Below are 54,772 nucleotides of genomic sequence, written 5' to 3'. Positions count from 1 at the left end.
TCCACCGTCACAGGGACGGTCGCGATGGCATGGCGCTTGAGCAGGCCGTCGCGTTCGAGCGATTTGAGAACCTGGCTCAGCATCTTCTGCGAGATGCCTTCGATCGTGCGGCGCAATTGATTGAAGCGCATCGGCTCCTCGCGCAGCAGCAGGAGGATCAGCACCGCCCATTTGTCGCCGACGCGGTCGAGGATTTGTCGGGTGGGGCAGTTCGCTGCATAGACGTCGGGTTTCATCGTCGGTCCTCGCAAATCCATGTTCGTCGCTCGTCGTACGTGTGGAGGTTACCCTCGCGTAATCAGGTAAGCACAAAGTGCTCTCTTAACACTAGCATTCTTTGCGATATCTAGTTTCCGCTAGTTACCAAAGGAGCAAAGGAGCCTTCCATGAAAATCGCAGTCGCCGGCGCCTCGGGCCGGGCCGGGTCGGAAATCACCAAGGAACTGTCGCGCCGCGGCCACGCGGTCACAGCCATCGCCCGGAACCCCGATAAGATCGCGGTCCTGCCCAATGTCACGCCGACCAAGGGAGACGTGCTCGACCAAGCTGGCCTTGCCAAGCTGTGGGCCGGCCAGGACGTCGCCGTGAGTTCCGTGCACTTTCTGGCCAGCGACGCGCGCAAGCTGATCGGGGCGGCGAAGGACGCCAAGGTTGGTCGTTACCTCGTGGTCGGCGGTGCCGGCAGCCTTGAGGTCGCGCCGGGGGTGAAGCTGGTCACGACTCCCAATTTTCCAGCCCAGTACAAGGCGGAAGCCGAGGCAGGCTCGGCCTTCCTCGACCTGTTGCGGCAGGACAAGGAGCTGAACTGGACCTTCATTTCGCCGTCCGCGCTGTTCGTCGAGGGGGAACGCACGGGCAAGTTCCGGCTCGGGACCGATCAGCTTCTCGCAGATGCGAACGGCAAGAGCTGGATCACTTTCGCTGACTATGCCATTGCGCTCGCCGATGAGATCGAGCGCCCGGCCCATCTGCGGCAGCGCTTCACGGTCGGCTACTAGGCCTTCGGCCGCCCCCGAGCCCTCCAGGATAAACCTTCCTGTGCAAGGGCTTGGGGGTGCCGGCCAGACTCTCAGGGAAATATTGTCTGTCACAGGAGGCCACTATATAAGGCCCGGTTCAACGGACCCTGTTTCCGTTGCGAGTCGTTGCTTAGACAGATAGGCCGCCCTTGGAAAAGTTGAAAAACTACCGACCGACCGAAAAAGAGCCTTTCATGAACGACCGGCAGAAGGAGTACTTCCGTTTGAAGCTCCTTGCCTGGAAGGATGAGATCCTCAAAGAGTCCAAGCTCACCCTGCAAGCCCTGCAGGAGGAGAATGTGAACCACCCCGATCTTGCCGATCGGGCATCGTCCGAAACCGACCGCGCCATCGAACTCCGCGCCCGCGACCGCCAGCGCAAGTTGATCGCCAAGATCGACGCCGCGCTCCAGCGTATCGAGGACAACACCTATGGCTATTGCGAGGATACCGGCGAGCCGATCTCGTTGAAGCGGCTCGAGGCCCGGCCCATCGCGACGCTCTCGGTGGAAGCGCAGGAGCGCCACGAGAAACGCGAGAAGGTCTATCGCGACGAATAGAGACGGAGCCGCAGAGATGCGGCTCTTTTGTTTTGTAGCGCAAGGTGCGCTGTTTCGCACCGCGCTTGGTTTTGCCTTGCGCTTGCAGCTGCGCATCATCGGCGTTGGGCGCGATCGCGAAAAGTGAATCGCGATCAAGGACCTAGACTCGATTCCTCCGAGCTCACGTGAGTTCGGATGAGAAACAGCCTTCACTTCAGGTGCGGGAGATTTTGCGAGTCGCATCAACAGGATCGACTCGACTGTTGAGACGCCGATACAGCCGCATTAAGCATTGCTGTAATCATGCCTCGCGCGCTGCTTGTGAGGCCACAAGGCGCATCTCCATAAAGCCTGGACCAGCTCAACATTTCCTTAAGCGCGGGCGAGGGGCCGTAATCTGCCCGTCCCTCGCGCTTGTCACGTCCCGGCGGGAATGCTGAAGTGCTGCCCTTGAATGCGTAGCGTGGGAGGCGGCGCCGATGGATAAGATTCTCGAAGCCGCTAAGGCGATCGCGCTGGCGCGCCGCAACCATGCGCCGCTCGCGGCGCTGGAACGTCCGCCCATGGATGAGGCCGAGGGCTATCAGGTCCAGCGCGCGCTGCACGATCTGCTGCTGGCGCATGCCGGGCCGCTGGTCGGTTACAAGATCGGCTGCACCAGCCAGGTGATGCAGGACTATATCGGCATCCCGCACCCCTGCGGCGGCGGCGTGTTCCAGAAGGGCGTGCATGACAGTGGCGCCAAGCTCGCCGCCTCCAACTATGTCCGGGTCGGCGTCGAATGCGAGATCGCGGTGCGCCTGAAGCGGGACCTTGCCGCCGGCGAGGCGCCGTTCACGGCCGAATGGGTCGGCGAGGCGGTCGAAGCCTATCATCCCGCCATCGAGATCGTCGACGGCCGCTACGTGAAGTGGGAGACGATGGGTGCCCCGACGCTGATCGCCGACGATTTCTTCGCCGCTGGCTGCGTGCTGGGCCCGTCGGTTCCGCGTTCGTCGGTGCCGGACCTTAAGGCGGTCAAGGGCCGGGCCATCCTCAACGGCGAGGAGGTCAGCCACGGCACCGGCGCCGACGTGCTCGGCCACCCCCACAACGCGCTCGCCTGGCTCGCCAATCATCTCGCCGCCGAAGGCAAGGGGCTGCACGCGGGGCAACTCGTGCTCACCGGCAGCCTGGTCAAGACGCTGTGGCTGAAGGCCGGCGACAAGGTGCGGATGGAGCTGGAGGGCCTGGGGGCGGTGGAGGCGGAGTTTACGTGAAGGGCGCAAGGATCCGTCCGCGGTCATTGCGAGCGTAGCGAAGCAATCCAGAATCTCTCCGCGGCGGCAGCCTGGATTGCTTCGTCGCAGGAGCTCCTCGCAATGATGCAGTGTGAGGAGGCGGTGTCACTTCTTCCTTGAGACCCCCATTCGCGGACACACCTTTGCATTCTCGCGGCTGTTTCGCCCGAGCTTTGCTGTGTTCTCTTGCCCTCCTGAAGATCAAGAAGGCGCAGGGAAGGCCGGGTACCGGCTGGCACCCGAAGTCCCGCGTGTGCTCAAGAAGCGCGCACGGGATGGACGACAGGTGATGCCGGTCGCCCGGCCTTCCCTGCGCGATGGTTTTCACGGTGTCCTTCGTGCTCTCCTCGGGGAGCGATGCACTATTGCCCCCGTCGCCTTGCGGGAATGCTGATGCGCGCACCGGTTGGCCGCCACATCACCGCAAGACTTGACGCACAGACCCCGGGCGTCGGGACCACACGACTTCTCCGTCCGCGCACGTCCTCGCTGGGTTCTCCACGGCTGGCGTGCGCTCACCGTCGAGACCATTCGAAGACGCTGTCAGCGCCGTGTCGTATCGCGCCTGTCGCTGCTCACGGGTTTCCCCGCCCTGCAACCTGCCATGCACGCCGACGCCGTCGCGGCCACCGCATCCCATCCCGCGTTCGTGACGATCGCGATACGCCCTCTTGTGAGATAGAACAAAACGGGAACATAATGAGGTGGCCCGAGCCTGTCAACAAGAATTTCTAAAATCCGAAAAATACATGCGGCCTCCGGCAGGGGAGCTACCGGAGGCCGCGTCGTACATCGTCGTTCGCGCCTAGGTTCGCGAACACGATGTGGGAGCTCTTGAAGAGGCTTAGAAGGGCAGCAGCACGTCCATGACCTGCTGGCCGTAGCGCGGTTGCTGCACGTCCATGATCTGGCCGCGGCCGCCATAGGCGATGCGGGCCTGGGCGATTTTGGTGGAGTCGATGGTGTTGTCGCTCTGGATGTCCTCAGGGCGCACGATGCCGGCTACGATCAACTCGCGGATCTCGTAGTTGACGCGGATCTCCTGCTTGCCTTCGACGACCAGGTTGCCGTTCGGCAACACTTGGGTGACTACGGCGGCGACGTTGGTTTGCAAAGCTTCCTTGCGGTCGACGCTGCCCTTGCCCTCGCTTGAAGAGGTCGAGTCGGCGGTCAGGATGCGGCCGGGCAGGATCTTGTTGGCCTGGGTGATGGTCTTGGCGCCGATGAAGTCGGTGATTCCCGAATCTTCCTTGTTGGTGCGGCTGCGCGAGGTGTCGTTCTCGATGTTGGCCTTGTCCGTGATGTTGACGGTCACGGTCAGGAGGTCGCCGACCTGGCGGGCGCGCTGGTCCTTGAAGAAGGCACGGCTGCCGTTGCGCCACAGCGAGTTCGGATTGTAGGAGGCAACTTCCGGCTTCGGCATCGGCATCTGCACCGGCTTGTAGCCGGGCTGCGTCGTCGGATTGTCGATTGCCGACAGCTTCGGCTGCTCGCCGATCTGCGACAGGCGGTCGATCGAGGAGCAGCCGCCCAGCGCGCAGGAGGTCAGCAGCAGGGCAGAGATCGCGATGCGACGAAGGCGGAAAGCCGAACTGAACGTGGACATGACTTACTCTGACTTGGCTTGAGCTTGCGAGACGCGAGCTTGAGGGATCTGGGCTTCTGCGATCTGGGCCGGCGACGCGGGGGCCTGCACCAGGTTCCGGAGGAGAGCTGCGGTGTCGACGGGGGCCGGCGCTTTATCGCGCTTGAGCGAGGAGGTCTGCTCGACCGCGGGGACCATCGGTGCGGACTGGCTCGCGCCCTGGATCGTCACCTGGCCGCGGCCGGTGACGACCCCGGTCAGGGTGCGCTTGGATTGCAGATTGAGCACGCTGACGGTGTCGCCCTCGGCGCCGCTCTCGATCGCCTTGCCGCGCGTGGTGAGGTAGAGGCCGGGCGCCTGGAAGATAACGGTCACGGCCTGATCGCGCACCACGAAGTCGGGCTTGACGATGTCGGCGGCACGGAGCGGCGTGCCTGCTCGCATCGCCCGGCGCAGCTGCATGCCGACGCTGCGCTCGCGCGAGGCCGGCTCGCCGGTGACCTCGGCCTTCGGCCGGCGTTCCAGCGCGACGTCGGAGGACTTCAGCGTATCGGCACGGTCGATGTCGCGCGTCAGCACGGCCACTTCCACCATCTCGATCGCGGTGCCGGAGAAGCGCAGCTTGGTCGGGGTCGGATTGTTGTCGTTGGCGATCTCGAAAGCGAGGTCGAAACGGCCGCTGCGGGCATCGTAGCGGGTCGCCACCGGCTGCATCGCACCGCTGTTGGAGGCATCGAGGCGCATCTCGGTGACTCCGCGGTCGAAGGTGACGGCGATGTTGGCGGCGTCGCCGAGGCCGAAGCGGCGCTCGAGCGCCGAGGCGACGGCGTTTTCCAGATCCTTGCTCGCCAGCGTGCGGGCGAGGCGGGTGACCTGGACCTCCTTGATGTCGCCGGTCATCACGCCGATCACCTGCTTGGCGCGGAGCACTGACAGCACCTGCGCGACCGGCAGCGCGCCGGTGGTGCCGAGATCGGGCGAGCGGTAGACCGGGACCAGCGCGGCCGATCCGGCGTTGTCGATGAGATCGCCGACCCGCACCACGTCCGAGGTCACGGTGACGCTCGCGCGCAGCGTCGGCGAGGCGATGAAATCGTCCGCGGCCGCGGCCGGCGAGGCCAACGCGAGCAGGGCGGAGATCGTGGCGAGGGCGGTGCGGATCATCGTCATTGCCTCAGCGGAACAGCGCCGTGGTCGATTGCATCATCTGGTCGGCGGCGCTGATCACCTTGGCGTTCATCTCGTAGGCGCGCTGGGCGGCGATCAGGTCGCTCATCTCCGAGACGACGTCGACATTGGCCTGCTCGAGGCTGCCTTGCGTGATCTTGCCGTAGCCCTCGCCGTTCGCGGTGCCGTCCTGCGGCGGGCCGGACGAGGGGGTCTCGGTGAACTGGTTGCTGCCGACCGGCTGCAGGCCGGCCTTGTTGATGAAGCGCGTTACGCCGATCTGGCCGACGATCGAGGAGGTCGAGGAGCCCGGCAGCGTCACCGAGACCTGACCCTGCTCGCTCACCGTGATGCCGGAGGCGTTGTTCGGGATCGTGATCGTCGGCTGCACTGGATTGCCCTGGGCGGTGACGACGCGGCCCTGATTGTCCATCTGGAAGGTGCCGTCGCGGGTGTATTGGTAGGTGCCGTCGGGCATCAGGATCTTGAAGAAGCCTTCGCCGGAGATCGCGAGGTCGAGGTCGTTGCCGGTCTGCGACAGGGTACCCTGCGTCATGCTGCGCGGCGTGCCGACGGTCTTGACGCCGCCGCCGATATCGACGCCGACGGGCAGGATGGTGCCCTGGTCCGAGGCCTGCGCGCCGACGCGGCGCACATGCTCGTAGATCAGGTCCTGGAACGCCGCGGTCTGCTTCTTGAAGCCGGTGGTGCGCAGGTTGGCGATGTTGTTGGAGATCACCTGAACGTTGAGTTCCTGTGCCGCCATTCCGGTCGCTGCGGTGTGAAGTGCCTGCATCTCAGTTCTCCCTCAATCAGGCCGGAACGTCGGCGAGCTTCTCGATCGCCGATTTGTGGAGGTCGCTCTGCTGCTGGAGCAGGTTGGCGATGGCGGTGTAGCTGCGCATGACCTCGACCATGCGGGTCATCTCGCCGACCGAATTCACGTTCGACTTCTCGATGTAACCCTGCTCCACGGTGGACTTGGTGGCGGGCTGCTGGGTCGCGGAGCCGGTGTCATAGAGATTGGCGCCGAGCTTGGTCAGCTTGGCCGGATCGTCGAACGACACCATGCGGATCTTGCCGCGGATCGAATCGGTCTTGGCGGTGCCCTCGAGCACCGTGATGGTGCCGTCGGGGGCGATGTTGATGTCGTGGTCGGTCGGCTGGAAGGTGATCGGGCCGCCGGTGCCGAGCACGAGGTTGCCGTCGGAGTTGACGAGCTGGCCGGTAGAGTTGAGCGAGAACTTGCCGTCGCGGGTGTAGCGCTCGCCGCCATTGACCTGCACCGCGAAATAGGCGTCGCCGCTGATCGCCATGTCGAGCGGGTTCTTGGTCATCTCCATCGGCCCCGGGCCGACGTCGCGGAAGGTGCCGCGGTCCTGCACATAGGAGACACGGCGGTCGGCGCCGACGAAATTGTCCTCACGCGCGTTCGAGTTGAGAAACTCCTCGAACAGCGAATGATCGGCCTTGAAGCCGTTGGTGTTGGCATTGGCGACGTTGTTGGCGATGACATCCATCTGCCGTTCCAACGTCATCTGTCGTGACAAGCCGATCAGAAGCGCGTTCTGCATCGGAAATCTCCCCTGAGTGAGATCTGCCATTTCGCTCTCCCAAGCGCCTTGGCGGACCCCGTGAACGAGGCCGTCGGGTTCTCCCAAACCGTTCGGTCTCGGCCCTCTCTGAGCGAAAGCCGTGCCAACCTGGAAAAGTTCGCGATTTCAATGTCTTGCCGAATTTCGAGGGGCGCAGGAGGGCGGCAGAAAGGTTCTGTTAGCCATGTCTGCCCGGCAGATTTTTCCTAGCGGAAGCCCGATCGAAAGATTCCGTTAACCATTATTACCGTAGCGTTTGCCGTGAAGAGGAGCGCGTTGCGCCGGGGCATTTGTATCGCGTCACTGTCTTGAGGCTTCGCTCTTTCGACCCCTTTGAGAGATCCGGGCGCGGCGACCATGGCAGAGAACGAAGCGGAAGGCGGCGCAGCCGCCGAGGGCGCGGAAGCCGCTCCGCCCAAGAACAAGCTGAAGCTCATCATCATGGCCGTCGGCCTGCTCGCCGTCCTCGGCGGCGGCGCTGCGACCTGGTTCTTCTTCTTCCGTCACGGTGACGAGGAGCATCATGCCGAGGTCGCCCCACCGCCGAAGCCGCCGGCCTTCGTCGACGTCCCCGACATGATGGTCAACCTCGCCGGCGCGCCGGGCGAGCGCGTGCAATATCTGCGGCTGAAGATCGTGCTGGAGCTGAAGGAAGAGAAGCAGATCGAGGCGATCAAGCCGACGATGCCGCGCGTCACCGACATCTTCCAGACCTATGTGCGCGAGCTGCGCCCCTCCGACCTCAACGGCTCCGCCGGCATCTTCCGCCTCAAGGAGGAATTGACCAAGCGCGTCAACGCAGCGGTCGCCCCGGTCCAGGTCAGCGCGGTGCTGTTCAAGGAAGTCGTGGTCCAGTGATGGCGCTGCGGGAGGCAACGGGCTAGCGTCATGGCCGGCAACGAGCAAATGGACCAGGATGCGATTGCCGCTCAATGGGAGGCGTCGCTCGATTCCGAGGATCCCGCGGAGGCCGCAAAGGCTGCCGCCGAAAACGAGCTGTCGGAGACCATGGCCCTGCAATGGGCGGCCATGGTCGAGGACGGCAGCCGCGATCTCGGAAGCGGCAAGAACTCCGGCGAGCGGGTGCTGTCGCAGGAGGAGATCGACAATCTCCTCGGTTTCACCGTCGGCGACGTCACGCTCGACGATCATTCCGGCATTCGCGCCATCATCGATTCGGCGATGGTCTCCTACGAGCGTCTGCCGATGCTCGAGATCGTCTTCGACCGCCTGGTGCGGCTGATGACGACGTCCTTGCGCAATTTCACCTCCGACAACGTCGAAGTCTCGCTCGACCGCATCACCTCGGTGCGTTTCGGCGACTACATGAACTCGATCCCGCTGCCCGCCGTCCTCACCGTCTTCAAGGCCGAAGAGTGGGAAAACTTCGGCATGGCGACGGTCGATTCCAACCTGATCTATTCGATGATCGACGTGCTGCTCGGCGGCCGCCGCGGCACCAGCCAGCTCCGCATCGAGGGCCGGCCCTACACCACGATCGAGACCGAGCTGGTCAAGCGGCTGGTCGAGGTGGTGCTGGCCGACGCCGAGCAGGCGTTCCGGCCGCTGTCGCCGGTGACCTTCACGATCGACCGGCTCGAGACCAACCCGCGTTTCGCCGCGATCAGCCGTCCCGCCAATGCCGCGATCCTGGTGCGCCTGCGCATCGACATGGAAGACCGCGGCGGCAATATCGAACTCCTGCTGCCTTATGCGACCATCGAGCCGATCCGGGGCGTCCTGCTCCAGATGTTCATGGGCGAAAAATTCGGCCGCGACCCGGTCTGGGAAGGCCATTTCGCCACCGAGATCGTGCAGGCCGAGATCGCCGTCGATGCCGTGCTCTACGAGGCCGACATCCCGCTCAAGCAGCTGATGCGGCTCAAGGTCGGCGATACGCTGCCGCTGGACATGCGCGCCGACGCCAACGTCACCGTGCGCTGCGGCGACGTCACGCTGACCGAAGGGCGGATGGGCCGGGTCGGCGACCGCGTCGCGATCCGCGTGACGAAACCCCTGCGCAAGCCAAGTACGACACTTGCGATGTTCGAGAAGGTGGACGAGCAGAACAAGATGATGGAGGCCCCATGAACCACTCCCTGGGAATGGCGATCGAGACGCTGGTGGCTATCCTGCTGATGCTGACGATCGTCTACTGCGTCATGCTCAACAAGCGGCTGACGCGGCTGAAGGCGGACGAGCATTCGCTGAAGGCGGTGATCGGCGAGCTGATCACAGCGACCGAGATCGCCGAGCGCGCGATCGGGGGGCTGAAGCTCGCCGTGCGCGACGTCAACGAGAACCTCGGCAGCCAGCTCGCCGCGGCGACACAGATGTCGGACCAGCTCTACAAGCAGCTCGGCGAAGCCGACAACGTGGTGCGGCGCCTGTCCAAGATCGCGATCGCCGCGCGCCCCGTCACCACCTCGGAAGCGGTTGCCGCGCCCGCGGCCAAGCCCTCGACCGCGAAGGCTGTGGCAGCTGCGGCCGAAGCCTTCTCCGAACGCCGACGATCCAACGGTCTTGCCGCATGAAGTCAGGGCATGAAATCCTTTCGTAACATCCGCGTCATCCCGGTCGTCCTGGTTGCCGTCGCGGGCCTCGCCACGCTGAAGGTGGCGGGCCTCGTGATCAATGGCGGCTATGTCTTCGACTACAAGCCGAGCCAGACCAAGAAATCCTGGGGGCAAGAGAACCTGAATTTCCCGACCGGCCGCGAGGAACCGGAGATCATCACCGGCTCGACCCACGGCGAGCCGAAGGAGGCGCCCAAGCCCGCCGCCCCCGAGACCAAGCCGGAAGGCACCGTGGTCAAGGTCGACGAAGCCCAGCCGCAGGTCTCGGCCTCCGAGCGCGCGATCCTCGAGCGGTTGCAGGCGCGTCGCCAGGAGATCGAGGCCCGCCAGCGCGAGATCGACATCCGCGAAAGCCTGCTCAAATCGGCCGAGAAGCGCATCGAAGGCAAGGTCGAGGAAATGAAGGCGGTGGAAACCCGCATCTCCGCGACGCAGGCCGAGCAGAAGGCCGCCGAAGCCCAGCGGATGAAGGGCCTCGTGACCATGTACGAGGGCATGAAGCCCAAGGACGCCGCACGGGTGTTCGACCGGCTGGAGATGGGCGTCCTGATCGAGATCGCCTCGGCCATCGCACCGCGGAAGATGTCGGACATCCTCGGACTGATGTCGTCGGAGGCCGCCGAGAAGCTGACGGTCGAGATGGCCCGCCGCGCCAATGGCGGCGGCGACCAGTCGGCTTCGGCCGCGGACCTGCCCAAGATCGACGGCAAGCCGACGCAAAAGCCGAATTGAGGACGCGAGGCGAACAGTGCTATCGCGACCGGACGCGTTGTGGCGTCGACGTTCGACTGGAGCCCAGCGAGAGGCCTTGCGTGCCTAATTCGCGAAGACCTGTTGCACCCTGCGAACAGGCGGGCGCAACTGCTTCTCCACCCGAGGAAGAGTATCTACCTGCTGCTTGATCGGCGGCGCCTCTGTGACGCGAGTCACGAGCTGCAGGGTGCTATGGCAACAGGAGCACTCAAATGTTTTCAGGGCATATCCGCTGGCGATCGGAACGATCGCTACGACCGCTCTTGCCCTGCTACACACAATGCAACCGGCTTCTCCGTTCATTGATTACCCCCAAAAGCTAACCAATGCGATTCGCATCGCCGAGGTCACATCTGATTCAGAGTCGCGCGCGAACCGCAACGTCCCGAAGGTTGTGAGAGTGCGCGCCCGGCAACTCGGATCGAACTCCCGCGGCGGATGCAGTCGAACCAGGCGGCACCCTCTGAGACTGCGATGAGTTGACGCGCGCAGGTGTGAAGTGGCGTACAGTTGCGCTCAAGCCGCGGTCCTACGCTTCGGCCGTTCGCAATCGGCAGCGCAGGAGGAGGTCATGAACTACTCGTCCGCAGCGGAGCGCGTCATTGAGGCCGTCAACCGGCTGCTCATAGCGGCGATGACATCAGCGTGGACATCCGCCCTAAGCCATCAGCATGCAGCGCCGCCGGAAGTTGACGACGGCAACGATGATGGATCTTCCCTCGACGAGCAGAACTCCTCGGCGCCGGAAGGCGCCGACAAGCAACACTGAAGACGCAATCGACTTGAGCGTCATACGATCAGATCGTGCAACACATGGCCGTGAACTGTTCCTGCCTCGTGAGGTGGGTCAACATCGGATGGCGACGTTTCAGGCATGAACGCCAGCTCGGCCCCATGGAATCCCTCAGCCTGCTCGTGCTGACCGACGAAGTCCGACAGACGTTCCAACACTGCGCTGTGCAGTGAGCCCGGCGAAGCGTCATCTATAAACTGGAACGAGCCGCCGAGCTGCTGCGGATCGGCAGGTTTGGATCCAGACGCTCCCTGGGACGGGTTGTGCTGCTCCGCCTCGCTTGACGGCAAATGGTTGGCGCCGCCGGTCGCTGACTTCAGGAGGCTTGGGTTCAGGAGGCTTGGGTTGAGCGTCCTGTCTGCCGTTTCATCGCCGGTATGACCATGGGCATGAGCCGCCTTGGCGGCGCTTCCCGGTGGCAAGGTGCCGTCATCAGCATCGCTCCCCGGCGCAAACCTGCCCCCGGCGTGGTGTTCGGCAGCGTCATGGGCAAAATTCAGCATGGCGATCGGAACGTCTGGAACCTGGCCGCTCGCGGCAATCGTGCCGCTTTTGCCAGCCGTTGTGGCTGCGTCGAACCCGGTCAGGTTGTTGAAGACAAAGCTGGTCTCCATGTGTGTGACCATGTGCTGCACGAGCACGGCCAGCGCGGCGGCAGGGGGAGGTGCCGCGTCGCTGTGGGGCGTTTCGATCGCGAGCGTTTGCACGTCGCCTGAACTGGGGAAGCTGGAATAGTCGCTCGCTGCGATCTGGTCCCAGCTCGGATCGAGGCTGGAGGCCGGGTCGGTTGATTGAATTGTCGAACTCCCCGCAGCGAGAAGCGTGCCGTCGCCGCTGCCGACATCGGACGAGACTTCGGAAGTGGTCGTCGTCACGGCGGTCGCGTCACCCTGCGCGGTTGCGGTGAGGTCGAGCAGATCGCCGGCTACCGCCATCACCGGTGCGGCTGCCGGCGCCGTGATGAAGTCCGACGCGTCGATGGTTGCAACCCCCTGCAAATGAATTTCGAGCAGACCGGAATCGCCGACATGCAGGGTCTGATCCGTCGGATTGACGTACACGATCGTTTGATTCGCCGCGCTGTCATAGAGCCAGGCGATCGTATGTGCCGGCACGGCCGTGCTGCTTGAGCTCAAGGCCAATATGACAAACCCAAGCGCGCCAAAAGCAGTCAGGTCGATCTTGTCAGCCCCCGAGGCGAAGTCGGTGATGGTGTCGTACTGGTTTGCGTTGGAATCAGCCACGAACAAATAAGCGAAGCGGTCGTTGCCATTGCTGCCGGTGAGTTGATCCGCACCAAAACCACCGGTTATGACGTCATTGCCGTTGTTGCCGTTGATTGTATCGCTGCCCGAGCCGCCGTAGATCACGTCATCCCCATCGTTGCCCTTGATGGTGTCATCGCCTGAGCCGCCATAGAGAACGTCGGCTTTGCCCGTGCCGTTGACGGTATCGCTGCCCGCTCCCGCGTAGATGATCTGACCTGTGTCGCCGCCGCCGGCGATGGTTTCGTTCCCCGGCGTTCCATACACGTTCGGAGGATCGGAGATCACTGCAGATCCGGTGGCCAGGTTATCAAAATCGTTGGGGTCTGCGTCGCTGGCGCCATGAATGGCGACGGTCACCGTCTGCGTCGTACCGTCGATGGCAGTTACCGTGAACGTGTCGGTCAACGTGTCGCCGACGTCGAGCGCCTGAACCACGCTGTTGTTGTTATCAAGGGTGTAAGTCCATACGCCGGCTGCGGTCATCGTGAACGTGCCGTATCCACCGTCGCTTGCTGTCGAAGAGACTGCGGTGAACGTGTTCGGCACGTTGTCGACGTCCGTATCGGTGAGCGTGCCCGTCGCGATGGGAGCGCCAGGTGAGAAAGTTCCTGCCTCGGTCACCGAGCCGGTCGTGGTGCCAGAAATGAGGGCCGCGTCGTTGCTGCCCTGAATGGTGATCGTCACCACCTGCGGCGTGCCGTCGAGGGTTGTGACAGTGAAACTGTCGGTGAGCGTACCGCCGACATTGAGCGCCTGCACCGCGCCGCTCGCGTTGTCGAGCGTGTAGGTCCACACGCCGGCGGCGGTTAACGTAAAAGTGCCATACCCATTCGTGCTTGCCCTCGGCGAACTCACCGCGGTGAAGGTATTAGGCGCATTGTCGACGTCGGCGGCAGAGAGCGTGCCCGTTGCGCTCGGGCTGCCGGGTGTCGCATTGGCGATGCCGCCCGCCTCAGTCACCGAGCCGGCCGTGGTGCCTGAAACGATGGCAGCATCGTTGGTGCCATGGATGGTGACCGTCACGACTTGGGCAGTTCCGTCCAGAGTGGTCACTGTGAACGTATCGGTTAGTGTCTCGCCGGTGTTGAGCGCCTGCACCGCAGCGTTGACATTGTCGAGCTCATAGGTCCACACGCCGGCTGCCGTCATGGTGAAGGTGCCGTAGCCGGCGGCGCTCACCGTTGGCGCGGCGACTGCCGTGAAAGCATTTGCGGTCGTGTCGACGTCCGTGTCGGTGAGGATGCCGGTCGCGGTGGGCGTGCCGGGGTTTGCATTGGCGAGGCCGCCAGCCTCGATCACTGCGCCGGTCGTCGCGCCGGAGATGATCGCGGCGTCACTGGCTCCGTGGATCGTGATCGTCACCACTTGGGCGGTGCCTCCGATCGTGGCCACCGTAAAGTTGTCGGTGAGCGTGTCGCCGGCATTGAGCCGCTGCACGGCGGGATTGGCGTTGTCCAAAGTGTAGGTCCACACGCCGGACGCTGTCATCGTGAAGGTGCCGTAGCCACCGGTGCTGGTGGTTGGCGAACTCACTGCCGTGAACGTATTGGGCGGATCGTCGACGTCGGTATCAGAAAGGGTGCCGGTCGCAATCGGCGTGCCGGGCGCTCCATTGTCTATGCCGCCAGCCTCGATGGTCGAACCGGTCGTGTCGCCAGAGATGATTGCAGCGTCGTTGACACCGTTGATGATGATTGTGAACGTCTTGCTCGCAGAGTTGAGGCCGTCGGAAACCGTGATGACGAAATCGTCGGTCGAGGGCGCCTTCAGTGCGTTGATCGCGACGCTGTTAGGCACGAACGTGTAGGCGCCGCTCGTACTGTTGACGTAGAGCGTCCCGTACGGACTTGGCTTCGACAGATCGTATGTCACTCCGCCGAGGATCGTCTCGCCGGCGGCCGCCCCTATGACACCAAAGGTCAGCTTGGCGCCGCTGCTGGTGCTGCTGGCGGCGAAAACTCCGCTCGTCGGAGTGAATGTATCAAACACCACCGTATCGAGCTCGGTTGGCCCCGCTCCGGTGCTGAGCGTCGGCGGCACAGGGTCGAAAACGGGAATAACGAATGGTGACACTGGGGCCAGCAGGTTCTGCGGCGTGGGCGCATCGGACGGAATGAAATTGATTGGCTGCAGCGACAGGGATTTGACAAAGGGTGGTGTGCTCGATCCGTGTGGACCTTGCCCGTCGGTGAGATTGGCGAGCACGTCCTGCTGAGCGGCGCGCAACTCGTCCATGCGAGCGGACGTGTTCGTGACCTGGTTGACGCTGATGGTTGATCCCACCTTCTTGATGACGATCGTCTCGCCGGGATCTTCGACGATGATGTGCTGCGGGATCCGCTCCTTGGTCACGAGCTCGAATGCACCGTGCGCAAGGTCCTTGTAGGTGATGGAATCGTCATCCAGGAATGTGATATCCGGATCCGCCGCCTCGGCGTCTTGCGCGGCCGAGAAAGTCAATGCTGCAAGCGTCAGCATCCCGAAGCCGCCCGCGTGCCCCCGGGCGCGAATGCCTGCAATGGGCGTATTCAGCTGGAGCGCCCCGGCTTGTGCCAGCCGGCCTGGTGCGAAACTGAAGCTTCCTCGGGTCACGTCGAACAGGGCTGCAAGTGGCGTGCCTTCGGCGTCGAAGACGAACTCGCTCAGCTCAACGCGAGTGCCGCAGCCGAGATTGAAGAAAGTACCGTCGATGAAGCGAATTGTGATCTGTCCGTCGGCATCGGTTTCCAGCACGTCGCCCCGGTAGATAGGCGCACCAGCCACCGCCTGTGTAGCGATGCCGCTCGCTCCCGTAAGCGTACAGCGACCGAGTACTGTCGGAATATGGCCGATGAGTTCGACGGGCAGGGCCATGACGGCCCCGTTATCAACCTGGATGCCGGATGCAACTAGCATGGCTCGACCTCGCCTTGTGTAATCGGCGTGCTGCCATGCTCGGGTCCTCGCCAAGGCAAAAAAGTTCTTGGCGCCGGCAGCCCGAAGGCTCGCCCGCCGAAATAATCAAGTCTGATCGAGAGAGATGCATGGCGCGGGGACAACGATGGGCACCGCCATTCCCCGCCGTGCCCCCTCCCACCAATGTGATTAAATTGACAAACCGGACGTATTTAATTTGTGGCGTTTGCGAAGCGCCGGATATAAATTAAGTCGATTAATAAAAATAAACAACAATTATATTTATTGTAGTTGCGCTGCGCGGGTCAGAAAATGGGCCGCTGATAGCGGCCGGTTCTTCTCAGAAAGGGGGAGGGCATGTGCAGACCTACGAAAGCCGCGCTGGCCGCAGGCCTCGTTGTGGCGCTTGCCTGTTTCTTGCCGGGTGCAGCTCAAGCGCAAATCGATTCCGCCAAGCCCGCCGTCGCCACCTCGTCATCGAAACCGATTGGGAAGGTGGTGGTGGCCACCGGCTCGGTCACGATCGAACATGCGGGCGCAGTGATCGTTCAGGCAAATGTCTCGGGTGACCCCGTCCGGGCCAATACGGGTGATCCCGTATATCTTGGTGATGTGGTGCAGACCGGGGCCGACGGCCGGGTCGGCATCAACTTCACCGACGGCAGCTCGTTCAATCTATCGAGCAACGCCCGCATGGCATTGGATCATTATGTGTATGAGCCGGCCGGCAAGTCCAATGCGAGCCTATTCAATCTCGCCAGGGGAACGTTCACCTTTGTTGCAGGCAGCGTCGCAAAGACAGGCGACATGAAGGTCGATACCCCCGTCGCCACGCTCGGGATCCGGGGCACGACGCCGCATATCGAGATTGCGGATGATGGGTCGGTCAGATTCTCGACCTTGATCGAAGAGGGCCAGAGCAAGCTCCTGAAGAAGCCGCCGACATCCGCGGCGCCGGAGCCCGATCGAAGCAGCAATCGAAGGCTCAACATCTGTCGAGGATGCTGAGAAACTCGCTTGGTTCGAAGCCGCCGGGTGCTTGCAGCGCCGGCCGGGGAGAGATGAGCAGTGGGGCTTCGTTCACTGTCGGACTCGACACGTGGTGTGAAAATGACCGCAAGAGGCAATTTCATCCAGGCCGTGATGCTCACTCTTATGCTTGTGCTGTCCAGTTCGTCGGGCTGGGCGCAGAAGCAGAAGGGCAGCTCCCTCAAGACGATTGAACTGTGTAACGGCTCAGACGTCTCACCCGAAGCTCGGATCGATGGCTGCACGGCGTTCATCGAAGCGGGCGAGGGAGCGCTGAACGGCTTCGTTGTCGCCTACAACAACAGGGGGAATGCCTATAGCGCTAAAGCCGACTACGAACGCGCGATCAAGGATTTCCTCGAAGCGACCAGGCTTGACCCGAACTATGCGAAAGCCTTCAACAACCTCGGCGTGGCCTATCTGAGAACGGGCGCGCACGATCTAGCGATCAGCGCTTTTGAGGAGGCGCTCAAGCTCAACCCGAATTATGGCGCTGCCTATGCCAACCGCGCGGCAGCCTACCTGAAGGCGAACGCGTACGATCGTGCCGCGCAGGACTATGACGAGGCAATTCGCCTTGATCCGAAGCTGGAGGCGGCGCGGAGCGGCCGCTGTTGGACCCGAGCCGTCCTTGGCGCTTTGCAGGCTGCGCTGGGAGACTGCGATATTGTGCTTCGATCGGAAACAAACAACGCGGCAGCATACGACTCGCGAGCTCTTATAAATCTGAAAATGGGGCAATTCTCCGCGGCTATAGATGACTACAACTCAGCGCTGCGGTTCGCCCCCAAGCTTGCTAGCGCGCTGTACGGCCGAGGGCTTGCCCGCTTCAAGCTCGGCGACACGGATGGTGGCCAAAGCGATATGTCGGCGGCTAAGAGGATCGACGCTCGAATCGACGAAGCCTTTGTCCGCTATGGGATGCCGTGATGGGACTGGCCAATTCCCGGGCAGGACCGTTGTGCAAGCGTTAACAAGTCCTTAACCATCGGCGTCTCAAATTCAAATACGGCGGATCCGTCGACGCTCGATGCGGCACGGCGTGCTGCCTCAAGAGCAAATCAAGATATAGCATTAACAAGTCCTTAATTGGCGAGACCTACAGTCGACGGCAGGGGCCGGCATCAGGACCGGCGTCGACCGACGAAACGGAAGAAATGCCGCCAATGGCGCGAGAGGCTGCCGCTGGATTTGTGTCGCGAGCCTGCGCTTTCGTGCCGGGCCTGTCGCGTCATGTCCGAAACGCGGGCGCGCTGGCGGTCTGCCTGCTGATCGGCCTTGGTGCGCCTGCCCGGGCGGCCGATCCCGTCAGGGGCGAGGCGACGTTTTCGGCCGGCGGCGGCTTTGCCCGTCTCGTCATCAAGCTCGGCGAGGACGTTCCCTCCGAGGTGGCGACCGCGGGCTCCATCCTCATCATCCGCTTCGACCGGCCCGTCGACGTTCCCGTCGACCGCGTGCCGGAAGGCGCGCCCGACTACATCAATTCCGCGCGCCGCGATCCTGACGGCAACGCCATCCGCCTGTCGCTGGCGCGGCGCGTCACCGTCAACACCATGAACGCCGGCGAGCGCACCTTCATCGACCTCTTGCCCGAGGGTTGGAAGGGGCCGCCGCCGAGCCTGCCCATGGACGTCGTCAAGGAGCTTGCCGAGCGTGCGCGCATCGCCGAGCGCGCTCTGCGCGCCCAGCGCGCCGCGGCCGAGACCAGGAAGCGTCCGCCGATCCGCGTGCGTGCCTCGGTGCAGCCGACCTTCGTCCGCTTCGTGTTCGAGATGCCTGACGGTGTCGGCGTGTCCTCCGTGCTGAACGAGCAGAAGCTCACGCTGGCTTTCAACGCCAACCTCAATTTCGATCTGGCGGACGCGGTCGTCGCGGCACCGCCGAACGTCGCCTCGATCAAGCAGAAGGCCGACATCGACCAGACCAATGTCGAGATCGCCCTGATCGGCGATTCCGACGTGCATTCGTTCCGCGACGAAAAGAACTACGTCGTCGACGTGTCCTTCCAGCCCGACCGGGGCAAGACCGCCGCGACGCCCGAGGCGGCGATCGCGCAGATGAAGCCTGCCGGTCACGGATCTCAGCCTTCGCCCGACAAGCCCGCGGCCGAGAAGCCGAAGGACGCCCATCGCGAGATCGCGCCGCCGACGTCCGAGACGATCGCGCGCGAAGCCAAGATCGACGTCAAGCCCGAGGCGAAGCCGGAAGCGCCCGCCGCGATGCCGGCCGCTGAAGCGCCGAAGCCGGCGCCGGCTCCCGCGGCTGAGGCGGCGCACGCTCCGGAAGCGCCCAAGGAGGCCGTGAAGGAAGCAGCGAAGCCGGCGTCCTCCGTTGCTGAAGCTGCGGCCGCGCCGCCTAAGCCCGCGCCTGCCGAAGAGACCGCGAAGGAGCCGGTCAAAGAAGCCGCCAACGAAACGGTCAAACCTGCGCAGCAGCCCACGATCGCCGGCGTCGATGCGCGCCGCGACAGCGACGGCTTGCGCGTGACGTTCCCGATTCAGGTCGCAACGGCCGCGGCCGCGTTCCGCCGCGGCGACACTGTCTGGCTGGTGTTCGATACACCGAAGCCGATCGATGTCGAGGCGATCCGCACCAAGGGCGGCGCGATGATCGGCGAGGTCGGCCGCATTCCGCTCGACAAGGGGCAGGCGGTGCGCATCCGTCTCACCCGTCCGCTGGTCTACTCGCTGGCGAGCGAGGAGGTCGGCAAGGAGACCAACTGGCTGCTGACGCTGGCCGACAAGATCCAGTCGACGCCGCTGCCGCTGATGATGTCGCGCAACATCACCGACCCCGCGCTCGCCAACATCGCGATCCCCTTCGCCAATCCGGGCCAATTGCACAAGCTCACCGATCCCGACGCCGGCGACATGCTCTATGTCGTCACCGCGCAGCGGCCGGTGCGCGGCTTCATCAAGCGGCAGGACCTCGTCGATCTCTCGCTGCTGGAATCCGCGCACGGCATCGCGATCCGGCCGAACTCCGACGAGGTCGGCGTCGAGGTCGGCTCCGACAAGGTGATCCTCGGCAAGAAGGGCGGATTGACGCTGTCGCCGGTCGACATCTCGGCCGAGCGGGCGCCGACCGCGGTGCGCCCGGTCTTCAGCCCCGAAGGCTGGCGCAAGGGCCAGTCGGAAAACTTCATCGCGCGCCAGAGCGAGCTGATAACGGCGATCTCGGCCGTCGAGCCGGCGCTGCGCTCGCTGCCGCGGCTCGACCTCGCGCAGTTCTACATGTCGCGCGCGATGTATCACGAGGCTAAGGCCGTCACTGACGTCATGCTGACCGATCCTCTCAACAAGGAGGAGAGCGGCGCGCTGATCATGCATGCGATCGCCAATATCCTGATCGGCCGGCCGGCGCAGGGCCTGAAGGACCTCGCCAATCCCGTGATCGGCAACAGCCACGATTCCCAGCTCTGGAAGGCACTCGCCTTTGCGCGTCAGGGCAAATGGGCGGACGCGCGCGAGAAATTCAAGAACGTCGAATTCGCCATCGCCTCGCTGCCGCTCGACATCCAGCGCATCGTGACGATGGACGCGATGCGCGCGTCCCTCGAGGTGAAGGATTATGCCGGCGCCTCCAAGCGCCGTAGCGAGCTCGAGGTGGTCGGCGTCTCGCCCGAGGCGGCGCCCGGCTTCGCCGTGCTGCGCGGCCGGCTCGCCGAGGCGCTCGGCCACGACAAGGACGCGCTCGACGATTACAAGTTCGCAGTCGCCTCGGCCGACCGGCCTGCGGCGGCGGAGGCCAAGCAGCTCGAGGTCGCGCTGCGCCAGAAGCGCGACGAGATCGGCAAGGAAGACGCGCTGCGCGAGCTCGAGACCCTGTCCATGACCTGGCGCGGCGACTCGATCGAGGTCAAGACGCTCCAGATGCTGTCGCGGATGTATGCCGAGAGCGGGCGCTACCGCGACGCGCTCACCGCGGCACGCACCGCGACGCGGCTGCAGCCGAACGCGGAAGCCTCCCGGCAGGCGCAGGATCTCGCCTCCGAGCTGTTCACGCAGATCTTCTTAGGGCCGAAGGGCGACGAGCTGCCGCCGGTCGAAGCGCTCGGCATGTTCTACGAATTCCGCGAGCTGACGCCGATCGGCCGTCGCGGCGACGAGCTGATCCGCCGGCTCGCCGACCGTCTCGCTTCGATCGATCTGCTCGACCAGGCCGCCGAGCTCTTGCAATACCAGGTCGACCATCGTCTCGAAGGCGCCGCGCGTGCCCAGGTCGCCGCGCGCCTTGCCATGATCTATCTCGCCAACCGCAAGCCTGACATGGCGATCACAGCGTTGCGCGCGAGCCGCATCAGCGATCTCTCCGGCGAGCTCAGGCAGCAGCGCCTGCTGTTGGAAGCGCGCGCGCAGAGCGACGTCGGTCGTCACGATCTCGCGCTCGACATTGTCTCCAACGTCTCCGGGCGCGAAGTGCTTCGCCTGCGCTCCGACATCTTCTGGGCGGCACGGCGCTGGCGCGAGGCCGCCGAGCAGATCGAGCTCTATTACGGCGAGCGCTTCCGCGATTTCAAGCCGCTCAACGCGGTGGAGAAGAGCGACATCATCCGCGCCGCCGTCGGCTATGCGCTCGCCGACGACTCGATCGGCCTGTCGCGCTTCCGCGAGAAATACGCGCCACTGATGAGCGAAAGCGCCGACCGTCTCGCCTTCGACATCGCCAGCAAGCCGGCCGCGGCCTCCAGCGCCGAATTCGCCGAGATCGCCAAGCTCGCCGCCAGCGTCGACACGCTCGACGGCTTCCTGCGCGAGATGAAGCAGCGTTTCCCCGACGCCACCGCCCGCGCACCAGCCGCCCCCCACGCCAAGGACGAAGCCGAGCACACCGGCTCATTGCCGATGATTCCCGTGGTGCGGCAGATCAAGATGACGCGATAGGGCCAATCAGTCGCGCCATCCGGTGGGAGAGTTGCGGGAATCTGCCACCTCACTCTCCGTCATTGCGAGCGGAGCGAAGCAATCCAGGATCTTTCCAGGATCTTTCCGCGGCGGCAGCCTGGATTGCTTCGTCGCAAGAGCTCCTCGCAATGACGTGGAGGGGGCCGGACGCTATCGCTGGGAGCGGAGAGGATGCGGGGCTGACGGTGTCTCCGAGTCCGCCGTCACCCCCCGTAACTCTGCACCAGGCTGCCCGCCACCAGCGACCAGCCGTCGACCAGCACGAAGAAGATCAGCTTGAACGGCAGCGAGATCGTCGCCGGCGGCAGCATCATCATGCCCATCGACATCAGCACCGAGGCGACGACGAGGTCGATGATCAGGAAGGGCAGGAACAACAGGAAGCCGATCTCGAAGGCGCGCTTCAGCTCGGAGATCATGAAGGCGGGGACGAGGATGCGAAGTGCGAGGTCGTCGGGGGTGGCCGGCGCCGGCTCGCCCGAGAGATCCAGGAACAGCCTGAGGTCCTTCTCGCGCACGTTCTTCTGCATGAAGCCGCGCAGGGGGACGGAGGCGCGCTGCAGCGCATCCTCGACGCCGATCTGGTTGGCGACGAGCGGGCGGATGCCGTCGTCGTAGGATTTCTGCAGGACCGGTCCCATCACGAAGAAGGTGAGGAACATGGCCAGCGCGATGATCACCGAGTTCGGCGGCGCGGTCGCCGTGCCCATCGCGGTGCGCAGCAGCGACAGCACGACCACGATGCGCGTGAACGACGTCATCATGATCAGGATCGACGGCGCGATCGAGAGCACCGTGAGCAGCGCGATCAGCTGGATCGCGCGCTCGGTGACGCCGCCGCCAGCGCCGCCGCCGAGATTGATGCTGATGTCCTGCGCATGCGCAAGGCCTGCGAGCGAGGCCGCGACTAACAGGACAGAAAGGAAAAGAACTCTACGCGGGAGGGACGGCAGCCTCACGAAGACGGCTTCGGACGGCCGAGCAGCGAGGCCATCTCGTCTTCGAGATTTTCAAAGCTGGTCTTTTCCGCGGCCGGCTTCGGCGGCGGAGCCGGTGGCGCCGGCGGCTCGCTGCGTACCGCCCGCGCGGGAGCGGACGGCGGCTCCGGCGCAACGGGAGGCGCGACCGTTTCGCCGGCGGGGCGGCGGAGCGCAGCCTCTAACCGCTGTGCCATTTCGGCGAGGTTCTGCTCGGCGCTCGACGGGCTCGCGGCGGGCGCCGGCACGGGCGGCGCCTGCGGCACGGGCGGAGGAGGCGGCGGCGGTGCAGCGGCACGCTCGGCGCGCACGGGCGGCATCTTCATCGGCTCGCTCTGGCGCGGCGGACGCGGCATCAGCGGCGGCTCGCTGCGCGGAGCGCGCGGCGGCAGCGGCTCGGGCCGCGGTTCGCGCTCGGGACGGGGCGCGATCGGCTCCGCCGTGAAGCCGGCCAGGGGATCGCTGCGGCGTTCGGCCAGCGCAGGGGCGGGCCGGCGCACCTCGTCGGCGAAGGACGGGCGCGACGGCCGCGGCGGCGGCTCGGGCATTTGCGGCTCGGGATGATCCAGCAGCTCGGGCCGCGGCGCTTCGTCGGCCCAGCCGCCGGCGTCGGGCATCGGGGCAAGGCGTGGCGGCTCGGCGGCGTTGGGACGCTGTGGCAGCTGATCGCGGCCATGCCCGGCGCGAACGATGTTGGGCTCGACGACGATGTCGGTGGGGCCGCCGATCATCAGGAGGTGCTCGACATTGTCACGCCGGACCAGCACCAGGCGGCGCCGGCCGTCGACCGCGGCGGCATCGATCACGGCAAGGCGCGGCATCCTGCCGCGCTGGGTGTTGGCGCCGAGCCGGCTGCTGGCGAATCGGCGAACCAGCCAAGCAGCGACGCCGATCAACGCCAGAACGACGATGAACGCGACGATGAAGGTGATAGGGCTGCCTTGCATACTTGTCCCCGACAAATGGCGCTTCTCTCGTGCCCATGGTCGGATGCGCCAACCACCGGCCTACGATGCCCCAAACTGCGATTTCTTAACGTCCCACGGCAAGATTTGCCGTCCCCAACTCTTAATAACCCATGAATCGCTCGATCCAAAACGACTTCTTGGCCTGTGCATGCGCCGCCAAACGGTTGGGTTAATGCTACTTTTGGAGGCGTAGCATCACGGGGACGCGGAATCGTGTCCCGCTCGGGAACATGCGTCGCGGGTCTCTTAACCAGCTGTTAACCATACACGCGGCAAATTCTGCCTAGCTGCGGACCTTAGAGGTCCGTAACAGGCGGAAGGAGCCGCGACGATGTCCATCAACGACCTCCCGGTACTGTCGGCGCTTCGCACCAAGATGCAGTGGCACCAGGAACGCCAGCGCGTCCTGTCCGAGAACGTCTCCAATTCCGACACGCCCAAATTCCGGCCGCGCGACCTGGTCGAGCCGAAACTCGACAAGGCTGGGGCCATCACCGGCTCGATGGGGCCCCTGGCGCTGACCCGCACCAGCGGTTCTCACATGACGCCGTCAGGCGCGGCTTCCGGGTTCGACCAGAACAAGAACGCGGGCTTCGAAACCCGCCCTGCGGGCAACGCCGTCAATCTCGAAGAAGAGATGATGAAGGCCGCCAGCAACCAGATGGACTACGCGGCAGCGACCTCGCTCTATTCGAAGAGCCTACATCTGCTCAAGACCGCGATCGGCAAGGGCTAGCCGCATGGTCCGGGAACAGAACAGCTAGAGGAGGCGCATCATGGCCAATGACAGCAGCGACTTTGCCCGCTCGATGGCGATCGCGACCTCCGGTCTGCGGGCGCAAGCCGGCCGCATGCGGGTGATCTCGGAAAACATCGCGAACGCGGATTCGACCGCGCAGACCCCCGGCGGCGACCCCTACCGGCGCAAGGTTCCGACCTTCTCCTCCGCGCTCGATCGCTCGCTCGACGCGCAGGTCGTCACCCTCGGCAGGATCAAGCCCGACCAGTCGAACTTCCGCGTCAAATACGAGCCGAGCAATCCGGTCGCGGACGCCAGCGGCAACGTCAAATACCCCAATGTGAACTCGGTGGTCGAGATGACCGACATGCGCGACGCGCAGCGGTCCTACGAGGCCAATCTCAACATCATCAGTGCGACGCGCCGGATGATCCAGCGCACGCTCGACATCCTCAAGAGCTGAACAGGACAATTAAGCCATGGCATCACCCACAATTGCCGCCAACGCTTATGCCAACCTTGCCCGGGTGCTGGAGAACAGCGGTGCCGGCAAAGGCACCGAGGCCAGCGGGCAATCCTTTGCCTCGCTGCTGAAGGACGCCGTCGGCAGCGTCATGGAATCCGGCCGCAAGTCGGATGCGCAGACGGTCGCGATGGCCTCCGGCAAGGCCAATGTGATGGACGTGGTGACCGCGGTCGCCGACACCGACGTCGCGGTGTCCACGCTGGTGTCAGTCCGCGACCGCGTGATCGCGGCCTACGAAGACATCATGAAGATGCCGATCTGATTTTGGGGCACGCTGGCGCTCGCTCCAAGCGTCATTGCGAGCGTAGCGAAGCAATCCAGAATCTCGCCGCAGCGGCAGTCTGGATTGCTTCGTCGCAAGGGCTCCTCGCAATGACGGGGAGGGGCCGGACATCCTCGCCAAGGTGGCGAGGATGAAGCTTGAATAAGGAATCTTGCAAATGACCGGCCCCGAAACCCTCGACGTCGCGCGCGATGCCATCTGGACGATTGTGATCGTGTCCTCCCCCCTGATGGTGGTGGGTCTCGTGGTCGGCGTCATCGTGTCGCTGTTCCAGGCGCTGACACAGATCCAGGAGCAGACGCTGATCTACGTGCCGAAGATCCTGGCCATCTTTGCCACGATGCTGCTGGCGCTGCCGTTCATGGCCGACGCGCTCCATGCCCACATGCTGCGGATCTCGTCGCGAATCATCGGCGGCTGAGGCAAGATGCGTCAATTATGCGCATCGACGTCTCGCTGTTGCCGGCGCTTGCGGCTTCCTTCATGCTCGCCTTCGCCCGGGTCGGCGCGATGGTGATGCTGTTGCCGGGTTTGGGCGAGACCAACATCCCGACGCGGATCAAGCTGTCGATCGCGCTGCTGCTCACGCTGATCATCCTGCCGCTGCACCGCAACGCCTACCAGGTCGACATGGGCTCGCTAGCGCCGCTCCTGGTCCTGATGCTGCATGAGATCGCGATCGGCATCGTGCTGGGCGCGACCGCGCGCGTGACGCTGTCGGCGCTGCAGGTCGCGGGATCGGTGATCGCGCAGCAGATGGGGCTCGGTTTCGTCACCTCGGTGGATCCGACGCAGGGGCAGCAGGGCGTGCTGGTCGGCAACTTCCTGACCATGCTGGGGGTGACGCTGCTGTTTGCCACCGACAGCCATCATCTGGTGATCGCGGCGCTGAACGACAGCTATACGATCTTCTCGCCGGGCGAGACCGTGTCGAGCGGCGACGTCGCCTCGCTCGCAACGCGTGCTTTTGCCGCCGCGTTTCGCCTGGGCCTGCAGCTCTCGGGCCCGTTTCTGGTGTTCGGCCTGGTCTTCAACATCGGGTTAGGGGTGCTGGCGCGGCTGATGCCGCAGATGCAGGTCTATTTCGTCGGTGTTCCGCTCTCGATCTTCGCGGGCTTCCTGGTGCTGGCCGTGGTGCTCACGGCGATGATGGGCACGTATCTGGATTACTTCATCGGTGTCATGCACCAATTGATGCCGCTGAGCTCGCGATAGAGCTAGTGCCACCGATTTGAAGTTCCTGCAGTGCGAGCCGCGAGTCCGGCCAGGAACTTCAAATCGATCAGCGGCACTAGCAAAACTAAGTGTCTTGTAGCGCTCTTGTGCTTTCCGAAGTTCGTGCACAGAGGCCGCGAGAGTGACGAACTTCGGAAAGCGGGCGCTACGTGGCAGAAGACAACGATCCAGAGAGCCAAACAGAAGACCCGACGCAAAAGCGTCTGGACGATGCGCTCGAACGCGGCGACGTCGCCAAGAGCCAGGAGATCAACACCTGGTTCATGATGGCGGGCGGCACGCTCGTGGTCTCGACCTTCTCGGGCTCGGTGGGCAGCGGGCTGCTGACGCCGATGCGCAACCTGCTCGCCAATTCCTGGATGATCAAGACCGACGGCAAGGCTTTGCTCGCGCTGATGCAGCAGATCGAATTCGTATTGCTGGCAGCCGTCGGCGTGCCCTTGTTGATGCTGGTGCTGGCGGCGATCGCCGGCAACATGCTCCAGCACCGCCTGGTATGGTCGGCCGAATCCCTCAAACCCAAATTCAGCAAGATCTCGCCCGGCGCCGGCTTCAAGCGCATCTTCGGCAAGCAGGCGGCGGCGAACTTCCTGAAGGGGCTCGGCAAGCTGATCGGGCTCGGCGTGGTCATGACCATGATCCTCTGGCCGGAGCACCATCGCATGGAGGCGATGGTCAAGCTCGATCCGGCCGCCATGCTCGGCGCCAGCACCAGCTTGACCATTCATCTGCTCGGCGCGGTGGTCGCAGCGCTCGCGGTCGTCGCCATCGCCGATTATTTCTTCCAGTATCGCAGCTGGTTCCAGCGGCAGAAGATGTCGCTCCAGGAGATCAAGGAAGAGTTCAAGCAGTCCGAAGGCGATCCGCACATCAAGGGCAAGATCAGGCAATTGCGGCAGCAGCGCGCCAAGAAGCGCATGATGGCGGCGGTTCCCAAGGCCTCGGTGATCATCACCAACCCGACCCACTATTCGGTGGCGCTGTCCTACGAGCGCGGCATGTCGGCGCCGATCTGCGTCGCCAAGGGCGTCGACAACCTCGCCTTCAAGATCCGGGAGATCGCGCGCGAGCACGACATCCCGATCGTGGAGAACGTGCCGCTGGCCCGCGCGCTCTACGCCACCGTCGAGATCGACCAGGAAATCCCGACCGAGCACTATCATGCGGTCGCCGAAGTGATCGGCTACGTCATGCGGCTGAAGCGTGGATTTGGCGCGGGGCGGGGATAAAGCTCCCGAAAAGTACCGGAAATGGCCGTAATCTGGGAATCAGCATACCTTTCGCTCCGGCTGCCCTTGCACCTCAGGGTCCGATTCAGGCAGGGAGGACCCCACGCGCCCCGGAGCGCGTTGATTCTCTGCCGACAGGCTGCGCCAGCTCGAGAATGACCGCCGAGACCGACCACGACCTCACACGCGAGCCCGTTGCGGCGCACGAGCCGTCGCCGCGCTCGGGCAGCATTGCGCTGGTGCTGCTGGTGGCGGCCGGCCTCGTCGCCGTCGCCGTCGGGCTGATGACGCTCGGCCGCGCGCAGGCGCAGCCCTATATCCTCGGCATCCTCGCCGTGCTGGCGATGGTCGGCCTGTTCAACCTGTTCGCCTTCGCCGCCGGCATCATCCGCTTTGCCGACCGCAATCTCGATGATCCCGTGATCGGCCGCATCTCCGATCACGCCTTCGACGGGCTCGCCGTCACCGATGCCCGCGGCCACGTGGTCTATTCCAACGCCGCCTATATGACGCTGACGGGCGCCAGCGGGCCGCAGGACGTGCGCCCGGTGGAACGCGTCTTCATCGGTAACCCCGATGTCTCCGAAGCCGTGTTCCGGCTGCTGAAGGCCGCCCGCGAGGGCAAGCGGCAACAGGAGGAGGTGCGCATTTCGGGCCATGACGGCAGCCAGGGCCGCTGGCTGCGCATGCGCGTGCGCCCGCTCGGCACCGGCAAGCGCGAGGCGAAATACGCGGTATGGTCGATCGCCGATATTACCCGCGACCGCGAGCGCCAGGAGGACGTGTTCCAGGAGCTCCAGCACGCCATCGAATATCTCGATCACGCGCCGTGCGGCTTCTTCTCGGTCAATCCGGCCGGCGAGCTCGCTTATGTCAATGCGACGCTGGCGAACTGGCTCGACTATGACCTCGCCGAGATCGGCTCGGGTGGCCTGAAGCTGACCGACATCGTCTCCGGCGACGGCGCCTCGCTGCTGACGTCGATCGTGGCGGTGCCGGGCGAGGTGAAGACCGAGGTCTTCGACATCGATCTGCGCATGCGGACCGGCAAGACCATGCCGGTGCGGCTCTATCACAAGCTTGCCTTCGGTGCCGACGGCGCGCCGGGCCCCTCGCGCACCCTCGTCATCAGTCGCGCCCGCGACGAGCGCAGCGATCCGGACCGCGCCGCCGAAGTGCGCTTCATGCGCTTCTTCGACCATACGCCGATGGCGATCGCGACCGTCGACCGCGCCGGCAACGTCGTGCGCGCCAATGCGCGCTACGCCAAGCTTGGCCAGGCGCTGGGGCTCGACAGCGCCTCCAAGTCGATCTTCCGCGCGGTCAATTCGCGCGACCGGCACCTCCTGATCGCGGCCATCAACCAGGCCGCCGAAGGCCAGGCCGACATCGCGCCGGTCGAGGTGGCGCTGGAAGGGACCAAGGAGCGCTGGGGCCAGTTCTTCGTCACGCCGGTCGATTCGGCCGAGAACGACGCTGAAGCCGCCATCGTGCACATGCTCGAGACCACCGAGCGGCGCGCGCTGGAGAACCAGATCAACCAGTCGCAGAAGATGGAGACGGTCGGCCAGCTCGCCGGCGGCATCGCCCACGACTTCAACAACGTGCTGTCCGCCATCATGATGGCGAACGACTTCCTGCTGAACGCGCACAAGCCGACCGACCCGTCGTTCCAGGATATCATGCAGATCAAGCAGAACGCGACGCGGGCCGCGACCCTGGTGCGGCAGCTGCTCGCGTTCTCGCGGCGGCAGACGCTGCGGCCGCAGGTGCTCGATCTCGGCGACGCCTTGAGCGATCTCACCATGCTGCTGCGCCGGCTGATCGGCGAGAAGGTCAAGCTCGACCTCGTCCACGGCCGCGATCTCTGGCCGGTGAAGGTCGACGTCTCCCAGTTCGAGCAGGTGATCGTGAACCTCGCGGTGAACGCGCGCGACGCCATGCCCGACGGCGGCAAGCTGATCATCCGCACCGCCAACGTCACCACCGAGGAAGCGGGCAAGTTCGCCTATAAGGGCATGCCGGCGGCGGATTATGTCCGCATCGAGGTCGCAGACACCGGCACCGGCATTCCCGCCGACATCCGCGACAAGATCTTCGAGCCGTTCTTCTCGACCAAGGAAGTGGGCAAAGGCACCGGCCTTGGCCTTTCGACGGTCTACGGCATCGTCAAGCAGACCGGCGGTTTCATCTACGTGGACTCCGAGCCGGGGCAGGGCACCTCGTTCCACATCTTCCTGCCGCGCCATCACGCCGAGCCGGAGGTGCAGGTCGAGCCGCCGGCTGTCGCCAGCGCGACAAATGACGCCGCGAAGGAAGCCGCGGCCGTCGAGGCCAAGCCGCGCACCGATCTCACGGGACAGGGCACCATCCTGCTGGTCGAGGACGAAGAGGGCCTGCGCGCGCTCAACGCACGCGGCCTGCGCTCGCGCGGCTACACCGTGGTCGAGGCCGAGAACGGCGTCGAAGCCATGGAGATGCTGGAGGAGCAGAGCGGGGCGATCGATCTCGTCGTCTCCGACGTCGTCATGCCCGAGATGGACGGCCCGACGCTGCTGAAGGCGATGCGGGAGAAGAACCCCGACATCAAGTTCATCTTCGTCTCCGGCTACGCCGAGGACGCCTTCGAGAAGAGCCTGCCCGAGGGGCAGCAATTCGACTTCCTGCCGAAACCGTTCACGCTCAGCCAGCTCGTGGCGGCGGTGAAGGAGACGATGACGAAGCAGGGGTAGGAGCGGCACGCCGCACCTGCATTCTCCGTCATTGCGCCCGACTGCTTCAACGCCGTCATTGCGAGGAGCTCTTGCGACGAAGCAATCCAGACCGTCTTCGCGGAGGCAGTTTGGATTGCTTCGCTGCGCTCGCAATGACGCGGAAAAAGCGGGAGACCCATCGCAAAACCGCCGGTAACCCGCGACCGCAGTTCCCCCAGCACCGGCCAAATCCCCGCCAAACATGGGCTTTTGCCACATCCCCGCGACTGAGGGCCGCAGCCACAAGTTCCGAAACCGGCTTCACTTTTCGGGAAGTCTGCCCATCTTAAGCGCACGTCCCCATGCCGGGGATTTGGGAAACGCACATGAATTTCTCGTTACGCTCCCGCACTCTCTTCAAGACGCTTGCCGTCGTGCTGGCGCTCGCGCTGCCGGCGGCGCTGGCGATCTCGTCCGCCGACGCGCGCGTGGGTGGCGGCATGTCGTCAGGTTCGCGCGGCTCGCGCACTTATTCGGCCCCGCCCTCGACTACGACGGCGCCGGGCTCGGCCTCGCAATTCAACCGCACCTACACCCAGCCGGGTGCAGGCATGAACTCGGCTGCGTCCGCGCCCGCGCGCGGCGGCCTGTTCGGCCGTGGCGGCGGCTTCCTGGGCGGCCTTGCGGCCGGCTTCCTCGGCGCCGGCCTGCTCGGCATGCTGTTCGGCGGCGGCCTGTTCGGCGGCCTCGGCGGTCTGTCCTCGATCCTGGGTCTGATCATCCAGATCGTGCTCGTGGTGTTCGTGGTGCGGCTGGCGATGTCCTGGTGGCAGCGCCGTCACTCGCCGCAGGCGGCCTATGCCAATGCCGATGCGGGCGCAGCTTCCGGACCGCAGCCGAACCAGCGCAGCGGCCTCGGTGGAGGTCTAGGCGGTGGTCTTGGCGGCTTCGGTTTCGGCGCCAATGCGAATACCGCGCCACTCGAGATCAAGCCGGACGATTACGAGGCGTTCGAGCGCCTGCTCGGCGAGATCCAGGCGGCCTGGTCGAATGAGGACGTGGCCAAGCTGCATACGCTCGCGACGCCGGAAATGGTCTCCTATTTCGAGCAGGACCTCGCCCAGAACCGTGCGCGCAACGTCGTCAACAAGGTGACCAACGTCAAGCTGCTGCAGGGCGACCTCGCCGAAGCCTGGCGCGAAGGCGAGACCGACTACGCCACGGTGGCGTTGCGCTTTGCGCTCACCGACAAGACGCTGGACCGCAACAGCGGCGCGCTCGTCGCCGGTAGCGAGCAGCCGGGCGAAGTCACCGAGGTCTGGACGTTCGCCCGCCGGCCCGGCAGCGGCTGGGAATTGTCGGCGATCCAGCAGACCAACTGATCGCAAACGATTGAACAGGGAACGGCGTCGTGCTTCGGCACGGCGCCTTTTCTTTTGCCCCTCTTGGCAATGACGGCGAATGTCGTACCGCCAATCCGTCCCAGCCTGCCGGAACTCCGAGCCACATCCTACATTGGTCCGTACGCTCACGTTGACGGACCTCTCCCATGAAATACGAGCTCTATTACTGGCCCGAGATCCAGGGCCGCGGCGAATATGTGCGGTTGGCGCTGGAGGAGGCGGGAGCTGCTTACGTCGATGTCGCGCGCGGAGCGCGCGGCACGGCTGCGATGATGAAGATGATGGACGCGCAGAAGGGCACGCCGCCCTTTGCGCCGCCGTTCCTGAAAGCGGGCAAGCTCGTCATCGGCCAGACCGCCAACATCCTGCTCTATCTCGGCGCCCGCCATGGGCTTGCGCCGAAGACGGAGGCCGGAAAACTCTGGGTGCATCAGCTCCAGCTCACCATCGCCGACCTCGTGGTCGAGATCCACGACACCCATCATCCGCTCGGACCCTCGCTCTACTACGAGGACCAGAAGCCGCCGGCGAAGAAGCGCACGGCTGCGTTCTGGGACGAGCGGGTGCCGAAATATCTCGGTTATTTCGAGCAGCTTCTCGCCTCGAATGGCGACACCTATGTCACCGGCCGGAGGCTGACCTATGTCGACCTCTCGCTGTTCCAAGTCGTCGCGGGGCTGCGCTATGCCTTTCCCAGGCGCATGAAGGCGTTCGAGACGGATATTCCGGGCCTCGTTGCCCTGCACGACCGGGTCGCCCAGCGGCCGAACATCAAGGCCTATCTCGCCGGCCCGCGCCGCATTCCCTTCAACGAGCAGGGCATCTTCCGTCGCTATCGCGAGCTGGATGGCTAGAGCGTTTTCGAGCGAAGTGGATACCGGTTCGCGTCAAGAAAACGCGCCAAACAAGTAGCTCTAGCCGGTCCGGAGGGAGGCTGGCGGCAGCTTCCTTTCTGTCCGGTAGCGCCTTCACCAGACGCCCGGCAGCAGGCGATAGCGCACCCGTGCCGCGTAGTCGGCATAGCCCGGCAGGCCGTCGCGCAAGGTGCGTTCCTCGATGCCGATGCGGATTGCGAACAAGGCGACGAAGATCGGGACCATCACAAGTCCCCACCACGAGCCCAGCAGCAACGGCAGGCTCGTGAAGAACAGCACCATGCCGCTGTACATGGGATGACGCACATGGGCGTAAGGCCCGGTCGAGATCACGCGTTGCGCGCGCTCGGCTTGCAGCTTCACCACGGGAGCCGCGAACGAGTTCTCGCGGAAGACCCAGAGGTTGATCAGCGTCGACAGCAGGAACAGCGCGAAGCCGACCGTCTGCAATGCGACCGGCATGTCGGATGATTGAATGCGCCGGTCGACGCCGATCAGCGCCAGCCAGGCCACCATCGCAACGATGAGGACACCCATGAACACCTTGTCGGCGGTGGGCTGATCCTTTTGCAGGACCGGCCGCAGACGCTCGGCGAGCAGCGCCGGATCGATCCGGTAGAGCCACCAGCCGCAGAGCGGGCCGAGCAGGGTGCAGGTCGCGAGCAACACCCAGGCCGAGGGCCAGCGCAAGGTCCCTGCGGACGCGAACAGCAGCGCGCCCATCGCGACGGTGGTGATCGTGTTCTGCAGCAGCAGTCTGGCGATCATGGTCGATCGTTCTCCATCCCACGCCGCCGTATTGATGGCGCTTCTTTCCGGCAAACATGCGGCCGCGACGCGACAGGGATGGGTGTCAGACCTTGATCGGTGGTGTGAAGGCCGCCACGAGCCGAACCAGATCCGCCTGCCGTTTGGTTCCGGTCTTGGTGAAGATCCGGGCGAGATGAGTCTTGATCGTAGTTTCGGCGAGGCCCATGCTTCTGGCGACGTCAGGAACCCCGCCGATCTCGACAATGGACAGGAACACCCGCAGCTCGGTCGGCGTCAGCTTGAACAGCTTGCGGATGAGGTCGGGCGCGACGATCGTGTCGAGCGCTGCCTTGCTGACGAACAGCACGGCGCAGGCGTCGTAGCTGGCCCCGAATCGTTGCCGGCGGCCGGCGGTCAGCGGCAGGAGATGCCCGACATAATGCGAGCCGTCGCGCGCGGTCAGATGCAGCGAGATGCTCGCGCCCGTCATCGCCCGGTCACCGAGAATCGTGCCCGCCAGCGCCTGCCGCAGCACACGATCGGCATTCGGGTCGGACGTCACCAGCCGGCCACGGACCGAACGAAGCATTTCGGCCTCGTCCAGGATGTCGCGCGCGCTCGCATTGGCATGCGTGATATGACCCTCGGCATCGAGCAGCAGCACGGCGGTTCGCAACGCGTCGAGCGTGCTGAGCGACGTCGTCTCCCACTCGTTCTGCTGCTGCAGCTTCTGTCTAACCAGCATCGCCCGCTGCAGGTGCGGCGTGAGGTGGGAGATCACCTGGTGCATCCTACGGTCGACAGGACCGCCGGCCTTCATGATCGAGAGGCGGGATATTCCCTCGGCCGATTTGTCGAGCAGGATATTGGCGGCGTCCTCGAGACCCTGTGGGCGCGTCCATTCGTTGTAGAACAAGGTGGTCCGGAATTCGTCGACGTCGATCCAGTCCCTGATCGTCTGGATCTGGCCGATCGGCGCGTGAAGCACGCCGCGCGACGGATCGAACGGCTCGTAGGTTTCGATGTAGGATTGAATATAGGCCGGGTCGACGCCGACGGCATGCGAGATCACGGGCTCGCCGGCTGCCCCGATCCGAACCAGACCGCCGCTCTGGCCGCCCGCCAGCTCGACGATGCAACGAAGCGTCGCCGACCATCGGGAATCGTCGAGCGCGGCATCGTAGATGTCCGCCACCAGCGATAGCAGCTGTTCATTCAGTTCCATCGGCTTGTCCCACAGACGCCACAGAGGCTTGGATCGGCTCGTTCTGCCCCGCACATGAGCACGCCGGATGCGGAAATTTGATGAGCCGGATCACACTTGACGGCGCCCTCCTAGGGAGGCGGGCGGTTTACGTGCCGATGGTGCGCGAGCGGGACATGGCCGCGGCGGGGCCTCGTGAAGGCAGGGAGTGCGGAGGGGCAGTGCGACTTCCGCGCGAACGGAACCAGCCGCGCGCCGATGGCGGCGACTGGAGTGGGGTTCGGCAATTGCAGTCTTGCGATCATGCGCAGATCCCGAGTGGCCGCGCACGAATTTGATCCCGCTCTCCGGCAAAGATGCGGCCGAATGCGAAACAGGCCGAATCAGGCGAGCTGATCGATCCGCGTGCCCTGACCCGGCGGCAGCGGCGCCGGCGGCGGCGGCTCGTAGGTCGGGTCGGCGTCCTTGGTCTTGGTTTGATCGTCCTGCTGCTTGGTCGTGTCGTAGCTCGGAACCACGATCGCGATCGGCGGCGGTGCGACGGTAGAAACCTTCATCCGCAAATCCTCACACATGGAAACAATTGAGCCTGCGCTGCGAGGAGCGAAAATTCCTTCAAGGCGATCGTTAAAATGCGAGGGAATAGGTGCGGTGAGCTGGCGGGCTGCCTCTCATCCCCGCTGGAAGTGGGCGATCGCAAACCTCTCCCCCTCATTGCGAGGAGCTCTTGCGACGAAGCAATCCAGAGTCCCTCCGCGGAGACAGACTGGATTGCTTCCGCCTTCGCCGAGGCTTCGGCGGACAAGTCGCTCCGCTCGCAATGACGGAGTACGTGCAGGCAGCGTCGCGCTGCACGTCCACCGGATCCGCAGCAAGTGTGGAGGAGAGCCTCCGCCTATTCGTCCTTGCCGCGGGTGATCGCGATCGACGCGTCCGTCTTGGTGCGCGTGCATTCCATGTTGAGGCGCCGGTAGCGCATGTTGATCTTGTCGCCGCGGAGCAGGCCCATCCGCTTCAGGCAGCGTGTCGCGCCCGTCGTGGTGTCGTCCTTGGTCACGGTAAAGACGATCGCCGCCATCGACCCCACCAGCCCATAGAACTCCGGCTTGGGCTTGCGATCGCCCTTGGCATAGAGCTCGATGGAATATTTGTCGCCGCGGCAAGCGACCGACAGCTCCTTGGCCGCCGGATGCGAGAGGTAAACGACGTTGGCGGCGCGGAAATTCACCTTCATGCGGTCGATCTGGTTCGCCAGCTCCTTGGCGCTGTCATCGCAGCGATCGGCGCGCGCGGGCGAGGTGAGGGTCACAAGACCGGTGATGGCGGCGGCGACCAGGATCGCGCCGCGGACGTTCAAGTTCAATGTCATGATGAAAAGCCCCTTAGGGCGCGCATTCAAGCGTCGGCGGACGCGAAGCGCAAGGGTCGGGGAGGCATTTCCACGAGCTGTACCAATGCCTTCCCGAGCCCGGGCCACCTTTCCCATGCGCACCGCTCCCTTTCTTTTCCGCTCAAAATGGGCTTAGAACGCTTCTATGCTTCGAGGCCCGCCTGGGCTCCAAAACCCCGAGATTTGCCCCATGAACGCTCCCACCGCCTTTCCCGACCAGTCCAAGCCCGTTCCGCCCTACAAGCACACCCCGCTGTTCCCGCTGGGCAAGGACGAGACGCCCTACAAGAAGATCACAGCCGAGGGCGTCCGGGTCGAGAAGGTGCTGGGCAAGGACATGCTGGTGGTGTCGCGCGAGGCGTTGCGGGCGCTGTCGGAGGCGGCTTTCGGCGACATCAACCATTATCTGCGCCCTGGCCATCTGAAGCAGCTCCGTGCCATCCTGGAGGACGGCGAGGCGAGCCCGAACGACAAGTTCGTCGCGCTGGACTTTTTGAAGAACGCCAACATCGCCGCCGGCGGCGTGCTGCCGATGTGCCAGGACACCGGCACTGCGATCATCATGGGCAAGAAGGGCTGCAACGTCATCACCGACGGCGACGACGAGGCGGCGCTGTCGGAAGGCGCGCGCGATGCCTACCTGCGCCGCAATCTGCGCTACTCGCAGGTTGCGCCGCTCTCGATGTATGAGGAGAAGAATACCGCCAACAACATGCCGGCGCAGTGCGAGATCTATGCCGAGGGCGATGACGCCTACAAGTTCATGTTCATGGCGAAGGGCGGCGGCTCCGCCAACAAGAGCTTTCTGTTCCAGGCGACGCCCTCGGTGCTGACCAAGGACCGACTGCTGGCGTTCCTGAAGGAAAAGATCCTGACGCTCGGCACCGCCGCGTGCCCGCCCTACCATCTCGCCATCGTGATCGGCGGCACCTCGGCCGAGCTCTGCATGAAGACGGTGAAGCTCGCCTCGGCGCGCTATCTCGATGCGCTGCCGACCCACGGCTCGCCCGACGGCAACGCGTTCCGCGACGTCGAGATGGAGAAGGAAATTCACAAGATGACGCAGTCGCTCGGTGTCGGCGCGCAGTTCGGCGGCAAGTATTTCTGCCACGACGTGCGGGTGATCCGCATGCCGCGTCACGGCGCATCGCTCCCGATCGGGCTTGGTGTGTCCTGCTCGGCCGACCGCCAGGTGCTCGGCAAGATCACCAAGGACGGCGTCTATCTCGAAGAGCTCGAGCATAATCCGGCGCAATATCTGCCGCAGGTCGAACAGTCGCTCGGCGGCGAGGTCGTCAAGATCGATCTCAACCAGCCGATGAAGGATATTCTGGCGACGTTCTCGAAGCACCCGATCAAGACTCGGGTCTCGATGACCGGCACCATGATCGTCGCGCGCGATAGCGCTCATGCCAAGCTGCGCGAGCGGCTGGAGAAGGGCGAGCCGCTGCCGGATTACTTCAAGAACCATCCGGTCTACTACGCCGGCCCTGCCAAGACGCCTGAAGGCTATGCCTCCGGTGCGTTCGGTCCGACCACCGCCGGCCGCATGGATTCCTTCGTCGACCAGTTCCAGGCCGCCGGCGGCTCGATGGTGATGGTGGCCAAGGGTAACCGCGCCCCGGCCGTACGCGAGGCCTGCAAGAAATATGGCGGCTTCTATCTCGGCTCGATCGGCGGTGCCGCGGCGAACCTCGCCGAGCACTGCATCAAGAAGGTCGAGGTGCTCGAATATCCCGAGCTCGGCATGGAAGCGATCTGGCGCATCGAAGTCGTCGACTTCCCGGCCTTCATCATCATCGACGACAAAGGCAACGACTTCTTCAAGGAATTGAATTTGGGCTAGCTGCTTCATCCGCACTTGCGTGCGGGTGATCGCACCTGTGCTTTACGAAAGATCGTCGTGCCCGGGCTTGTCCCGGGCATCCACGTTCTTGGTACGGCGAACAAGACGTGGATGGCCGGGACAAGCCCGGCCATGACGATGCGGAAGCTTCAACTACAATTGGTGACCTGGTTAGAGCAGAGCGAACGCCACCAGCCGCGCACACCGTCGTGGCTCTCGACGAGACCCCAATATCCGCTACAGGCGAGCAGGCGCTTCGGGCCGCCATCGCCGTCGATCGGGCCGCCGAACTCTCGCTGCGCCGGCATCCATTTGGCGTCGACGAAGGGGGCCTGGAACAGCCCGCCCGCGCGCGTGTAGCCGTTGGCGAAATTCGCGCCGACCTTGTTGGAGGCGACCCAGCCGCGTCCGGCATAGGGTTTTGGCGCGTTGCGCGGATACCGCTTCTCGTCCTCGTAATCCTTGCCCGGCGGCTTCGCGCCTTCGATCAGAAACCAACCGTCCTTGAAACCGATGATGCGGAATTCGGTGAGCCAGCCGCCATCGGGCGTGTTCTCGCTGCCGCCAAGCTTTAGTCGATACGGCGGCGGCAGGGTGCCGAGCACGCGCGCCTTGACCGATGGCTCGGCACGCACGTTGAGTCCGTTCGGATCCTTGTCGATGGACCAGGCGCCGAGATCGCAGGGCTCGGTGCCCTCGGGCAGGGTCGCGCGCTTGCCCGCCAGCTCGGCGTGGAGCTTTGCATAATCGCCGTCGTCATCGGCTGGATCGGCCTCGACGCGCGGTTTCAATTCGGCCGATACCGCGCGCTTCTCGTCCGGCGTCAGCGCGACCACGAGGGTCTGGCGCGCAGCGAACACGCTGGCCGGCGACTTCGGGTCATTCGACGTCGCCGGATAGACGGCGAGGTAACCGGTCGAGGCTTCGGTGCGGTACGCCGTGCCGGCGACATAACCCGCCGGCACCGTGGCGAGTGCGCTTTCGCGCCACGTCGGTTCGATGTCATCCGCGCGCGCCGCTTGTGTCGCGACACACAGGATCGTCGCCGCGATGAGACGGAGCACGCGCATGGATGCCGTGCGGACCTTACGCGCGCGCGCCCGTGAACGGGAAGCTGCCCATCGGGCCGATGCCCATCTCTCCGCTCATGCTGTCGCCGGAGACGGCGCCGGTGAATTCGAGCGTGAGCGGCATCGGTTTGTCGATCGAGACCTTCCAGGAGACGTTGTCGCCGGAGACGGTGCCGTCGAAAATCTCGGCGGTATTGCCTTCCGCGCTCTGCGTGCCCGTGAGAGTGCCGCCCGCGGCCTTCAGGCTCAGCGTCGTCTGGCGTTCGCCCATCGGCGTCGTCGTGGTCAGATTCCAGTTGCCGTCTACAGCCATTCCCGTCTCCCGAACAAATCCCGGCGGACCGCGACGATCCGCGGCCAGTCCCGAGCGAGCCTATAACCCAACTCGCAGCTCCTGCCTAACCCTCGAATAGGGCATTTAGGCGCGGGCGGCGGCGCGCCGGCGGCTGGTGACGATGAGCCTGAGAACGACGTACTGCACGGCGAAGGCCAGGATCTTGGCGCCGCCCGCGACCACCGTGAGGTAGAACGCCCACAGCTTCAGATCGCCCGTGGAGGCGACGGCGATCATGCCGACGCCGATCACGAACATCAGCGCTGCCCAGGCATAGCCCGCGGCCGTCACGTATTCCGGAACGGTCTCGACGACGATCGGCGGCATGTAGCGCAGCATCCAGCCGCGCTTGAGCATGATCGCGCCGATCGCGAAATGCGCGATCGAGGGCTTTGCCAGCATGAAGCGAGGATCGTTGGTCAGCAGCGTGATGGTGCCCAGCACGACGACGAGCGCGAGGCTCGCATAGGTCATGTAGTTGAGCTGGCGCCCCTTGATGCGGGCATAGATCACCTGCGCGATCGCTCCGGCAACCGCCACCGAGGTAGCCAAGACGACGTTGTCGGTGATGAGGTAGATAGCCAGGAAGACGATGGCAGAGAGGAAGTCGGAGGCGAGGCGGGCGAATACGTCCTTCATCGTCAATCCTGTTCAGCGAGCATTGGGCAACGCGCGGGCCGGCGTACCGTACTTGATCTGGCGATACTCAGGATACCATTTTGTGAAGTAGATCGCGCTGTTGCGGGCGGCGAAGGCCACCGCAAGGCTCGACCAGAGCGGCAGGCCGGGAACGTAGAGCAGCACGAGATTGGCGGCTGCCATCAACAGCGCGGCCACGGTCCAAGCGCCGGTGATGACGTAATTGGCACGGAGAAAGCCGGGCATCGCCGCGGTCTCGGCCGGCACCGCTTCCAGCGCATATTGCAGCGTGAAGGGACGGCGAACCAGCATTGAGCCGAGCGAGATGACGAAGATGCCGATGTCGACCGCCAGCTTGACGCCGAGCGTGCCGAGCTGCGGATCGAGCAGGGTAAGGTAGAGTCCGATTGCGGCGAACACGACCGCTGAACCCGCGGCCAGGGTCTTCACCGAGCGGCCACGCACGACATCGATCGCGACCGTGGCGAGGCAGATCGCGGAGGCCGCGAACACGCTCGCTGTGGCTGACGTCACCAGCATCAGAAACGTGAAAGCGCCGTAAGGCGCGAGGATCAGGAAAATTGTCATGGGCCGCCTCGGTCAGGCCGATCTTTACGATGTAAAGATAAATAATTCAGGAGGCGCTCCCGGTCAAGCGAAATCTTTACAGTGTCAAAATAACGTAGGCAGCATGCAAAAGCTGAAGAGTCGCAACGGCTTGTTCGGACGCCTCGTCGGCCAATTCGGTCCAGGGCAGGCGCGACAGGATGGGGAGCGCGCAGGCGATGGCGAGGCCGAGAGCGAGCAGGATGCCGCCGTTGAAGATGACCTGGCCGTTCCGCCGCAACCGGATCATATGGACGGCAATGACAACGCAGATCAGGGCGAGAACGGCAAGGACGTCTGCGGTGAGTGAGAGCGTCTGCATTGGGGGCCTCTTTGGTGACACGTCCGTGCTGTGGATTCGGGGCGCCAAGGGGCCGCGCCCGGGGATGACGGGCGCTACTGCGCGCCCACCCAATTGCCGTGAAACCCGTCGGGCACGCGGTGGCCAAGCTGCACCAGCGCGACGGGACCTGCTTCGATATCAGTGGCGTTGAACACCGCGAGGTCGCTGCGGTTCTCTCGCGCCCGCCAGATCACCGCGAGCAGACAGCCATCGCCTTCGACCGCATCCTGTGACCGTTCGACGAACACCGGTTCGGAGATGGTGTCGCCGGCGGGCAGCAGATAATGGCCGAGCCGCCTTCCGTCGCCGTCGACATGGGCAAGGCCGGAGAGCGCGCCGAACACCGGCAGTTTCGGATTGGCACAGGCGTACCAGCCGTGACAGTTTTTCAGGCCGGCGCGGCGGTCGTCGATGCGCGGGAATTCGCCGGTGAGATCGTCCAGGTATGTCTGCTGGAAGCGGTCGGTATTGCCTGCGAGGTCGAAGGTCCAGCGGCAGTGGCGGGCGCGCGACTTCTCCGGATCGGTCGGCCGTCCATCGGGATGCGGAAACAGCGGCGCTTCCTCGAACTGCATGACGTCGGCGATGATGCGGTTCTCATCCTCCCACGCATTCATGACGTGGAAGACGTAGCAAGCCTCGGCCCGGAACCAGGCGATGTCCTTCGCCGTTCCGCTGCGCTTCATCACGCCGACATAGGCGCCCTTGTCGGGCTCCCAGGCATAGGGCGGCCGCCCGCTCATGGCGCGCTCCATGCTGCCGGTGATCGGCAGGATCGGAAACAGCACATGGTTCGCGGTGACGATGAAGTCGTGCACCATGCTGGCATAGGGCGCTTCGAACCGTTCGAAGCGCGTCGCCTTGCCGGAGGCATCGATCGAGCCGTAGGAGAGGGCAGGGGTCAGCGGACCCGCCGCGTTGTAGCCGAAGAACACCAGCTCGCCGGTGATGGGATCGATCTTCGGGTGAGCGGTGAAACTGCCGGCGACGCGGCCCTGAAAATTGTGATAGCCGCGCGTCGCCAGTGTGCCGGGCTCGATCTCGGTCGGCAGATGCGCTTCTTCCAGCGCCAGCAGCTTGCCGGCATGGAAGATGACATTGGTGTTGGCGACCCCGCCGTCGGCGAGATCCGCCGGGGCATCCGGCAGCTTGCGGCCGAAGCCGCCGAACAAAGCGCGGCCGGCATCGTGCTCGGCAAGCCATTTCGGCGTGCGGACCCAGCGGTTGCGGTAGCTGGCGCGGCCGTTCTCGAGGTGGAAGGCGTGCAGCATACCGTCGCCGACGAACCAGTGCGCGCCGGGCGAAGAGAATTGCGGATTGGGACCGTTGCGATAGAGCGTGCCGTTCAGATCGCGCGGCAACTCGCCGATGATCTTCAGGAATGGTGCGTCGGCTTCGAACGGGATCGGCGCGATATTGTTGCGGCGCTCGGCGATGGCGTCGTGCTGCACGGCGTCTCCCTCTCTATCTTTACATCGTAAAGATCAGATAGCGCCGGTTGTGGTTTCGGTCAAGCGAAATCTTTACACTGTCAATATTGCGTCATATAGCTTGTAAATGGCCAAGACCGACACCAAGAGCGAAACCGCGCGAAGCCCGCGTGCCCCCAGAAAGACGACGTCGACCGCGGCATCGCGCACCTCGCGCCGTGCGGGAAGCGCGAAGACCGAGACGCCGTATCATCACGGTGCCTTGCGCGAAGCGCTGCTCCAGGCCGCCGAACGCGTGCTGGAGCGCGACGGGCTCGCGGGCCTCACCTTGCGAGCGGTAGCGCGCGAGGCCGGTGTTTCGCACGCCGCGCCCACCCATCATTTCGGCGATCTTACCGGCCTCCTTAGCGAGCTTGCAGCCGTGGGCTTCCGCCAGTTCAACGCGGCGATGGCCGCCTCCTGCGAAGCCGCCACCACGCCGCTCGAAGCCGCGCTGGCGCGGCCGAAGGCCTATGTCGCCTATGCGCAGGCCCATCCCGGCATGTACGGCATCATGTTTCGCACCGAGCGGCTGGATTATTCCAGACCCTCGTTGCACGAGGCGGCCGAAGCCTCTTTTGCCGGGCTCGCCAATGCCGTCGGCATGATGCGGCAGGAGCAGATCAGCCGTGATGCGCTGACGCTGAACCAGGGCGCGGCGATTGCACGCGCCTGGTCGATGGTGCACGGATTCACCACACTGCTGCTCGACGGACGGCTCGAGGACATTCTCGGGCGGCTGCCCGAGGGGACGACGGCCGAACGCCTGCTCGAGGCGATGCTGACGGCGCCCGTGACCCCGAAGCATCCCGCATAGCGGCCGTTTGAGCAGCCAAGGCCTAGCGCATCGTCGCAAGTCCGACGGCGCGGCCGCGCGTGCCGATGATCTTCACCTCGTCTTTGCCGCAAGCGAAGCCACGGGCGAAATCGTCCGCGGCCTTGCGCGCAAGCTCATTGGCGGTGGGGTTGGCGATCGCATCGACATAGGCGACGTGGCAGACCGAGCCCGGCGGCAGCCGGGTCACGACCAGCATGGCCTTGGTGTTGGGCCGACCCTGCTTGTCGGGATCGCTATTGTCCGCGATGTGCCAGCGCTGGATGATCGCAAACGGCTTTGCGCCCGCGGCGCGCCATTCGATCGTCGTCTCGGATGAATTGAATGGGGCAAACCAGATCTTGGCAGCCGGTTCCTCGGCCGCTTCCCTGCGATTGCGGCCGACCGAGACGCTCTCGCGCAGATCGTCCTCGGCAATCAGCACCAGGAAGCCCGCCTTGCCCGGACATGCCCGCGTGGTGCTGCCGTCGAGCTTGTTGGGCTTGCCGATCTGGCGGCAATCCCTTGGCGCCGTCGAGGTGTAGGTGCTGCCCACGGATTGGGCGTCGGCGCTGTTCAGGCCAATGCAGATCACCAAGACAGCGAGGCCTATGCCGGCGATGTGCTTCATCATGAGACTTCGTTGCAGTGGGAACTTCGTCCCATCAGACGTCTTGATTGTGGGCAAGGTTCAAACAGGGGTGGGATATACCTGACAGCGGCGCGGAATCGTTCTAGAAGAGCGGCTTCGCTTGGGCCTTTCCAGCCTCGTTTCGCGTCCTCGTTTCCCTGATCATGCCAGCCACATCGTCGAACAAACCCTATCGTGTCGGCCGCTCCAAGACTGGACTCGGCCTCTTCGCCACCAAGCCGATCAAGAAGGGCACCCGGATCATCCGCTATTTCGGACCGATCCTGGATTCGCGGATTCCAGAGCACGACGAGATCGAGAACAAGTACCTGTTCGAGCTCAACGGCCGCTGGACCATCGACGGTTCTGTGCGCAAGAATCTCGCCCGCTACATCAACCATTCCTGCCGGCCCAACGCCGAGTCCGACGTCCGGCCGCGCGAGCGCAAGGTCTTCATCCGCGCCATCAGGAACATCGAGCCGGGCGACGAGATCAACTACGATTACGGCACCGATTATTTCAAAGCCTATCTGAAGCCGATCGGCTGCAAATGCGACTCCTGCGAGAAGAAGCGCAAGAAGCTGCGCGCCGAGGCACGGGCGGAAGCCGCCAAGGTGAAGGCGCGCGGCGAGCGCAAGGCCAAGAAGGCGGGCGCCAAGGCGGCCAAAAAGAAGAAGTTGAACGGTCACGCCGTTGCCAAGGCCAACGGCCGCGCGCGAGCGTAGCTCGCGCTTCTAGCTCCGCTGTCATGCCTCGGCTTGACCGGGGCATCCAGTACGCCGCCCCTTCTCGATTCTACCACCGCCGTCTCTGGAATACTGGGTCGCCCGGTCAAGCCGGGCGACGACAGCGCGAGGTGAGGGGGCGAGCGCAGCCTCACGCCGCCGCTACACGCCCGCTCTTCCGCAATCCTACATATTGCAACTCTGCGAACACGCCCGTGGCGATCGCCTGCGCGACGACCATGAGCTCGCCGGCGAGGTTCGGCGACACCGCGCCGGAGAGCAGCAGCACGATGCTGCCGACGGTCCAGGCCGCATTGCCGACCACGACCAGCAGCACGAGCGCCTTCGCCACCGCGGCGCGCGACGCCAGCCAGCCAACCAGCGCGGCATAGGCAATCAGGAACAGGCCGGTCTCGCGCAGCAGCGCTTCGGGCAGGTTGAACAGCGCAGCGAACGTGCCGGCGCCGAAGCTGAAGCCGAGGGCGGCGACGCCGCTGAAGATGGCATCGGCGAGCAGGGCGCGGCGCAGGAAGGTGGAGGCGTCGATCATCGTAGTCTCCTTGCTTGGGCGTGGAAGTCAGTGCCCTCCGCGCCACCAGGCGCGGAGCAGGCGGGTGAGGCGGAACGGACAGAGGCTCCTGCCGACGCCGTGCTCGAAGGCGATGACCTGTGCGACCACGTAATCGCCGGTCGAATGCACCAGCGGCTCGGGCATGTTGAGGCTGCGCGCCAGCAGACGGGTCGCGAGCGTCATGGCCCAGGGAACAAGGTGGTCGGCGACGGTCCGGTAGAGCAACAGCGCGATCATGGTCATCTCCTGTTGCGACAGAAGATGCGCCGGCCCGCGGGCCAATTCGATTACCTCAGGGGTAAGGCAGATCGCTATTCAGGACAGTCTTGGGATGCTCGAGGCCATTCGCGATTCGAAAATACCGGTGGTCTTGGCTACGTCGAGACGCCGAACAGCCTGCGCAGTGCCGGCAACCACTCGCCGGTCATCGTGAATTCGAGCCCGAGCCGGGCTCCGCAGGCAATCGCCAGCATGGTGATCGGCGCTGAGACGGCGAGCGTCGAGAAAGCCGTCAATCCCTGGCCAATTGTGCATCCCATCGACATGACCCCCCCGATGCCCATCAGAAGCGCGCCGGTCATGTGACGCTTCAATTCGCGCGCGTCGTCGCAAGCCTCCCAACGGAAGCCGCGCGCGAGCATCGCGGCGACAAATGAGCCTGCCACGACGCCGGCGACGGAGCCGATACCAAAATTCAGCCGCGCCCCGGAGAAGGTCGCAATGTAGAGGATGGTGTCGCCGAGTGGCGCGACGAAACTGAGCGATGAGACGCGAACGGGATCGAATTCGTCGTCGGCAAGCCATCCGGTCGCGAACCAGCCGAATGCGATCGCGCCGCCGACGGCAAGGCCGGAGGCCAGCAGTCGGGGTGATCGGACCAGCCTGCCGTCGGCGAGAGCCCAGACGGCGAGCGCCGTGGCGATCGACACGACGAGGAGCGCGCGCACCGCGCCTCCCGCGCCCAGAAGCGAGGTCAGCGTCTGGTCGTTGCCCTCGGGGAGCAGCAGAGCCAGCGGCTCGATCAGCATCACGCGCAGCATGCCCGTGATCCCGCGCATGGTTGCGAGCGCCGAGAGGCCGAGCACGAGAAAGACCACAATGGCCCGCAGATCTCCGCCGCCGACACGGACCAACGTGCCGAAGCCGCAGGTGCCGACCAGCGCCATGCCGATGCCGAACGTCAGTCCGCCCAGAATCGCGCCGCCAAGTCCGATCGACGATGTCAGGTAGATCGACCGCGACAGATCGACGATGCCGAGTTCGGCGAGCGCCTGGGTCGCCAGCAGCGCCACGGCCGCAGCCAGCGCAAAGGATTTGAGCCGACGCAAATCCGACCCGAAGAACGCATCCTCGAGCATGGCCAGTGTGCAAAATCGTCCCGCGCGACCCGCGACACCCAAAATGGCGCCGGCTGCAAGCCCGCATGCAAACGCTATGGTCGACGGGTTCAGCATTCCTCCCGGAGATGTTTATTCTGCCTTCGGGCAGTTTGCGCCGGAGGGTTGCGGAAATCCAGAGCGGAAAACTACCTGCGCCGCCGGCGCACTGGCTCGCAGAACACGTCGTAGACGGCGGTCAGTATCTTGCGGACATCCTCGCTGGCGAGGCTGTAGTAGATGGTCTTGCCGTCGCGGCGAGTGGTGACCAGACGGTCGAGCCTCAGCCGTGCGAGCTGTTGGGATACGGTCGATTGCCTCTCGCCAAGGAATTGCTCGAGCTCGGTCACGGACTTCTCGCCCTCGGCGAGGATGCAAAGCAGCAGCAGGCGGGATTCATGCGACAGCGCCTTGAGCATGTCGCTTGCCTCGCGCGCCTTCTCGATCATCTGCTCGAGTTCGGCGGATCCCTCGATCTCCTTCAACTTAGGCAGCGGCATCGCGTCAAATTCCTCATAGGCATCTCTGGTCACGACCTGTCCGGCGCCGATCCCGAACCCGTCAGGATGCGGTTCAGCAGGCCGAAGAAGAAGGTATCCCCCGGATAGCCGCGAATGCGGCCGATCTCCCGGCCCTCTTTTACCACGACGAAGGTCGGCGTGAAGGCACCCGGATCAATTCCGGAGAGATCGGCGGGCAGGGGGCGGCCCAGGTCGACGCGGCGCAACGGCGCGGCCTGGCTTTCCTCGGTCTTGCCGTAGATCGGCGCGATCTCGGAGTCAAAGCGCGCGCACCATACGCAACCGGCCCGCTCGAACATGACCAGTTCGGCCGCGCGGGATCCCGTCGCCGGCAGGGCGAGCGTGGTCGCGAGCAAGAGCAATGCGACATGTCGGTTCATCCCGCGCAATGACCTCCGGACTTCTGGTCTCTGGACTTCCTCGGTCCTTTATATCATTAAATTCGGATATGTAATAGGGAGGGTGCGATGACCTTGGATGTCACGCTCGGTGCGGCCTTTGTCGCGGGCCTGTTGTCGTTTCTGTCACCCTGCATCCTGCCGCTGGTTCCACCGTTCCTGTGCTACATGGCCGGCGTCTCAGTCTCGGATATTTCCGACGGCCGGCCTGAATTGCGGCCGCGCATCCTGGTCTCTGCATTGGCCTTCGTGGCCGGCTTCTCCCTGGTCTTCGTGGCACTGGGTTCGACCGCGTCGATTGCCGGACGTTTTATCTCCGCCCATATTTCGACGCTCGGCATCATCGCAGGCGGCCTGATCGTCTTGATGGGTCTGCACTTTCTCGGCGTGCTCAGGATTCCGCTGCTCTATCGCAGCGCAACGCTGCAGGTCGAGAATCGGCCTGCCGGTGTTGCCGGCGCCTTCGTCATGGGTCTGGCGTTCGCGTTCGGCTGGACACCCTGTGCCGGTCCCATCCTCGCGGCTGTCCTGTTCATGGCGGGCTCCGAGGACACCACTGCAAGGGGAGCTTTGCTGCTGCTGTCTTATTCGGCAGGGACCGGCATTCCCTTCCTGATCGCCGCCGCCTTCACCGGTCGCTTCGTCGCCGCGCTAGGCCGTGCCCGCCGGCACTTGGCCATGGTGGAGAAGACCATGGGCGCCTTTCTGGTTGCGACTGGATTGATGTTCCTGACCGGGTTGATGCCAGCCGTCTCGGAGTGGCTGCTGGAGCATTTCCCTGCATTGACCAGCATCGGTTGACCGGCACGCCTTAGCCGAAGCGGAAATCGAGGAGCTGCGCGTAAGACTGCAACTCGATCAGGTAGCGATGGACGAGCGGCCCGTCTCCAGCCATCGCCGCATGGGAGATCTCGCTGCTGCTGGCGATCGCACCGTCGATCAGCCGGCGGAACTCGCTCGTTTCCGCGACGTCCGCCCGCGCCCAATCGTTGCAGCGTTGCAGACGGTCGCGGAACGCGCTTGCGCTGGCGATGGTATCCTCGGCCTGTGCCGGGGCGGGATGCTCGCCATAATGCGTGGCCGCAACGCGTAGCTTGTCCATCGCGGGTGCGGTCTCGAAGACGCAATCGGCAAGATCGTAGAGGCCGGATCGACGCCTGAGGTCGTGAAATGACTGGCGGAGCTGGAGCAGCTCTCGTCCCGCGGCGACAATGTCTCCGCCGTCGAGCGCGTGCGCGACGCCGACAAGCCGCTCGCCGCCTCGGCCGAGAAATTGCGTCAGCGCGACAGCCGCGTAAGGGGAGTGGGGAGGTGGCGTATGTGTCGCGAGCTGCTTCCAGGCCGCCGCGGCTTCTTCGATTTCCATCTGCGCCAGCGCAATGTTTCCTGTCCGCGCATAGCTCGCGGCGGTGCGCAAATTGGCCATGACCGGCTCCATCGCCGATGCGAAATCCTTCGCGCTGTCACTCTCGGCGCCCAGAGCGAGGGTGCCGGAGATCAGCCACGCCAACAGGACCATGATGCAGCGCAAGATCGGAAATCCTTGTTACATTCGAGTATTCGAATATTATAATGAAGCGGTCGCGACCCGCAATATTGTCCAAGGTTGAAATTCCCGATGCACCTCCGTAGGCCGACGCGGCGAGATGTTCTGGCATTGGCTCCGGGGGCGGCGCTTGCCGCGAGCTGCGGCGAGGTTGTGGCCGAGCCCGCGCTTGGAGATGACGGGCTCTATCGCGAGCCCTGGTTTCTGCAGAGCTTTCTCGATCTGCGCGAGGACCTCGATAGTTCTGCCGCTGGCGGCAAGCGCCTCGCCATCATGTGGGAGCTGCGCGGCTGTCCCTATTGCCGCGAAACCCATCTGGTGAATTTCGCCGATACGGGCATTGCAAACTACATCCGCGACAATTTCGAGGTTCTCCAGCTCAATCTGATCGGATCCCGCAAGGTTACGGACTTCGATCGCCAGGAATTGTCCGAGAAGGACCTTGCCCAGAAATACGGGATCAGGTTCACCCCGACGTTCCAGTTCTTTCCGCCATCGTCCAGCGGCATCGAAAAGCAGGAGCCGATGGCGCGAGAAGTCGCCCGGGCGCCCGGCTATCTGAAGCCGCCGCATTTTCTCGCGATGTTTCGGTTCGTGCGGGAGCGCGCCTATGAGCGCGGCTCGTTCAGGGATTTCCTCGCCGCCAGCGGCTAGTCCAGGCGTCGCGCGCAAAATATGTCTTGACGTTGTCGAAGACATCAACATATCATAATAAATGAATGTGATGGATCGTCGGATCAATCATGAACGAGGCGGGCGTCACCTCGCCATCCCTGGGGTAGGAAACATGCGGCGCTCGCTTGCTGCTGCGTTTGCGTTGTGTCTCATGGTCGGTAGCGCTTACGCGCAGGAGCCGATCAAGCTCGACGTCGCCGATGACTCCCTGCCGAAATCCCTGACCGGTACGCCTGGAAATGCCGCCGCCGGCAAGAAGGTGTTTCTGACGCGCACGCTCGGCAATTGTCTGGCCTGCCATCAGGTCACGAGCCTCAAGTCCGAAGAGTTCCACGGCGAGTTCGGTCCGTCGCTCGACGGTGTCGCCGGCCGCTATAGCGAGGCGCAATTGCGCCTCATCGTCGCCGATCCCAAGCGCATCTTCACCAATACGGTCATGCCCGCGTTCTTCAAGAACGACGGCCTCAGCCGAGTGCGCCCGGAATTCGTCGGCAAGTCCATTTTGACGCCCGCGCAGGTCGAGGACGTCATCGCTTTTCTCAAGACGCTGAACTGACGGCGAGGAGGACCAGGAATGAAGGCCATCAATCGACGGCAGGCATTTGCGCTCGGGGGCGGCTTCGTCATGCTGACGCTGCTGCCCATGGCAGCCGATGCCGAAGTGACGAACGACGCGGCGAAGTGGATCGAGAAGTTCACCGGCGGCAAGCAGCCGGCCAAGGGCAAGATTTCGCTCGACCTGCCGGAGATCGCGGAGAACGGCAACACCGTGCCGCTGTCGATCAACGTCGAGAGCCCGATGACCGCGGACTCCTACGTCAAGGACGTCATGATCATTGCGGACGGCAACCCGAATGCAGGCGTGGCGACACTCTCGTTCACCCCCTTGTCTGGCAAGGCGGAAGCCTCGATCCGGATCCGGCTCGCGTCCACGCAGAACGTGATTGCGATCGCGAAGATGAGCGACGGTTCGTTGTTCACGGAGCAGAAGACCGTGAAGGTCACCATCGGCGGCTGCGGCGGCTAAGGGCTCAGGAGAAAACAGATGGCAGACAAACCGCGCATCAAGCTTCCCAAGGAAGCGGCCAAGGGCGAGGTCGTCCAGATCAAGACCCTGGTTTCGCACGTGATGGAATCGGGCCAGCGCAAGGATGCGCAGGGCAAGACCATTCCGCGCAAGATCATCAACAAGTTCGCCTGCGAGTTCAACGGCAAGCCGGTGTTCGCGTGCGCGCTGGAGCCGGCGATCTCGGCCAATCCCTACATCCAGTTCGATGCCAGGATCGACGAGGCCGGCACGTTCAAGTTCTCCTGGACGGACGACGACGGCACGGTGATCACGGCCGAAGAGAAGATCGCGCTCAAGGCATGATGCGCCTCGCGCATTGAGGGAGGCTCGAATGGCGCCACGATATGTTGGGTTGGCCGCTATGGTCGCGGCCGCCGCGTCGGTTGCGACGCTCGCATGCGCAGAGGACGCCGAGCGCAAGGGCATCGCGGCGCCGCCCGGCCACGTCTTCAAGACCATCATCTCCGGGTACGAGTTCCGCAGCAAGGAAACCCGCGCGCTGCAGGACGACGATCTCGAAAATCCGGGATTCCTCGCCGTGGAGCGCGCGGCGGACGCCTGGAAGAAGGTCGAGGGCAGTGAGGGCAAGTCCTGCATGAGCTGCCACGGCGAAGCCGAGACCAGCATGAAGGGCGTCGGCGCCGCGATGCCGAAATGGGACGACAAGCTGAAGAGGCCGGTCAATCTCGAGCAGCGCATCAACATCTGCCGCACCGAGCACATGAAGGCGGAGCCCTGGAAGTTCAAATCCGGGGAATTGACCGACATGACCACGTTCGTGCGCTACCAGTCGCACGGCATGAAGGTCTCGGTAAAGACCGACGGCCCGATGTCGCCCTGGTTCGAGCGCGGCAAGCAGATCTATTACACGCGCTACGGCCAGCTCGATCTTGCCTGCGAATCCTGCCACGAGCGCAACAACGGTAAGTTCATGCGCGCCGATTTCCTGAGCCAGGGCCAGACCAACGGCTTTCCCACCTATCGGCTGCGCGACCAGCGCCTGGTGCCGCTGCACGAGCGCTTCGAAGGCTGCATGTTCGACGTGCGCGCCGAACCGTTCAAGCCGCTCTCGGACGAGTTCCTCGCGCTCGAGCTCTATGTCGCCTGGCGCGGCATCGGTCTGCCGGTCGAGACGCCGTCGGTGCGCAATTGAAACGATGAGCTTGCAGGAGTATTGCGCATGATCTCTCGACGCGAGTTCATTCAGGTTGCTGCGGCAACGGCGGCGCTCTCGACCGGTGTTGGCTCTGGCCTGACCCGGGCGGTCGCCCAGCAGCGCCTGACCGAGAAGGAGTTGCTCGCGTTCGAGCCGCTCGGCAACGTCACGCTGGTGCATGTGACCGACATTCACGGTCAGCTCATGCCGCTTTATTTCCGCGAGCCCTCGACCAATCTCGGTGTGGGCGAGGCGAAGGGTCTTCCGCCGCACGTGACCGGCAAGGAGTTCCTCGCCCGTTTTGGCATCGCGCCCGGCTCGTCGGCGGCCTATGCCTTGACCTCGGAGGATTTCGAGGCGCTGGCCAAGAGCTATGGCCGGATCGGTGGCCTCGATCGCGCCGCGACCGTGATCAAGGCGATCCGCGCCGAGCGCGGCGACAAGGTCGCGCTGCTCGATGGCGGCGACACCTGGCAGGGCTCGTGGTCGTCGCTGAAGACGCGCGGCCAGGACATGATCGACTGCATGGCGCTGCTCAAGCCCGACGCCATGACCGGCCATTGGGAATTCACCTACGGCACCGAGCGGGTCAAACAGGCGATCGAAGGCCTCGGCTTCCCGTTCCTTGGCCTCAACATCCGCGACACCGAATGGAACGAAGCGGCGTTCGACGCCGCGACCATGATCCAGCGCGGCGGCGTCAAGATCGCGGTGCTCGGCCAGGCTTTCCCCTATACGCCGGTCGCCAATCCGCGCTGGATGATTCCGAACTGGTCGTTCGGCGTGCGAGAGGAGGACGTGCAGGCGCAGGTCGACAAGGCGCGCAAAAGCGGCGCGCAGCTCGTCGTGCTGCTCTCGCACAACGGTTTTGACGTCGACCGCAAGCTTGCAAGCCGCGTCAAGGGCATCGACGTCATCCTGACCGGACACACCCATGACGCGCTGCCCGAGGCAGTGAAGGTGGGCAAGACCCTGCTGATCGCGTCCGGCTCGTCCGGCAAGTTCGTGTCGCGGCTCGATCTCGACGTCCGTGACGGCGAGGTCAAGGCTTACAGCTACAAGCTCATTCCGCTGTTCTCCGATGTGATCACGGCGGACGCCGAGATGGCGGCGAAGATCGCCGAAGTGCGCAAGCCCTTCGCGTCCGATCTTTCCAAAGTGCTCGGCAAGACGGATTCGCTGCTCTACCGGCGCGGCAATTTCAACGGCACGTTCGACGATCTGATCTGTCAGGCGTTGCTGCAGGAGCGCGACGCCGAGATCGCGCTCTCGCCCGGTTTTCGCTGGGGTACCAGCGTGCTGCCGGGGCAGGACATCACCTTCGAGGACGTCACCAACGCAACCGCGATCACCTATCCCGCGGTCTACCGCATGGGCATGACAGGTGCGCGGTTGAAGGAGATCATCGAGGACGTTGCCGACAATCTCTTCAACATCGATCCGTACTACCAGCAGGGCGGCGACATGGTGCGGATCGGCGGGCTCGCTTACGCGATCGACGTCACCAAGCCGCAGGGCAGCCGCATCTCGGACATGCAGATGCTCAAGACCGGCGCGCCGATCGATCCCGCCAGGGAATATCAGGTCGCGGGCTGGGCCAGCGTCAACGAAGGTACCGAAGGGCCGCCGATCTGGGACGTCGTCGCGAACTACCTGACGCGACAGAAAACCGTTCGGCTCGAGCCCAACCGGGCCGTCAAAGTTACCGGAGCGTAAGCGATGTCGAAGATGGACAGTTCCCGGCAATCACGACGCAGTTTCCTGGCCGCTGGCGCCGGTGTTGCTGCCTCCGTGCTCGCCAAGCCGGCCGCGGCCGGCGCCGGCAATCCCGCCAACCAGCCGCCCAACGTGCCGGAATGGACCAAGTCGCTGGGCGAGGGCGTGGCCGTGCGCCCCTATGGCAAGCCGTCGAAGTTCGAGAAGGATGTCATCCGCCGCGACGTCGAATGGCTGACCGCCTCGCGCGAATCCTCGGTGAGTTTCACGCCGCTGCATGAGCTCGAAGGCATCATCACCCCGAACGGTCTTTGCTTCGAGCGGCATCATGGCGGCATCGCCGAGATTGATCCGGCCGATCACCGCCTGATGATCCATGGCCTCGTGGACCGTCCGCTGATCCTCACGCTGGACGAGCTGAAGCGCTATCCGCGCGTCAATCGCATCCACTTCATGGAATGCGCGGCGAATTCGGGCATGGAGTGGCGCGGCGCCCAGCTCAACGGCTGCCAGTTCACCCACGGCATGATTCATTGCGTGCAATATACCGGCGTCTCGCTGCGCACGCTGCTGGAAGAGGCCGGCGTCAAGACCAACGGCAAGTGGCTGCTGGTCGAAGGCGCCGATGCAGCGGCGATGGACCGCAGTCTGCCGATCGAGAAGGCGCTCGACGATTGCATCATTGCCTACAAGATGAACGGCGAGGCGCTCTATCCCGAGCAGGGCTATCCGATGCGATTGGTCGTGCCGGGCTGGCAGGGCAATCTCTGGGTCAAGTGGCTGCGCCGCATCAAGGTCGGCGATCAGCCCTGGCACACCCGCGAGGAGACGTCGAAGTACACGGACCTCATGCCGAACGGCAAGGCCCGCCGCTTCACCTGGGCGATGGACGCCAAATCGGTGATCACGTGCCCGAGCCCGCAGGCACCGATCAGGCATGGCAAGGGCTTTACCATCGTCTCGGGGCTCGCCTGGAGCGGCGCCGGAAAAGTCAAACGCGTGGACGTGTCGCTCGACGGCGGCCGCAACTGGTGGCCGGCACGGCTCGATGGGCCCGTTCTCGACAAGGCGCTGACGCGCTTCTACTACGAATTCGATTGGAACGGCGAGCCGCTGCTGCTGCAATCGCGCGTCCAGGACGAGACCGGCTATGTGCAGCCGAGCAAGGCGGAGCTGCGCAAGATCCGCGGCGTCAACTCCATCTATCACAACAATGGCATCCAGACCTGGCATGTGCAGGCCAATGGTGAGGTCGAGAATGTCGAAGTCGCTTAAGCTCATTGCAGTCGCGCTGACCGCCTGCGCGCTGAGCGCGCCGGCGCTTGCACAGCAGAAGGCGGATGCCAAGAGCGGGCCGCGCTACCACATCGGACGCGCGCCGACCGCGGACGAGATCCGCGGCTGGGATATCGACGTGCGTCCCGACGGCCAGGGCCTGCCGGACGGCAAGGGCACGGTCGCGCAAGGCGAAAAGCTGTTCATGGACAATTGCGCGACCTGCCATGGCGAGTTCGGCGAGGGCAACGGCCGCTGGCCGGTGCTGGCCGGCGGCAAGGGCTCGCTGACATCAGACAATCCGGTCAAGACG

The 54,772-nt window shown here is 64.3% G+C and carries 57 protein-coding genes (2 of these 57 only partly in view); 33 read left to right on the top strand and 24 right to left on the bottom strand.

The features are described 5' to 3' along the window. Positions 1–236 carry the 5' portion of a winged helix-turn-helix transcriptional regulator gene (locus tag UNPA324_RS17720; RefSeq protein ID WP_128917938.1) on the bottom strand. The gene continues 136 nt to the left of window position 1, outside the view, so only the first 236 of its 372 coding nucleotides appear in the window; the start codon lies at positions 234–236; the stop codon falls past the left edge of the window. Positions 237–386: 150 nt separating this feature from the next. Between UNPA324_RS17720 and UNPA324_RS17715 the strand changes: the two genes are divergently transcribed. The 3 genes from UNPA324_RS17715 (at position 387) to UNPA324_RS17705 (ending at position 2,820) form a co-directional block, all read left to right on the top strand. After that, positions 387–998, top strand: a complete 612-nt coding sequence (locus UNPA324_RS17715; protein WP_141935211.1) for an NAD(P)-dependent oxidoreductase — start codon at positions 387–389, stop codon at positions 996–998. Between the two features lie 215 nt (positions 999–1,213). Continuing rightward, positions 1,214–1,579, top strand: coding sequence for an RNA polymerase-binding protein DksA (dksA, locus tag UNPA324_RS17710; RefSeq protein ID WP_008554760.1), 366 nt, complete (start codon positions 1,214–1,216; stop codon positions 1,577–1,579). A gap of 461 nt (positions 1,580–2,040) precedes the next feature. After that, a complete protein-coding gene (locus tag UNPA324_RS17705) occupies positions 2,041–2,820 on the top strand; it encodes a 2-keto-4-pentenoate hydratase (protein WP_141935210.1) in 780 nt (259 codons plus the stop codon). Between the two features lie 865 nt (positions 2,821–3,685). Here UNPA324_RS17705 and flgH read toward each other — a convergent pair. From flgH to flgF, 4 genes are read right to left on the bottom strand one after another with little or no spacing between them, the layout of a single operon-like run. Beyond that, positions 3,686–4,447 carry a flagellar basal body L-ring protein FlgH gene (flgH, locus tag UNPA324_RS17695; protein WP_128917941.1) on the bottom strand — a complete coding sequence of 254 codons (762 nt, stop codon included), beginning with the start codon at positions 4,445–4,447 and terminating at the stop codon, positions 3,686–3,688. Between the two features lie 3 nt (positions 4,448–4,450). Next, the gene (gene flgA / locus UNPA324_RS17690; RefSeq protein ID WP_181769426.1) at positions 4,451–5,590 is read right to left on the bottom strand and encodes a flagellar basal body P-ring formation chaperone FlgA; all 1,140 of its coding nucleotides are present in this window, start codon (positions 5,588–5,590) and stop codon (positions 4,451–4,453) included. Positions 5,591–5,600: 10 nt separating this feature from the next. Continuing rightward, a complete protein-coding gene (gene flgG / locus UNPA324_RS17685; protein ID WP_128917943.1) occupies positions 5,601–6,389 on the bottom strand; it encodes a flagellar basal-body rod protein FlgG in 789 nt (262 codons plus the stop codon). A gap of 16 nt (positions 6,390–6,405) precedes the next feature. Continuing rightward, a complete protein-coding gene (flgF, locus tag UNPA324_RS17680) occupies positions 6,406–7,167 on the bottom strand; it encodes a flagellar basal-body rod protein FlgF (RefSeq protein WP_128917952.1) in 762 nt (253 codons plus the stop codon). A gap of 378 nt (positions 7,168–7,545) precedes the next feature. Here flgF and fliL point away from each other — a divergent pair, with 378 nt between their 5' ends. From fliL to UNPA324_RS17650, 5 genes are all read left to right on the top strand, one after another. Further along, positions 7,546–8,046 (top strand): flagellar basal body-associated protein FliL, encoded by a 501-nt coding sequence (gene fliL, locus UNPA324_RS17675; protein WP_141935208.1) that lies wholly within the window; start codon positions 7,546–7,548, stop codon positions 8,044–8,046. 30 nt (positions 8,047–8,076) lie between these two features. Then, positions 8,077–9,279 carry a flagellar motor switch protein FliM gene (fliM, locus tag UNPA324_RS17670; protein WP_018321852.1) on the top strand — a complete coding sequence of 401 codons (1,203 nt, stop codon included), beginning with the start codon at positions 8,077–8,079 and terminating at the stop codon, positions 9,277–9,279. Further along, positions 9,276–9,722 (top strand): DUF6468 domain-containing protein, encoded by a 447-nt coding sequence (locus UNPA324_RS17665; RefSeq protein WP_141935207.1) that lies wholly within the window; start codon positions 9,276–9,278, stop codon positions 9,720–9,722. The genes fliM and UNPA324_RS17665 overlap by 4 nt, the downstream gene beginning before the upstream one ends. A 9-nt stretch (positions 9,723–9,731) precedes the next feature. Further along, positions 9,732–10,496 (top strand): MotE family protein, encoded by a 765-nt coding sequence (locus tag UNPA324_RS17660; RefSeq protein ID WP_141935206.1) that lies wholly within the window; start codon positions 9,732–9,734, stop codon positions 10,494–10,496. A 592-nt stretch (positions 10,497–11,088) separates the two neighbouring features. Next, positions 11,089–11,286: a hypothetical protein gene (locus tag UNPA324_RS17650; protein ID WP_128917947.1), complete on the top strand. Its 198-nt coding sequence runs from the start codon at positions 11,089–11,091 to the stop codon at positions 11,284–11,286. 20 nt (positions 11,287–11,306) lie between these two features. Here the strand turns inward: UNPA324_RS17650 and UNPA324_RS17645 are convergent, their stop codons facing one another. After that, positions 11,307–15,431 (bottom strand): VCBS domain-containing protein, encoded by a 4,125-nt coding sequence (locus tag UNPA324_RS17645; protein WP_246667183.1) that lies wholly within the window; start codon positions 15,429–15,431, stop codon positions 11,307–11,309. Positions 15,432–15,872: 441 nt separating this feature from the next. Between UNPA324_RS17645 and UNPA324_RS17640 the strand changes: the two genes are divergently transcribed. The 3 genes from UNPA324_RS17640 (at position 15,873) to UNPA324_RS17630 (ending at position 21,385) form a co-directional block, all read left to right on the top strand. Continuing rightward, on the top strand, positions 15,873–16,481 hold the full coding sequence (locus UNPA324_RS17640) for a FecR family protein (protein ID WP_349630214.1): 609 nt from the start codon (positions 15,873–15,875) through the stop codon (positions 16,479–16,481). A gap of 102 nt (positions 16,482–16,583) precedes the next feature. Continuing rightward, positions 16,584–17,432: a tetratricopeptide repeat protein gene (locus UNPA324_RS17635; RefSeq protein WP_246667182.1), complete on the top strand. Its 849-nt coding sequence runs from the start codon at positions 16,584–16,586 to the stop codon at positions 17,430–17,432. A 236-nt stretch (positions 17,433–17,668) separates the two neighbouring features. Next, complete coding sequence (locus UNPA324_RS17630; RefSeq protein WP_181769425.1) at positions 17,669–21,385, top strand: tetratricopeptide repeat protein; 3,717 nt, start codon at positions 17,669–17,671, stop codon at positions 21,383–21,385. A gap of 224 nt (positions 21,386–21,609) precedes the next feature. Here UNPA324_RS17630 and fliP read toward each other — a convergent pair whose 3' ends face one another. Both fliP and UNPA324_RS17620 read right to left on the bottom strand, forming a co-directional pair. Further along, entirely contained in the window at positions 21,610–22,365 is a 756-nt protein-coding gene (gene fliP, locus UNPA324_RS17625; RefSeq protein WP_128917951.1) for a flagellar type III secretion system pore protein FliP, read from the bottom strand. Next, positions 22,362–23,330 carry a flagellar biosynthetic protein FliO gene (locus UNPA324_RS17620; RefSeq protein ID WP_141935202.1) on the bottom strand — a complete coding sequence of 323 codons (969 nt, stop codon included), beginning with the start codon at positions 23,328–23,330 and terminating at the stop codon, positions 22,362–22,364. The genes fliP and UNPA324_RS17620 overlap by 4 nt, the downstream gene beginning before the upstream one ends. A 352-nt stretch (positions 23,331–23,682) precedes the next feature. Between UNPA324_RS17620 and flgB the strand changes: the two genes are divergently transcribed. The 9 genes from flgB (at position 23,683) to UNPA324_RS17575 (ending at position 32,314) form a co-directional block, all read left to right on the top strand. Then, the gene (gene flgB, locus UNPA324_RS17615; RefSeq protein WP_141935201.1) at positions 23,683–24,087 is read left to right on the top strand and encodes a flagellar basal body rod protein FlgB; all 405 of its coding nucleotides are present in this window, start codon (positions 23,683–23,685) and stop codon (positions 24,085–24,087) included. Between the two features lie 40 nt (positions 24,088–24,127). Then, a complete protein-coding gene (gene flgC / locus UNPA324_RS17610) occupies positions 24,128–24,553 on the top strand; it encodes a flagellar basal body rod protein FlgC (protein ID WP_128920741.1) in 426 nt (141 codons plus the stop codon). 16 nt (positions 24,554–24,569) lie between these two features. After that, on the top strand, positions 24,570–24,878 hold the full coding sequence (gene fliE, locus UNPA324_RS17605) for a flagellar hook-basal body complex protein FliE (RefSeq protein ID WP_128920742.1): 309 nt from the start codon (positions 24,570–24,572) through the stop codon (positions 24,876–24,878). A gap of 178 nt (positions 24,879–25,056) precedes the next feature. Continuing rightward, positions 25,057–25,320, top strand: a complete 264-nt coding sequence (gene fliQ, locus UNPA324_RS17600; protein ID WP_018321865.1) for a flagellar biosynthesis protein FliQ — start codon at positions 25,057–25,059, stop codon at positions 25,318–25,320. A 17-nt stretch (positions 25,321–25,337) separates the two neighbouring features. Then, positions 25,338–26,114 (top strand): flagellar biosynthetic protein FliR, encoded by a 777-nt coding sequence (gene fliR, locus UNPA324_RS17595; RefSeq protein ID WP_128920743.1) that lies wholly within the window; start codon positions 25,338–25,340, stop codon positions 26,112–26,114. A gap of 170 nt (positions 26,115–26,284) precedes the next feature. Next, positions 26,285–27,364, top strand: coding sequence for a flagellar biosynthesis protein FlhB (gene flhB / locus UNPA324_RS17590; protein WP_141935200.1), 1,080 nt, complete (start codon positions 26,285–26,287; stop codon positions 27,362–27,364). 155 nt (positions 27,365–27,519) lie between these two features. After that, positions 27,520–30,096, top strand: coding sequence for a cell cycle histidine kinase CckA (gene cckA / locus UNPA324_RS17585; protein WP_141935199.1), 2,577 nt, complete (start codon positions 27,520–27,522; stop codon positions 30,094–30,096). A gap of 323 nt (positions 30,097–30,419) precedes the next feature. Beyond that, positions 30,420–31,439 carry a Tim44 domain-containing protein gene (locus tag UNPA324_RS17580; protein WP_141935198.1) on the top strand — a complete coding sequence of 340 codons (1,020 nt, stop codon included), beginning with the start codon at positions 30,420–30,422 and terminating at the stop codon, positions 31,437–31,439. A gap of 167 nt (positions 31,440–31,606) precedes the next feature. Further along, a complete protein-coding gene (locus UNPA324_RS17575; RefSeq protein ID WP_141935197.1) occupies positions 31,607–32,314 on the top strand; it encodes a glutathione S-transferase in 708 nt (235 codons plus the stop codon). Between the two features lie 114 nt (positions 32,315–32,428). Here UNPA324_RS17575 and UNPA324_RS17570 read toward each other — a convergent pair whose 3' ends face one another. The 4 genes from UNPA324_RS17570 to UNPA324_RS17560 form a co-directional block, all read right to left on the bottom strand. Continuing rightward, a complete protein-coding gene (locus UNPA324_RS17570; protein ID WP_128920748.1) occupies positions 32,429–33,103 on the bottom strand; it encodes a methyltransferase family protein in 675 nt (224 codons plus the stop codon). A gap of 85 nt (positions 33,104–33,188) precedes the next feature. Then, positions 33,189–34,310, bottom strand: a complete 1,122-nt coding sequence (locus UNPA324_RS17565) for a helix-turn-helix transcriptional regulator (protein WP_141935196.1) — start codon at positions 34,308–34,310, stop codon at positions 33,189–33,191. Between the two features lie 362 nt (positions 34,311–34,672). After that, the gene (locus UNPA324_RS35190; protein WP_164936420.1) at positions 34,673–34,846 is read right to left on the bottom strand and encodes a hypothetical protein; all 174 of its coding nucleotides are present in this window, start codon (positions 34,844–34,846) and stop codon (positions 34,673–34,675) included. Between the two features lie 338 nt (positions 34,847–35,184). After that, a complete protein-coding gene (locus tag UNPA324_RS17560; protein ID WP_128920750.1) occupies positions 35,185–35,658 on the bottom strand; it encodes a hypothetical protein in 474 nt (157 codons plus the stop codon). Between the two features lie 211 nt (positions 35,659–35,869). Between UNPA324_RS17560 and UNPA324_RS17555 the strand changes: the two genes are divergently transcribed. Further along, the gene (locus UNPA324_RS17555; RefSeq protein WP_128920751.1) at positions 35,870–37,525 is read left to right on the top strand and encodes a fumarate hydratase; all 1,656 of its coding nucleotides are present in this window, start codon (positions 35,870–35,872) and stop codon (positions 37,523–37,525) included. 149 nt (positions 37,526–37,674) lie between these two features. Here UNPA324_RS17555 and UNPA324_RS17550 read toward each other — a convergent pair whose 3' ends face one another. The 4 genes from UNPA324_RS17550 to UNPA324_RS17535 all read right to left on the bottom strand — a co-directional run bounded on the left by UNPA324_RS17550 (position 37,675) and on the right by UNPA324_RS17535 (position 40,156). Next, positions 37,675–38,595, bottom strand: coding sequence for an SH3 domain-containing protein (locus tag UNPA324_RS17550; protein WP_128920752.1), 921 nt, complete (start codon positions 38,593–38,595; stop codon positions 37,675–37,677). Between the two features lie 16 nt (positions 38,596–38,611). Beyond that, positions 38,612–38,908 carry a hypothetical protein gene (locus tag UNPA324_RS17545; RefSeq protein ID WP_128920753.1) on the bottom strand — a complete coding sequence of 99 codons (297 nt, stop codon included), beginning with the start codon at positions 38,906–38,908 and terminating at the stop codon, positions 38,612–38,614. 105 nt (positions 38,909–39,013) lie between these two features. After that, a complete protein-coding gene (locus tag UNPA324_RS17540) occupies positions 39,014–39,568 on the bottom strand; it encodes an inner membrane-spanning protein YciB (RefSeq protein ID WP_128920754.1) in 555 nt (184 codons plus the stop codon). 12 nt (positions 39,569–39,580) lie between these two features. Beyond that, positions 39,581–40,156: a hypothetical protein gene (locus tag UNPA324_RS17535; RefSeq protein ID WP_128920755.1), complete on the bottom strand. Its 576-nt coding sequence runs from the start codon at positions 40,154–40,156 to the stop codon at positions 39,581–39,583. Here UNPA324_RS17535 and UNPA324_RS36085 point away from each other — a divergent pair. Then, on the top strand, positions 40,155–40,484 hold the full coding sequence (locus tag UNPA324_RS36085; protein ID WP_164936421.1) for a hypothetical protein: 330 nt from the start codon (positions 40,155–40,157) through the stop codon (positions 40,482–40,484). The genes UNPA324_RS17535 and UNPA324_RS36085 overlap by 2 nt on opposite strands. Before the next feature lie 86 nt (positions 40,485–40,570). On the opposite strand, the gene UNPA324_RS17525 is transcribed toward UNPA324_RS36085, so the two are convergent. Continuing rightward, positions 40,571–41,968, bottom strand: coding sequence for a carotenoid oxygenase family protein (locus UNPA324_RS17525; RefSeq protein WP_128920757.1), 1,398 nt, complete (start codon positions 41,966–41,968; stop codon positions 40,571–40,573). Between the two features lie 106 nt (positions 41,969–42,074). On the opposite strand from UNPA324_RS17525, the gene UNPA324_RS17520 reads away from it, so the two are divergent. Next, positions 42,075–42,803 carry a TetR/AcrR family transcriptional regulator gene (locus UNPA324_RS17520; RefSeq protein ID WP_128920758.1) on the top strand — a complete coding sequence of 243 codons (729 nt, stop codon included), beginning with the start codon at positions 42,075–42,077 and terminating at the stop codon, positions 42,801–42,803. A gap of 22 nt (positions 42,804–42,825) precedes the next feature. On the opposite strand, the gene UNPA324_RS17515 is transcribed toward UNPA324_RS17520, so the two are convergent. Then, the gene (locus UNPA324_RS17515) at positions 42,826–43,431 is read right to left on the bottom strand and encodes a hypothetical protein (RefSeq protein WP_141938899.1); all 606 of its coding nucleotides are present in this window, start codon (positions 43,429–43,431) and stop codon (positions 42,826–42,828) included. A 164-nt stretch (positions 43,432–43,595) separates the two neighbouring features. On the opposite strand from UNPA324_RS17515, the gene UNPA324_RS17510 reads away from it, so the two are divergent. Continuing rightward, complete coding sequence (locus UNPA324_RS17510) at positions 43,596–44,156, top strand: SET domain-containing protein (protein ID WP_128920759.1); 561 nt, start codon at positions 43,596–43,598, stop codon at positions 44,154–44,156. Positions 44,157–44,307: 151 nt separating this feature from the next. Here UNPA324_RS17510 and UNPA324_RS17505 read toward each other — a convergent pair whose 3' ends face one another. From UNPA324_RS17505 to UNPA324_RS17485, 5 genes are all read right to left on the bottom strand, one after another. Then, positions 44,308–44,706, bottom strand: a complete 399-nt coding sequence (locus UNPA324_RS17505) for a hypothetical protein (RefSeq protein WP_128920760.1) — start codon at positions 44,704–44,706, stop codon at positions 44,308–44,310. 27 nt (positions 44,707–44,733) lie between these two features. Then, entirely contained in the window at positions 44,734–44,964 is a 231-nt protein-coding gene (locus UNPA324_RS17500) for a hypothetical protein (protein ID WP_181769424.1), read from the bottom strand. 137 nt (positions 44,965–45,101) lie between these two features. Then, positions 45,102–46,181 carry a YeeE/YedE family protein gene (locus tag UNPA324_RS17495; protein WP_141935195.1) on the bottom strand — a complete coding sequence of 360 codons (1,080 nt, stop codon included), beginning with the start codon at positions 46,179–46,181 and terminating at the stop codon, positions 45,102–45,104. A 71-nt stretch (positions 46,182–46,252) separates the two neighbouring features. Beyond that, positions 46,253–46,603, bottom strand: coding sequence for an ArsR/SmtB family transcription factor (locus UNPA324_RS17490; RefSeq protein WP_028137430.1), 351 nt, complete (start codon positions 46,601–46,603; stop codon positions 46,253–46,255). 29 nt (positions 46,604–46,632) lie between these two features. After that, entirely contained in the window at positions 46,633–47,004 is a 372-nt protein-coding gene (locus UNPA324_RS17485; protein ID WP_128920763.1) for a thioredoxin domain-containing protein, read from the bottom strand. A gap of 87 nt (positions 47,005–47,091) precedes the next feature. On the opposite strand from UNPA324_RS17485, the gene UNPA324_RS17480 reads away from it, so the two are divergent. Further along, positions 47,092–47,823, top strand: a complete 732-nt coding sequence (locus UNPA324_RS17480) for a cytochrome c biogenesis CcdA family protein (protein ID WP_128948305.1) — start codon at positions 47,092–47,094, stop codon at positions 47,821–47,823. A gap of 10 nt (positions 47,824–47,833) precedes the next feature. On the opposite strand, the gene UNPA324_RS17475 is transcribed toward UNPA324_RS17480, so the two are convergent. Then, the gene (locus UNPA324_RS17475; protein ID WP_164936422.1) at positions 47,834–48,553 is read right to left on the bottom strand and encodes a hypothetical protein; all 720 of its coding nucleotides are present in this window, start codon (positions 48,551–48,553) and stop codon (positions 47,834–47,836) included. 87 nt (positions 48,554–48,640) lie between these two features. Between UNPA324_RS17475 and UNPA324_RS17470 the strand changes: the two genes are divergently transcribed. From UNPA324_RS17470 to UNPA324_RS17435, 8 genes are all read left to right on the top strand, one after another. Next, positions 48,641–49,222, top strand: a complete 582-nt coding sequence (locus UNPA324_RS17470; protein WP_128920764.1) for a SoxW family protein — start codon at positions 48,641–48,643, stop codon at positions 49,220–49,222. A gap of 133 nt (positions 49,223–49,355) precedes the next feature. Further along, positions 49,356–49,799: a sulfur oxidation c-type cytochrome SoxX gene (soxX, locus tag UNPA324_RS17465; protein ID WP_128920765.1), complete on the top strand. Its 444-nt coding sequence runs from the start codon at positions 49,356–49,358 to the stop codon at positions 49,797–49,799. A gap of 18 nt (positions 49,800–49,817) precedes the next feature. Next, a complete protein-coding gene (gene soxY / locus UNPA324_RS17460) occupies positions 49,818–50,270 on the top strand; it encodes a thiosulfate oxidation carrier protein SoxY (protein ID WP_128920766.1) in 453 nt (150 codons plus the stop codon). An 18-nt stretch (positions 50,271–50,288) separates the two neighbouring features. Continuing rightward, a complete protein-coding gene (soxZ, locus tag UNPA324_RS17455) occupies positions 50,289–50,615 on the top strand; it encodes a thiosulfate oxidation carrier complex protein SoxZ (RefSeq protein WP_128920767.1) in 327 nt (108 codons plus the stop codon). A 28-nt stretch (positions 50,616–50,643) separates the two neighbouring features. Then, a complete protein-coding gene (gene soxA / locus UNPA324_RS17450; protein WP_128920768.1) occupies positions 50,644–51,465 on the top strand; it encodes a sulfur oxidation c-type cytochrome SoxA in 822 nt (273 codons plus the stop codon). A 27-nt stretch (positions 51,466–51,492) separates the two neighbouring features. After that, the gene (soxB, locus tag UNPA324_RS17445; RefSeq protein WP_128920769.1) at positions 51,493–53,184 is read left to right on the top strand and encodes a thiosulfohydrolase SoxB; all 1,692 of its coding nucleotides are present in this window, start codon (positions 51,493–51,495) and stop codon (positions 53,182–53,184) included. Positions 53,185–53,187: 3 nt separating this feature from the next. Further along, positions 53,188–54,459, top strand: coding sequence for a sulfite dehydrogenase (gene soxC, locus UNPA324_RS17440; protein WP_128920770.1), 1,272 nt, complete (start codon positions 53,188–53,190; stop codon positions 54,457–54,459). Further along, on the top strand, positions 54,443–54,772 hold the 5' portion of the coding sequence (locus tag UNPA324_RS17435; RefSeq protein ID WP_164936423.1) for a c-type cytochrome. Its footprint extends 363 nt past the window's final position; 330 of the gene's 693 nt are visible here — the first part of the coding sequence; its start codon is at positions 54,443–54,445; the stop codon falls past the right edge of the window. Before soxC ends, UNPA324_RS17435 begins: the two co-directional genes overlap by 17 nt.

This window comes from Bradyrhizobium sp. UNPA324 (genome assembly GCF_006658635.1).
In the GTDB taxonomy this organism is placed as follows: Bacteria; Pseudomonadota; Alphaproteobacteria; order Rhizobiales; family Xanthobacteraceae; genus Bradyrhizobium; species Bradyrhizobium nanningense.
The sequence above is the reverse complement of the archived record's forward strand: the minus strand, read 5'-3'. Positions and strand labels throughout refer to the sequence as shown.

What these genes read in the sequence shown, in the direction of transcription:
- fliQ (WP_018321865.1), top strand. Translation starts at nt 25,057, where the DNA reads ATGACCGGCCCCGAAACCCTCGACGTCGCGCGCGATGCCATCTGGACG.
- flgC (WP_128920741.1), top strand. Translation starts at nt 24,128, where the DNA reads ATGGCCAATGACAGCAGCGACTTTGCCCGCTCGATGGCGATCGCGACC.
- soxA (WP_128920768.1), top strand. Translation starts at nt 50,644, where the DNA reads ATGGCGCCACGATATGTTGGGTTGGCCGCTATGGTCGCGGCCGCCGCG.
- cckA (WP_141935199.1), top strand. Translation starts at nt 27,520, where the DNA reads ATGACCGCCGAGACCGACCACGACCTCACACGCGAGCCCGTTGCGGCG.
- flgF (WP_128917952.1), bottom strand. Translation starts at nt 7,167, where the DNA reads ATGCAGAACGCGCTTCTGATCGGCTTGTCACGACAGATGACGTTGGAA.
- UNPA324_RS17510 (WP_128920759.1), top strand. Translation starts at nt 43,596, where the DNA reads ATGCCAGCCACATCGTCGAACAAACCCTATCGTGTCGGCCGCTCCAAG.
- UNPA324_RS17660 (WP_141935206.1), top strand. Translation starts at nt 9,732, where the DNA reads ATGAAATCCTTTCGTAACATCCGCGTCATCCCGGTCGTCCTGGTTGCC.
- fliM (WP_018321852.1), top strand. Translation starts at nt 8,077, where the DNA reads ATGGCCGGCAACGAGCAAATGGACCAGGATGCGATTGCCGCTCAATGG.
- UNPA324_RS17545 (WP_128920753.1), bottom strand. Translation starts at nt 38,908, where the DNA reads ATGGCTGTAGACGGCAACTGGAATCTGACCACGACGACGCCGATGGGC.
- UNPA324_RS17485 (WP_128920763.1), bottom strand. Translation starts at nt 47,004, where the DNA reads ATGAACCGACATGTCGCATTGCTCTTGCTCGCGACCACGCTCGCCCTG.
- UNPA324_RS17555 (WP_128920751.1), top strand. Translation starts at nt 35,870, where the DNA reads ATGAACGCTCCCACCGCCTTTCCCGACCAGTCCAAGCCCGTTCCGCCC.
- UNPA324_RS17535 (WP_128920755.1), bottom strand. Translation starts at nt 40,156, where the DNA reads ATGACAATTTTCCTGATCCTCGCGCCTTACGGCGCTTTCACGTTTCTG.
- flgB (WP_141935201.1), top strand. Translation starts at nt 23,683, where the DNA reads ATGTCCATCAACGACCTCCCGGTACTGTCGGCGCTTCGCACCAAGATG.
- flgA (WP_181769426.1), bottom strand. Translation starts at nt 5,590, where the DNA reads ATGATCCGCACCGCCCTCGCCACGATCTCCGCCCTGCTCGCGTTGGCC.
- fliE (WP_128920742.1), top strand. Translation starts at nt 24,570, where the DNA reads ATGGCATCACCCACAATTGCCGCCAACGCTTATGCCAACCTTGCCCGG.
- UNPA324_RS17570 (WP_128920748.1), bottom strand. Translation starts at nt 33,103, where the DNA reads ATGATCGCCAGACTGCTGCTGCAGAACACGATCACCACCGTCGCGATG.
- flgH (WP_128917941.1), bottom strand. Translation starts at nt 4,447, where the DNA reads ATGTCCACGTTCAGTTCGGCTTTCCGCCTTCGTCGCATCGCGATCTCT.
- UNPA324_RS17470 (WP_128920764.1), top strand. Translation starts at nt 48,641, where the DNA reads ATGCACCTCCGTAGGCCGACGCGGCGAGATGTTCTGGCATTGGCTCCG.
- UNPA324_RS17635 (WP_246667182.1), top strand. Translation starts at nt 16,584, where the DNA reads ATGACCGCAAGAGGCAATTTCATCCAGGCCGTGATGCTCACTCTTATG.
- UNPA324_RS17540 (WP_128920754.1), bottom strand. Translation starts at nt 39,568, where the DNA reads ATGAAGGACGTATTCGCCCGCCTCGCCTCCGACTTCCTCTCTGCCATC.
- UNPA324_RS17515 (WP_141938899.1), bottom strand. Translation starts at nt 43,431, where the DNA reads ATGAAGCACATCGCCGGCATAGGCCTCGCTGTCTTGGTGATCTGCATT.
- UNPA324_RS17490 (WP_028137430.1), bottom strand. Translation starts at nt 46,603, where the DNA reads ATGCCGCTGCCTAAGTTGAAGGAGATCGAGGGATCCGCCGAACTCGAG.
- UNPA324_RS17650 (WP_128917947.1), top strand. Translation starts at nt 11,089, where the DNA reads ATGAACTACTCGTCCGCAGCGGAGCGCGTCATTGAGGCCGTCAACCGG.
- UNPA324_RS17560 (WP_128920750.1), bottom strand. Translation starts at nt 35,658, where the DNA reads ATGACATTGAACTTGAACGTCCGCGGCGCGATCCTGGTCGCCGCCGCC.
- soxB (WP_128920769.1), top strand. Translation starts at nt 51,493, where the DNA reads ATGATCTCTCGACGCGAGTTCATTCAGGTTGCTGCGGCAACGGCGGCG.
- UNPA324_RS17575 (WP_141935197.1), top strand. Translation starts at nt 31,607, where the DNA reads ATGAAATACGAGCTCTATTACTGGCCCGAGATCCAGGGCCGCGGCGAA.
- UNPA324_RS35190 (WP_164936420.1), bottom strand. Translation starts at nt 34,846, where the DNA reads ATGAAGGTTTCTACCGTCGCACCGCCGCCGATCGCGATCGTGGTTCCG.
- soxY (WP_128920766.1), top strand. Translation starts at nt 49,818, where the DNA reads ATGAAGGCCATCAATCGACGGCAGGCATTTGCGCTCGGGGGCGGCTTC.
- UNPA324_RS17645 (WP_246667183.1), bottom strand. Translation starts at nt 15,431, where the DNA reads ATGGCCCTGCCCGTCGAACTCATCGGCCATATTCCGACAGTACTCGGT.
- UNPA324_RS17705 (WP_141935210.1), top strand. Translation starts at nt 2,041, where the DNA reads ATGGATAAGATTCTCGAAGCCGCTAAGGCGATCGCGCTGGCGCGCCGC.
- fliR (WP_128920743.1), top strand. Translation starts at nt 25,338, where the DNA reads ATGCGCATCGACGTCTCGCTGTTGCCGGCGCTTGCGGCTTCCTTCATG.
- UNPA324_RS17620 (WP_141935202.1), bottom strand. Translation starts at nt 23,330, where the DNA reads ATGCAAGGCAGCCCTATCACCTTCATCGTCGCGTTCATCGTCGTTCTG.
- UNPA324_RS17565 (WP_141935196.1), bottom strand. Translation starts at nt 34,310, where the DNA reads ATGGAACTGAATGAACAGCTGCTATCGCTGGTGGCGGACATCTACGAT.
- UNPA324_RS17630 (WP_181769425.1), top strand. Translation starts at nt 17,669, where the DNA reads ATGGCGCGAGAGGCTGCCGCTGGATTTGTGTCGCGAGCCTGCGCTTTC.
- UNPA324_RS17500 (WP_181769424.1), bottom strand. Translation starts at nt 44,964, where the DNA reads ATGATCGCGCTGTTGCTCTACCGGACCGTCGCCGACCACCTTGTTCCC.
- UNPA324_RS17665 (WP_141935207.1), top strand. Translation starts at nt 9,276, where the DNA reads ATGAACCACTCCCTGGGAATGGCGATCGAGACGCTGGTGGCTATCCTG.
- UNPA324_RS17505 (WP_128920760.1), bottom strand. Translation starts at nt 44,706, where the DNA reads ATGATCGACGCCTCCACCTTCCTGCGCCGCGCCCTGCTCGCCGATGCC.
- dksA (WP_008554760.1), top strand. Translation starts at nt 1,214, where the DNA reads ATGAACGACCGGCAGAAGGAGTACTTCCGTTTGAAGCTCCTTGCCTGG.
- soxC (WP_128920770.1), top strand. Translation starts at nt 53,188, where the DNA reads ATGTCGAAGATGGACAGTTCCCGGCAATCACGACGCAGTTTCCTGGCC.
- soxX (WP_128920765.1), top strand. Translation starts at nt 49,356, where the DNA reads ATGCGGCGCTCGCTTGCTGCTGCGTTTGCGTTGTGTCTCATGGTCGGT.
- UNPA324_RS17580 (WP_141935198.1), top strand. Translation starts at nt 30,420, where the DNA reads ATGCCGGGGATTTGGGAAACGCACATGAATTTCTCGTTACGCTCCCGC.
- UNPA324_RS17520 (WP_128920758.1), top strand. Translation starts at nt 42,075, where the DNA reads ATGGCCAAGACCGACACCAAGAGCGAAACCGCGCGAAGCCCGCGTGCC.
- UNPA324_RS17495 (WP_141935195.1), bottom strand. Translation starts at nt 46,181, where the DNA reads ATGCTGAACCCGTCGACCATAGCGTTTGCATGCGGGCTTGCAGCCGGC.
- UNPA324_RS17480 (WP_128948305.1), top strand. Translation starts at nt 47,092, where the DNA reads ATGACCTTGGATGTCACGCTCGGTGCGGCCTTTGTCGCGGGCCTGTTG.
- soxZ (WP_128920767.1), top strand. Translation starts at nt 50,289, where the DNA reads ATGGCAGACAAACCGCGCATCAAGCTTCCCAAGGAAGCGGCCAAGGGC.
- UNPA324_RS36085 (WP_164936421.1), top strand. Translation starts at nt 40,155, where the DNA reads ATGGGCCGCCTCGGTCAGGCCGATCTTTACGATGTAAAGATAAATAAT.
- fliL (WP_141935208.1), top strand. Translation starts at nt 7,546, where the DNA reads ATGGCAGAGAACGAAGCGGAAGGCGGCGCAGCCGCCGAGGGCGCGGAA.
- flgG (WP_128917943.1), bottom strand. Translation starts at nt 6,389, where the DNA reads ATGCAGGCACTTCACACCGCAGCGACCGGAATGGCGGCACAGGAACTC.
- UNPA324_RS17715 (WP_141935211.1), top strand. Translation starts at nt 387, where the DNA reads ATGAAAATCGCAGTCGCCGGCGCCTCGGGCCGGGCCGGGTCGGAAATC.
- UNPA324_RS17550 (WP_128920752.1), bottom strand. Translation starts at nt 38,595, where the DNA reads ATGCGCGTGCTCCGTCTCATCGCGGCGACGATCCTGTGTGTCGCGACA.